Genomic DNA, 56,895 nt, shown 5'->3' with positions numbered 1-56,895 from the left:
TTCGCGGGTCGGTGCTTCTCGATTCCTGACCGGTCTGGTGACCTGCTTCGCCACGCAGGCGGGCATCCCGGCCGTCTCGTTCGCCGCCTGGCGCCGGTAGGCGCTGGGCGGCATGCCGACCAGCTCGGTGAAGCGGGTGCTGAAGGTGCCCAGCGACGAACAGCCGACCGCGAAGCAGACCTCGGTGACGCTGAGGTCGCCCCGGCGCAGCAACGCCATCGCGCGCTCGATGCGCCGTGTCATGAGGTAGCTGTACGGCGACTCTCCGTAGGCGAGCCGGAACTGGCGGCTGAGGTGCCCGGCCGACATGTTCACGCCGCGCGCCAGCGCCTCGACGTCCAGCGGCTGCGCGTACTCCCGGTCGATCCGGTCGCGGACGCGGCGCAGCCGGGCCAGGTCACTCAGGCGCTGCTCCGCGGCGGGTCTGCTGCTCACCTGCGGAATCATGCCAAACCGCGGCGGCGACCAGAGCCGGATCGCCCGCGAGCTCCGAAGCCGCCGTGCTTCGGCACAGTCACGGTGTGCTCGTCTTCGTGGCGCGCGGCCCCCGGCTGCGACCCCGCTTCGGAGGCGGCTCCCCGCTGTCGCTCCCGTCTCCGGTTCGTTTCTCGCCCGTCGGCAGACCGACGCCGAGCGCGCACTCGATCTCGACGACACCCGTCGGGAGCACGCCGTGCAGCCTGGTTGGCTCCGGTTCGTCCGCGGCCCCCGGAACGCGGTCCCGGTGCACCAGCTCCGCTCTGGCCCGAACCCGCTCGCCGACGGCCTTCAGCGCCTTGTTCTTCTCCCCCGGCCACTTCTGCCCCACCACCTCGACCTGGTAGTGGACGCCCCACAGCCGGTTGTGCCGGTAGCCGCCCTGGGGAGCGGTCTCGGCGGCCAGCGAGTCCGCCACGTCGACCGCGTCCTTGACCGGCTTCTCGAACCTGTTCTTCATGTCCATGTTCGCGTTGTGGCTCAACGGGGTCAGGTTCCTCGACTCGCCGGGGCCGCCCACGTTGTCGTTGAGGAGATGTCCCTTGATCCACAGATGGGGTTTGTTGTAGAGCGCGGTGAGATCCTCAACGGCCGTGCACTCACCACGCCGGGGCGGGGAGCCCAGACCGGACTTCCCCGCGCCTGGCCCGAGTCGCACGTCAACCCCTGTTCCACCCTTGAACCTGGACTGCGGCTTGGCGTAGGAAGGCCCCGCCCAGAACACGTGCTCGGCCGGGGTGTACCGAGGCACTCGCTCCCGTGGTGATTCTCGAATCCGTTGCACGACCGGCATTCCCGCACTCGTGGCAGGTGAGGGGCCACTGGTGCGGCCGGTGGTCCCGCGCCCCGGTTCCGAAGCCGTGGCGTGTGCCGCCCGCTCCCCGGCGTCGTCAGGCGTGCTCATCACGAGCCCGTCCCCGGTGGGGACGCCGGGAACTGGTCCCTCTCGTTGCTGGAGCACGTGGCTGAGTTCGTGCCGCAGCACCGCGCGGTTCGTGGCGTCGACGCCGGCGCCGAGCACCACGTGCGATCCGGACGTGTAGGCGAGGGCGTCGACACCCCTGGCGGACCGGTGCGCCAGCGAGTCGGCGTGGACCCGCACGTCGGAGAAATCCGCGTCGAACTGGCTTTCCATGTCACTGCGGAGGTGTGCGGGGAGCGGGGTGCCCGGCTGCTGGAGCACGCCTCGCACCAGACCACCTCGGTCGCCTGTGGACGGTCTGTCCTGTCCGGCGTGCTGTTTTCCGGCCTTGTCCATGCGACTGCCTCCCGTCACCGGTCGTCGGTGTTGGTCGGGATCAGGGATGTGAGGAGGGGTTGACGTAGACGCAGTACAGCTTGTCCGCCAGGGGTGCCACCCCGGGCGCGCTCTTCGACCTGAGGCCCGTGCGCTGGTCCTGGCTCCAGCCGTCACCACGGGAAGTGCTCCAGGACAACGACGATCCATCGGTGTCGAGGTGGAAGCAGTGCAGCAGTCCGGAGTAGACGGACAGCGCCGGCTTCGATCCACCGACGTGCTGGGGGAAGTCCTGCTCCGCTCGCCAGGATGTCCCCACAAGAGTGGTCCAGTTCAGGCTGGAGCCCTCTTCCTTGCCGGGATAGGCGCACCACAGACGTGCCTGGTACGCGGCGAGCGCGGGCGCCCCCTGCGGGCTGCCGTCCGGCGCCGGTCCCACCTTCCACTGGCCCGCATCCCTGACCTGGGTCGCCAACTTCTTCGTCTGGTCGTCGTAGCAGACGCAGTACAGGTTGTTCTTGTACGTCGCGAGGCCAGGGCCCAGGCTGGAGACGACACCGGAGATCTCGCTCCTCGTGCTCTCCCACGTGTTGCCGGTCAGTGCCACCGAGTACAACTTCGTGTCATGGTCCGCTCCCCGGTGCGCGCAGTAGAGCTTGTCCTGGGCGACAGCGAGGGCGGGAGCGTCGCTGGACATGCTGTCGGCGATCTGCGCCGGGTCCGACCAGCTCCCGTTCAGTTTCATCCAGTTCACTTTCTTGTCCGTCGCGGTGTACGCGCAGTACAGCGCGTTCTTGTAGACGGCCAGAGCCGGTGCGTGGGACGTGGTGCAGGTGCCGATCTGCCCCTTCGGACTCCAGGCGTTGCCGTCGAAGATCGCCCAGTGCAACTCGTCGCTCATGGCGCGGTCCTCCTTCTGCTGGCAGGTCACTCAAGCGAGAATCCGACGGCGACGAAGCTGAAGCCCCTGGCCAGCGGGTGGCCGTTGGGCGCGCCCGTCTGGATGCGGAACCCGCGCTCCGTCACGCCCAGGACGACCAGGTTCGCCAGGGTGTTCACGATCGTCACGGTCGCGGGGTCATCCGGGTAGAGCTGGGTCGCGGTGACGGCTGGGGGTTCCCGGAAATACGCGCCGTTCACGAACAGGACGTCCAGCATCCCGGTGCGGTTCTCGATCGCCTGGACGAGGAAACCCTCGCCCCGCGTCTCCCCCGTCGCGGTGACGGTCCCGAAGATGATCTGCTGTCCCATGGCCGCCTACCCTGCTTCCTCTGAACGGGGACTGGTGCTGTCGTGGTGGCCGGTCTCGGTCATGCCGCCTCCAACCGGTAGGTCACGGCTCGCCCGTCGAGCCAGGGCACGGTGGTGAGCGGAGCGTCGTAGCCCGCGAGTCGCACGACCACGTCCAGCGGGCCGGGTGCGAGCTCGACGACCAACTCCCGTTCGGACAGCCGGACCCGCCCCGGTCGGCGCGCGAAGTGGGCGACCAGGTAGGGCACGCTCGATCCGGCGAACCGCCCCAGCCACCGCGCCCAGGCCCGCACCACGGCGACCGCGAGCACGCCGAGCGTCCGGTCCGCCTCAAAGCGGCCGAGTCGGCCCTCCGCCAGGGCGGCGCCGCTGTCGAGCTGGTCCGGGGCGTCGATGACGTGTTGCGCCACAAGGGCTTCGACCACAGCGTCGCCAAGCGCGACGCACTCCTCCTCGGGGAGGTCCAGCCAGGGCTGGAGCAGTTCCTCGACGTCGCCGGCCGGCGTTCCGGCGAAGGCCACCACGGCGGGGTCGTGGGGTGGCGCCCCGGTGAGTCGGGTGGCGAGGGCGAGCAGCGTGGCGGTCAGCAGGTGCCCGAGCCCGACGCGGGTGAGGATGCCGGGGAGGCGGAGGTCCAGGACGGCCCGGAGGAGGAGAAGCACGCCCGCGCACGGGCTGTCCGACGCGTCGGCGGTGGTCGACGTCCTGGCCGACAGCAGGGCCGCGACCAGCTTGTCCTCCTCGCTCGCTCGCGGTTGCGGGGGTTGCGGATGTCGGCTTCCCTCAGGAGCGGACGATTGTCCACTGAGGACGTCTCTTGTAGACAGTTCTGGCGGTGCCAACCGATGTGGGTGACGATCCACCGCCACAGGCACGGGTGCTTCGGCGCTCGTTGCCTCTCCCCCGCTGACCTGTCGCGGCCGTGGTCGCGAGTCCGGCTCTCCGCACTCCGCTGTCCGCGTCCTCGGGTACGTCGTCCTGGCCGACGCCACCAGTGTCTCGGTCCACCTTCGCATGAGGTGGGTCACGGCGTCCTCGGCGGAGGCGCTCGACGTCGTGCCCGGGTGTCGAGTCGCGAGGGCCGCCCGGAGCAGGAGCACCGAGTAGGGGCCCGGTCCGGCCGCCGCGAGGCGGGTGCGGAGCTCCACCGCACCCGGTTCGGCGGTGACGAGGTTCAGCAGTGCCCGGAGCACAGCCGTCTCCTCCGGGCCGATCGGCGCGTTCTCCCGTTTCGGGTCGGGCTTCTCCTGGGTCGTCGTCGCCACGCTGTCGTCCGTTCCTGGTGTGTTGGGTCCTGGTCCGTCACTGCTCAGGGCACGATCCGAAGCGAGGGAAACACCGCCGAACAACGGGATGTGCGTTCTGGAGGCGCGTCGCCACACGTCGGGGATCGCGGAGTCCGTGACTCCTGTCGGATCAAGGCTCCCGGACAGGCGGGACATCTCGTTCGCCGGCGACCGGCCGACGTGCGGGAGCAGGTCGGGTTCCGGGAACGGGAACGTGGTGCTGCTCGTTTCCGCACGGGACGTGGGACCACGAATCGCTCGACGGGCCAACTCGGACCAGGTGAGCTCTCCACGGGTCAGTGCGACCGCCCATCGCTCGGGGATACCGAGACCGAGGAGGACACGGACCAACTCACCCACGTCCACCTTCCCGCTCCGCGCGATCGCGACCAGGTCCGCGGTCACGGAGCCCCACTGCGCCTCCCACACCGCGTCAGGGCTCCAGAGAGAAGGCGTGCCGGCCGGGGCCAACAGCGGAGCACGCCCCACGACCAGTCCACCAGGATCGAGTGGAACGCGGGTTCCAGCCGGCCGACACCGGAACTTCCCGCTGCGGTGCGGAAAACTCGGGGCGCGCTGCCCGTCATCCTGTGCCGATGGCGATCTCTCCAGCCGGAATGGCGCATGGCGTCGCTCGCGCAGGCGTGTTTCCAGGAGCGGCAGGTTGAGCCACTCCAGTTCGGCGCGCAGCGAAGCCGGGATCTCTCGCGGTGGCAGGCGCACGGCACCGGTCTCGGCCAGATGCGACAGGAGGTCGGCCACGTCCTCGGTCAGCGAGTCCGGGTTTCGCCAGTCGGGCGGTGTCGAGGATTGCCGACGCCAGGTGGCAGCCAGTGCCGGCTGAGGTCCGTTGGTCCACAAGGAACAGGCGTCGGATACGCGCAGTGCGACGGCGACCAGGGCGTCGTCGGTCGTGGACGGCCCGGCCAAGATCGAGGGGGACTCGACCCTTCTATCCACAGTGGACAGGGAAAGTGCGGCGACTTCCGCCAACACGTCGCTTCCCACCGCGTCCAGGACCTCGGGCAGTGCGCCGCGCCGGTACAGCGCGGCGAGCACGGGAAGGAGGTCGTGCGCCGGTATCGCCTGGCGTACCACCACGCCGACCGGGGCGCGGTGGAACCGGGCCAGCGGACGGTGGTACCACTCGTTCCCGGCCGATCCCCGGACGTGGGCGAGCAGGTAGGAGGCGAGATAGGCGGCCTCGTCGGGGAAGCGGACGACGTTGTCGGAGTCCCGACCGGCTCGGGTGAGCGCGGCGACGACGGCGGACCCGAGTTGCCGCGCCCACTGGCGTGGCAGGTTCGGTTCCCTGGTGTCGAGCCGCACGTCGGCGACCAGGTCGCGGATCAGGTACACGGCCGGGTCCGCGCCGAGGACCGGGGCGAGTTCGGCTTCCAGCGCGGCGGCGAGATCTGTCCGGACCATCCGGTGAATCCGCTCGGGAAGGGCGGGATCGGTGGCGGTGGCCAGGTATTCGCAGTGCAGTGTCGTGATCTGGGCGTCCACCGGTCACGCTCCCGGGTCCCTGCGCCCGTGTTGGCCGACGACCTCCGCCAGGACCTGGGCCGCCGCCGGGTGTCGCGCCCTCAGCAGCTCGACGAGCCGCGGAATGAGTTCGGGGCACGCCCCGAACATGTCGGCGATGCCTTCGGAAAGCGACACCTCAGGTGGCGCGGGTGGCACGGCGTCCGGCCCCTCTCGCGTGCCTCCCACTCCCCCTTCCAGCTTGCCGTTCACCACCAACGTGCCGTGGACGGTCACGGTGTTGTCCGCCCCGATCGACAGGAGCGGGGCGAAACAGTTCTTCTCGGTCGACCACGCGCCGACCACCAGGGCGCTCTTGCGGTCGTCAGGTAGTTCGACGCGGAGCTCCTGCCTGTTGGTCGCGGCTTCCTTCGCCGTGTACACCTTCCACGGGAGCTGAGTGGTGGGGGTGACCTCCGAAGCGGGGAAGGCCAGTGCGCCGCCGTCGACCCTGATCTCGCCGGCGACCGTCATCCCCTTCGGGAACCGTGTTCCGTTCTCACTGACGGCGAGGAGTTCCTGGTCCTTGTCCTCCTTGCGGAGGATGACCCCGAAGTCGCGTTTCGGGTCGGTCCCGGTGGGGGTGAGATCCAGGCGCACGGTGCCGTCCGGGTGGCAGACCGAGCCCGCGCGCACCCCCACGTAGCGACGACAGCTGTAGTCGATCTCGAAGAAGTGGGTGGTCTGCCCGCCCGCCATCACGCGGGCGAGCAGAACCGGCCACTTGGCGGCCTCGTCGGGCGAGGGGTGGACGGGGCCGAACTTCCGGTCGCCCTCGGGAACCGCCGGCGGCTCGTCCGGTTTGGGCGGCCCGTGCGCGGGAGTGACCAGAACCCGTGGCTCCTCCACCCAGCGGTAGTAGTTCGACCACGGGACGTCCTTCTGCGGGCAGGTGGCGTACCCGGGAGGCGCGGGATCGACCGCGTAGCAGTAGTAGTACAGCCAGACGTCGTAGGTCCGCACCTCGTCGGCGCTGGGCTGGATCGGCACGTCCGCCCGCGACAGCAGGACGAGCTCCCGCCCGTAGCCGTCGATGGCGAACCCCGGCTGCACCGAGAGCTTGTCCCGCTCAGCCAGGAGTTCCAGGCCGGTGACGACTCCCCAGGTGTGGCCGGCGAGGTTGTGCCGACGGCGCATGCGCACGTGGTAGTCCTGCTCGGCCTGGAAGTCCTCCAGCCGCAGGTACTGGCCGTCCGAGTAGCTCACCCGCTTGATGCGGTCCTCGTCCACAGTGTCCTCCGCGGGAGACGGGGCAGGGTCAGGGGTTCTCCTGGAGCTGCCACTCGCTGACGCCGCATCCGTGGCAGAGCTGACGGGTCGGCAGCACGCCGAGGACATTCGCCACCACGCGGGCCGGCCCACTCGCCCCGACGTCGATGGTGTCCGTGACCAGGGCGGTCCCGTTCGGTGGGAGTTTCGGTCTGGTTCCGAGGAGTTTGGTCACCGCTCCGTTGGCCAGGGCCACCGTCACCACGACCGACGCCTCCGGAACGGGCAGCGGCCCGGCGTTCGTGATCGTCACCGTGACGTCCAGCGTGTTCTTCTTGCTCTGCGCGGGCTGGACGGTCACCCGGAGAGCGTTCTCCGGCGTCGCGGTGCCCGGCGGCGAGTTGAGGACGATCATCCCCTGGACCTTGAGCGTTCCGCCGACAGCGGTGACACCACCGGCGTTGACGCTGAGCACCGGAACGCGGGCACCTCCGGAGTCGACGGTTCGCACACTGACCTGGTTCGGATCCAGGACCCCTTCCGCCAACGGTGTCGGCAGTTCGATGCGCCACTGAGGATTCGGTGGCGCGCTGTCGTCGTCTCCCCCGCTCCTTCTGAGCCGGTACCAGCACCAGGGCTGGGAACCCGAGGGCGCCGCCTGACACTCACCGAAGGAGAACGGCCCCTGACCCCCCAGCTCAAGTCCGCTCGTGACCACAGATCCCGTCATCGCGCAGTTCTGGTCCGCGCCCAGGCTGAGTCGGCGCGCGGGACCTCCGGTGCTGGGAACGTCGACCGCGAACGCGACACCAGCCTTCGCCCTGCCGATCAGGACGGTGGCGCCGGTGGGAGAAAGCACGTTCGCCGCGACCACCGCGGCGTGCGGGTGCACGTCCTCGTCGTGCTCGGCGCGCGCCTCCGCCCGGTAGTGCCGCTCGCCCTCCCAGGTGGCCGCGTCCAACGTCTGCCCCTCCACGTACCGGGGCCGGTCATGCCGTGGGGCTGGTAGTGACACGTCGTCCCTCCTGTCAGAGGCTGGTGACACCCACGATCCACCGCCGTTGCGGGACCTGGGGAAGCTGCGACTGGAAGTAGCTGAGGCGGACGAGCGCGCCCTTCTTCGCACGCAGCGGCTCCTTGAGCATCTCCTTGAGCTTCGTGTTGCTGTCCGGAACCCACTCGACCCACTCCGACACCGTGATGCCGCGTTGGCCCAGCAGCGGATCGACCTCGTCCACGTCCGCGCCGACGATCTCAGTCAGGTTCGTCTCGCCCTGGGGAGCCGGGCTCACGGAACGACCGAACACCGTGCGGTAGGGCTCCGTGGTTCTGATGTCCTGCACCGCCCACGGACTCTGCTCGTCGGGACGGGTCAGCCAGACGCGGCCCAGTCGGACGTCACCGATCTGTTCGGCGGGAACGGGTCCGCGCACGAGGCCGTCGAGGCGGTCGAGGGTGATCCACAGGAGCAGCTCCAGGCAGTTCCGGTCGGTCATCTCGGCTTTCTCCACGGCCGCGACGAGAAAGGAGTGCCGCTGGGGTGGTGGGGACAGCAGTGCTCGGAGCCACTTCCTGCGGTCGTCGGGAGTTCTCGTGCCGGGGAACCCGTCGTCGACGGACTTCTGGAGTGGCTGGACGGCATCGCAGTAGCTCTTCTGCCACGCCGTCCAGTCGGCAGGGTCCTCCGGGTTCCCCGTCACCGGGGTCGCCTCGAGGCAGAACTTCTCGGCCATGCGGGAGTTGTCGCACTGCCCACCGCCCTGGCCGCCATCGCCGTTCACCGAACCGCACTGACTGTCCTGTGTGGAGCGTGTGCCGGGCGCGCGCAGCCCCTTGACCGGCCGGTACCCCTCCTCCGCGTAGCGGAGCACGAGGTCGACGACGCAGGACAGGCCGGTCGTGCAGACCGAGCTGAGATCCTTGGTGAGATCCTTCACCTCCGCCTTGGGCACGACCACGTCGTCCCCGTTGGGGGTCACCGCGCAGCCGGGAGCCACGCTGATCTTCGCTGCCTCGGCGGCCGACAGGTGGAGTCCCCTGACCACACCCCAGCCCTGCCGGAGCGTGGCCAGCCAGAGCCTGTCCTGGACCCAGGTCACGAGCGCGGTCAGGTCGTCCTCGGTCAGCATCTGACCGGCGAAGAACAGGGGGCGCGCGAGTTCGTGGAGCGTCCTCGCCACCGGCTTCCCCTGCGACGGGTCCTCGTCATCGGTGGGGTTGGGGGTGGCGGAAGTGCTCGGGGTTGTCATGTCCGTCATGTCCGTCGCTCCTCGCCGCCAGCGCGGCCGCCGCCGATCACGAGCCAGCTCCGGAAGTCGCCGCCCGGCGCTCCGTTGCCGCTGGGAAGTCGTCCCAGCAGGAAGGTGCCGTCCACCGCGCACCCGCGTTCGTCCTCCAGGAAGTCGCAGCACAGGGTCACGTGGATCACGGTTCCCGGCTTGAGCTGGTGGAGGAACTCCGGGTCCCACTCGTAGCTGGCGCTCTGCCGGGTGCTCTGGTCGAGCCGCGGTGGACCGCGGAAGGGGACGGGTTTCCGCGCCTCCTTCGGATCAGTGGAGTACTCGACCAGGAAGGTCCACTGGTTCACGCCCCGGCCCGCATCCGTCGACTCGCGGAGCGGACGCTCGAAGTCCACGCGCAGTTCCGGCACGGGGTTCCAGTCGCCTCCGTGAGTCCAGTTGATCCGGGTGATGCGGGTCAACGTCGTGGACAACGGGGTGGGGACCGGCTCGATGTCGTAGTTCCCGTTGCCCTTGGGCACGATCCGGGCGAGGGGCACCAGTTGCTCGTCCGTGGTGTCCAGGTCGGCCAGACTCAGCACGACCGCGTCCCGGTACCGGTTGTACTGCTTCGCCTCCGCGTCGGCGGCCCCGTCGTAGAAGGCGGGGACCTCCTCCGCGAGTTGCTGGTCGAACTTCGCGCAGAGCAGGAAGGGCTTGTCCCGCGACGGCTGGTCCCCGCAGGCGGACGGCCCCAGCGGCAGGCAGACCGGCTTCCTGGCGGCGAGCACGAGTTCGCGCCCCAGGCGGTCGATGGCCCACCCCGGCTCCACCACCGCCCAGTTCCTGCACTCACCCCTGGGGTGGTGCGTCACCGCCATCCCCTGGACGACACCCCAGCCGTGGAACACGCGGTTGTGCAGGCGAAGCCGGCTGAGCAGGTAGTCGGTGTCGGCGGCGAAGTCCTTGGCCGTCATGAACTTGCCGGTGAAGTAGACGTTGCGGTCGGTGAGCGGCGGCGGGACCTGGGGTGGGGGGCCGCCGAGATGTCCGCTGTGGTCGAGGGACATGCCAGCTCCTCAGATCGTCGCGCACGGGTCGGCGGCCGGTGTCCGCGGTGGTGTGTCACCCCGGGGTCCTCCCACGAGCTCGGGCGCGACCGCCGTGTCGACGCCGACGGTCGACTGCGTCTGCACGCGGAGCCCCGGGCCGGTCCAGCACAGCTCGTACTGGGTGGCCGCGGGCCGCTCCGCGTCCAGCAACCGGCGGACGGCCTGCTCCAGGCCCGGTCTCGCCTTCCACGCCGCCGGGAGGTACACGCGGAAGCGCTGCCCCACGGCGTTGGTGCTGGCGGCCATGTCGCTGGTGGGGTCGCCGACGCCCACCAGCTTGGCCTTTCCCAGTTGGGAGTACTGGCCGATCCGGAGGCGGCCGACCATCGCCTCGCTCCACAGGTGGAGCGGTCTGCCCAGTGTGGACTGTCCCGGGATGCTCAGTGCCAGCCACGCCCCTTGGCCGACCTTTCCCTCCACCACCCGGGGGAAGCCGGTTCCCGCGACGCGGATGCCGAACTGGGAGCGGAGCAACGCGGAGATCAGGGCGTGGACGGCGTACGGGGTTCCCTCTCTCCGCCGCACGTCGAGGTTGGCTCGCACCCATCGCCGTGCGTCGACGATGCCGCCCACGTGGCCCCTGCCGGGATCAGCACCGCCAGGATCGATGGCGCCGGGATCGATGCCGCTGAGGTCGATGCCGAACCAGGTGGCCAGCAGCCGGAGCATGGCGAAGGAGGGCACCGACTCCGGCGCGTAGAGCGCGGGCAGGCGGGTGACCGTGTCGGACAGCTCGTCCCACATCCCCAACAACGACGCGAGGAAGCGGTCGAGGAAGTCGCGGCTGTCCGGGTCGGAGCGGTAGACCTCCGGCAGGAAGTCCAGATGGGACGCGCGCGGGTAGTGCGCGCGAAGCGCGTGGACGCGCGGGGTGCACCACCCGGGGCCGCGAAGGTTCAGCCGCACGGCGAGGTACCGGCCCGGGCGGCTGCGGACCGGCCAGTCGAGCGTGGCGCGCGTGGCTCCTCGCCCCGTGGGGACCGCCTGGCCGGTCTGCTCTCCGCTCCGGCTCCACTCGACCAACGCGTTGGGGTCGGGCGGCTCGTCGAAGGTGGTGGTGTCGACGACCACCGCCGTGCCGGGCGGGAGCCGGACGTCCAGCGCGACGCGGTCCCATCCGCAGCGGTAGACCCGGCTGTCGAGGAGAAGGCTGGTCCACTGTCCACTGTGGACGTATGTTCGGCGGAGCCCGGGTCGCGTGGTTGTCAGCACGGTCATGGCGCTGACCACCCGCCTCGTTCGGCTGGGGCGACGGGGACGCACTCCTCCGGTGAGACGGAGGTTGTGGCGGGCGGTGATCCCGTCGCTCGTTCGCGTGCGCCAGCCGGTCCGGCCGTCCAACAACCAGTGCGTGGGTCGCTGTGGTCGCACCGCGCCTCCTCCGCCGATTCTCCCGACGTCCCGCCCGGTCACTGTCCTGCTGGTCACTGTCCTGCCTGAACACTGCCCTGCCTGGTCACGGACATGTCTGGTTGAGCCCCGTCGTGATGTTGTGCCTGCCGTGCGTGACGAGTTGGTGGGGCGCGAGACGGATCGGTTTGAGCAGGTCGCCCACGGGCTCGCCGCCGACGGACACGGACAGGCGCTGGACCGTGAGCACCCCGGGCACCGACGCGAGCAGTCCCGACAACCGGGCGGGCAGGAACCACTGCTGGAACCGGGCCCGTCGGCGGTCGCCGTCCCGCTGGAGCGGAGCGAGGAAGGAGTCCACTGTGGACTCCGCGCGCCGGCGCACCACGTCGCCGCGGTCGTGCCGCTCCACGAGCAGGGCGGCCTCCACCGCGACCTCGACGAAGCCGGGAGCCCGCACGTAGAGCTCGGTGGCCACCAGCCGGCGCGGTTCGAGCTCCGCGCAGACCGCGGCGACCAGGTCGTGGCCGGGCTTGGGCTGGGCGTCGTCGGTGTCGGCGACGACGACCACGGTCACCGCGCCCGGGACCTTCTCCCCCGGGTGTTCGGGGTGGGCCAGGGGCAGGGCGACGGCGTCGGCCACGCCGGGCACGGCGCGGGCCAGGGCCGCGTAGTCCGCCGCGGTGACGGCCCGGTTCTGGTGCCGCAGCAGCGCGGGGGCCTCCCGCCTCAGGTCGGCCAGCGACTGCTGGTCGGCTCCGCCGGTGGCCGGTCGGAGGTTGGTGGCCGCGTCGACACCGGGCAGTTCGGACAGCAACGTGGTGATCGCCCCGGCCGGGACGTTCCCGGCCGCCCCACCGCCGTGGCGGTAGGCGACGGCGATGATCTCCGCGTCCACCGGGGGAATCCGGCCCCGCCGACCGTCCCCGAAGGACACCGCGCCGGTGGCGACGTCCACTGTGTAGTGACGGTCTCCCGGCCGCGAGGCCAGGAAGTCGTCGACCCGCCGCCAGGGGGCCGGCGACGTGGTGGCCGGGTCGAGATCTCGCTCCGGGTCGACGCGGACCTCGATCTCGACGCTGCCGGCCGCGACCGGGGAGTGCAGCAGCCGGTAGGACTCGTCGGGGTGCCCCTCGCTCTGCCCGAGCAGCTCGTCCCGCACGGTGACGAGGTTGTGGACCGGGACCGTGTTCGGCGTGACGGCCTCGATCTCCGGTTCCCGGCCCTTCGGGTAGCGCCCGCCGGCGAGCCGGCACCGCAGCCAGTACCGCGGTCCGATCCCCTCGACCGCCCGCGTCGGCCGGATCGCCTCCGGGCCCGTCACCGCGAGGTAGCCCTCGACGGTGAGCTGGGCCGTCGCGTCGGTCAGGACGGGCAGCGGACGCCACCAGCTCTCGTCCGCCCGCCCCCAGTACTCCCACACCAGCCGCACGTCCGGGTCGGACTGGGCGCCCGAGGAGGAGCAGCTCCGCGCGAGGCCGGAGCGGGCCGAGGGCGGCAGGGTCACGTGGAGGCCCAGCCGGGCGGGGAAGCGGCCGGCGGCGTCATCGGGCGCTCCGGGTGGTGGCGAGAAGCCGAGGTACAGGGCGTTGCCGACGCGGGGAACCCAACCCAGGGGCCGGAACGCGCCGGGCTGGCGGACGCCCTCGGTCAGGACGGCGACGTGACTGGACCCGTCGACCACGACCACGTCGGTGAGCGCGTGCGGGACGAGCGCGCACTCCTCGTCGCTCTCGAAGACCACCAGGGCGTCGCCGGCACCGGTCGCGGCGACCTGGGTGCCCGCCGGCACCACGACCCGCTCGGCCTGGGGGTTGGCGGTGAAGGTCACCTCGGCGTGCGCGGGCAGGGCGGGCCGCGGCCGCAAACCCACCAGCTCCAGGAACTTCAGGGAGGCGCGGTCCGGGATCTGGTTGAGCTCGTAGAGCATCGTCTCGGTCAGCCACGCGAACAGCTCGACCAGGGTGACCCCGGGGTCGCTGGGGTTGAGGTCCGTCCACTCCGGACAGAACCGCCGGATGCGGCGGTGTGCCTCGGCGACCAGGTCGGCGTAGGTCCGCCGGTCCAGCTTGGGTATCTCCAGCGTCACACCGCGCTCCCTCCCACGCCGGTGGCCGCGCCCTCGCTCAGGAAGAAGGGGTAGACCACGTTGTGCGTGGTGTTGTCGGAGCGGAGGCGGTAGCTGACGCGGACCAGCAGGCAGTCCCGCGTGTCCGCCGGGGCCTCGGTGGCCACGTCGAGCACGTCGACGCGGGGCTCCCACAGGGTCAGCGCTGTCCGCACCTTCTCGGCGACGACGCCGTGCAGCAGCACGGTGTTGGGTTCGAAGAGCAGGTCGTGGATGCCGCACCCGAAGTCGGGCCGCATCTGCCGCTCACCGAGCCGGGTGGACAGGACGAGCAGGATGCTCTGCCGCACCTTCTCCGCCCCGGCGGCCCCGCGCAGCCCCCCGCCGGGTCCGGGCCGGACCGGGAAGGCCAGCCCCCGGCCGAGGATGTCGCCCTCCACGTCGCCTCACCCGCCGATCCGCACCGTGCTGACGGCGATCACCCGGCCGACCGGGAGGTCGACGGGGTCGTTGCAGGTCATGACGAGGTCGCCGGCGCGTGCCGCGGGTTTGCCGTTGATGCGGACGGTGAGGCTGCCGAGGATGACCCGACCCTGGTTCGTGGGCGGCTTGACGAACGTGCCGCCCTGCGGGATGTGCGGCGGGATGTTGGTCGCCGTGCTGCCGAGGACCGCCGCCGGGCGTCGTTCGATCCGCACGTTCCGGGAGAGCTGCCCGAGCAGCATCCCGTTGAACGGGTGCGGAACCGGGACGGGTGGCGCGGTGCCCGGCGGCTGGATCAGGTGCGTGTCCAGCGCGGTCACCCGGTCGCCGAGCTTGGCCGCGGGCTTGCCCATGGATCGGTCCCCTCTCGCGTTCGCCTGGCGCGTGGTGGTTTCCTCGGTGGGCGGCCTCAGTTGATGTCCACTGTGGCCCCCCGGATGGTCAGGCCGGTGCCGGCGGACAACGACAGCCCGAGCCGGGAGTTGACCTTGACGGAGGTGGCGGCGCCGATCTCCACGGTGCGCTCGCCCTCGACCTTGACGGTGGTCCTCGCGTCGAGCTCGATCGCCTTGGCCGACAACCGGATGGTGCCCGCCGGCGCGGAGATCTCGACATCGCCCTCGGTGGCCTCGACGCGGATCCTGCGGCGCGCGCTGTCGATGGTCACCCGTCGTTTCGCGCTCCGGTCAACGATCTCGATCTTCTCCTTGCCCCTGGTGTCGTCGAAGCGGATCACGTGGCCGCTGCGGGAGGTGATGAACCGCCAGTTGTTCTCCGCCGGCTTGCCGTCGTCCGGGGGCGGCGGGTCCGGCGCGCTCCACACCCCGCCGAGCACGTAGGGCGCGCGGGGGTCGCCCTGGAGGAAGCCGACCAGCACCTCGTCGCCCTTCTCCGGCCGGAACACCGCGCCCCGGTGCTTGCCGGCCATCAGGGTGACCAGGCGGGCCCAGTCGCTGCGGGCGTCGCCCAGTTCCGGGTAGCTCACCTTGACCCGGCCCAGTTTCTCCGGGTCGTTGAGGTCGACGACGACGCCGACGAGCAGGCCGTGGTCCGCCATGTGCTGTCCCCTCAACTCTCGCGCCGGCACTCGAAGGTGGTCCGGTAGCCGGCGTCGTTCTGGACGTGCCGGGTGCCGGTCACGAAGTAGGTTCCGTCGAAGCGCCGGCCCAGGCCGTCGATCCGCAGCTTGCAGCCGGCACGGAGGTCGGGCAGGCCGACGGTGGACCCGCTGGCCTGGATCATGTCGTGGGCGATGTCGCGCAACCGGTCCTGGGCGATCCGGTTCGCCTCCTGCTCGTTGGCCACCACCGCGGAGGTGACCTCGACCCGTTGGGCGAAGGCGCGTTCGACCTCCTGGTCGGTGTGCGCGCCGACGTCGGCGCGCCGCGCCGTCGCCCTGATCGGTTTCTTCAACCGCCGGTCCCACGCCTGGACGACGACCTCGCTCACCTGGCGGGCGGTGCTCAGGCTGGGCTCGAACTCCAGCAGGGACCGCCCCCAGGTCAGCCGGTGGGCGACCCGGCGCAGGCTCGCCGACGGCTCGAAGTGCAGCACGCTCCTGCCGGTTCGCTGGTCCTCGTCGACCCACAGGTCGTACCCGGTCCTGCGGGCGCGTTCGAGCAGGAAGACGATGTCGTACTCGTTGTCCTGCAACAGGTACGGGTAGGGCTGTTCGTTCCTCGGCGCGGTGTGGACGCGAACGCCGAGCCGGTCGCCGATCTGCTTCGCGATCTGGCTGTCGGTCTTCTTCTCGTACACCACCGTCTGTTGCCGGTCGCGGAAGCGGTGCAGCACGTTGAGCGCGGTGACGGCGAGGGTGGGTTGGCCGTTGGCGGGGAAGCTGGGCCGCAGCGAGGTGATCTCGCCGGTCATCAGCCGGGTCAGCCCGGAGCCACCCCGGTACCCCATCCACAGCTCCAACTTCTGCCCGGGGAGGAACGTGGAGCCGTCGCTGTACTTGAAGGTCCGCTTGCGGGCGTCCCAGTTGTTGACGGTGAACGAGAAGCTGTCGATCTGGCCGAGCCCGTCGGCGTAGCTGACGTCGATCACGTCGTGCAGCACGTCCCCGGGCATCCGCCGTCCCGGCGGGTTCACCTCGAAGGCCGGGACGTAGAAGTCCTGGCCCGGGTAGATGGGCTGCGCGGAGGTGCTCACGGCGCGTTCCCCGGCGCCAGCGGCGGAATCTCCAGCACGGTGCCCGGGCGCGGCCGACGCGGGTCCACGCCGGGGTTGCGGTCGGCGATCGCCCGCCAGGCGCCGGGGTCGTCGTACTCCCTGGCCGCGATCGTGGCCAGGGTCTCCCCCCGCCGCACCGCCCGGACCTTGGTGTGGTCCGGGGACTGGAGTTTCAGCTCCGCGAGCTGCTGCTCCAACGTCTTGTACTCGCGCAGGGACAGCGTCACGGTGGCGCGCAGGGGAATGCCGCTCGGGCTGAACAGCGTGAACCGCTGCTGGACCTGCTCGGCGATCGCGGTGAAGGACAGGCCCTTGCCCCAGGTGAGCCGGAACCGGGGTGGGGCGTGGGTCGCCGGCTGGATCTTGACGAGCTGGTAGACCTGCCGGGTCAGGGTCCGCACGTCGGTGGCCTTCTCCCCCATGCCGTCGGCGGTGGTGTCGAACAGCAGCTCCAGCGTCAGCCGCTCGTCCTGGCCGCGGACGAACTGCAGGACGGGCGAGTCGACGCCGGGGATGCCGATCTCGGCGAGCTGCGCGCCCTTGACCAGGGTGTAGTCGGTGGGGTTGAACTGGGCGACGAACCGGTCGGACAGCCCGCGGGCCCGGTCGACCGCGGCCTTGTCCAGCACCTCGAAATGGATCTTGGTCAGGCTCATCGGGTTCTCCTCACCGAATCCTCACCGGGTCCCTCGTCGCCGGATCCCTCGTCACCGGGTCCTCACCGGGTGATCGGGTGCGGCGACGCCGCGTCCCGGCGGGGCGCGGTCTCCTCGGCCAACCGCGCCGCCTCGCGCTGGTCCCTGGCCAGCCGGGCGCGGACCAGCTCCACGAGTTCGTCGAGTTGCGCCCTGGTCCACGGCGTTGCCCCGTCGAGGTGGACCCGGCTGGTCAGGTTCTCGATGTGCAGCGGCATCCGGTGTCAGCTCCTCCGCTCCAGGCCCTCGTGGGCGAGCTCGATCGTCTCGACCGCCACCTGGTTCCGGGTGGCGTCCAGCTCCGGACCGGCCCAGGTCACCGGGAACGCGCGGCGGAAGTGCCAGGAGGCCACCACCCGGCTCCCGTCGGGGTCGCGCAGCAGGATGGTGCCGTTGCGCCGCCGGACCAGTCCCTTGGTCAGCTCGCCGTACCAGTCCCACAGCACCCGGTCGGCCACCCCGCGGCGGAGCTGGATGTTGCTCTGCCTGGTCCGCACGGGCAGCTTGTGCACGTGAGTGTTGACGCCGCCCTCGGCGTAGTCCTGGACCTCGGTCTCCACCCGCAGCCCGCCGCACTCGCTGAACCCGGCCACGGTGATCTCGTCGACCCGGACCTCGAACCGGAACGCGACGAACGGGTACCTCGACCGGCCCAGCTCAACCACGGCCGCTCCCCGGCTCCTCGACCTGCACGCCGGCCGGGGTGCGCACCACCCTGAGCACCACGAACTCCGCCGGCGCCGGCGGGTTGACCCCGACCAGGCAGGTCAGCCGGCCCTCCGCGAGCTCGCGCTCGGGGTTGACCGCGGCGTCGCACCGCACCTGGTAGGCCTCCTCGCGGGTGCCCCCCGCCAGCCGCCCGGACCGCCAGACCTCCTCCAGGACCCCGCTGACCACCCGCTCCAGCTCGCCGCGCAGGTCGGGCGAGTTCGGCTCGAACACCGTCCACGCGGTGTCGACGGTGATCTGCTTCTCCAGGGCGAGCACGAGCCGCCGCACGCTGAGGTGCCGCCACTCGGAGTCGGAGTCGGCCAGCGTGCGCGCGCCCAGCACGCGCACTCCCCTGGCCGAGCGGATCACGTTGATCCCCTTGCTGTTCAGCGACCCGTGGACGTCGTCGTCCACAGTGGACGTCGTGTCGACGGCGAGCCGGAGGGCCTCGCCGGCCGGGGCCCGGTGCACGCCCGCCGTCCGGTCCGTTCGCGCGCACAGCCCGGCGACGTGGCCGCTGGGGGGCACGGCCACGGTGGCGGTCCCCCCGGTTCTCGGGTCCAGCACGACCAACCAGGGGTGGTAGAGGGCGCCGAAGGAGCTGTGGAACTGGCGGCGCCAGGCCACCACGTCGTGCGGCGTGATCACCGTCCCGCACGCCGGCGCCGGGGGCGCGTCCAGGAGGGCCACCCGGTCGGCGCGGCGTTCGCAGTGGCGCAGCACGGCCTGGTGCAGCCCGGCGGTCTCCTGAGCGGTGAACCGGACCGGCGCGTCCCCTCCGTCCACTGTGGACCCACCGTCCACCGTCAATCCGCCGTCCACTGAGGACTTTCCTGGCGCTGTGGGCCGTTCGGTCGCTGGCACGGCCGTCGCGCACGGGTCCCGCGGCCTGCGCGGCCGACGCGCGGGCGTCGTGGGGCGGGGCCAGCAGTCGGGCACGCTGACCAGCGCCACGTCGTCGACGCTCGTGAGCGCGCCGACCCCCCAGTTCTCCGCCTCCGACGCGAAGTGCTCGGGGCGCAGGGCGGACAACCCGTCGACGCCACCGGTGAGCCAGCCGCGCACCGGGAGCGGGGGCGGCGCGCCCTCGGGCGGGCGGGTCCAGGACGCGGTGACCAGGCGGGACCCGGTCACCGGGTCGTTGAGCGCCCGCTCGGGGTCCCGGCCGGACACGGCCTCCGCCCGCGCCGCCAACCCGTGCCACACCTCGACCACCTCGCCGAACCGGAGGGTGAGGGTGAACCGCTCCGGGCCGACCGGGCCCACCCGGTACTCGACCCGGTTCCCCCAGCCGCCGGGGCTGCTCGCCCGCAGCGCCAGTCCGGCGATCCCGTCGGCGCCGGGCAGGGCCGCGCCGGCCGGGGCGGCGGTCGCCGGGTCCGCCACCCGCACCACCCAGCACTGGTTGCCGCCGTTGGCGAAGAACCCCTCCACCGCGTAGGCGAGGTAGGCGTGCGCCAGGTGCGCGCCGAAGACGCCCCGGAACTGGTCCCAGCCGTCCACCCGCACCGCCCGGTGCAGCGGTCCCCGCTCGGCGATCCCGACGAAGCCCGCGATGTCCGTCCGCACCGCCACCCGGGCCTGCGGCGCGGCGTCGAGCCGTTCCAGGCGCACGCCGGGCGCCCGGTGGGTGCCCAGCGGGGCCTCCCTGGTGGGGGCGGACCGCCGGGCCTCGGTGCTCACTTGGCCCCCTGTTCGAGTTCCAGGCTCTCGACGGCCAGCACCAGTTCCTCCACGGCCACCTCGTTGGTGGTGCCGCTGAGCGTGGGCGCCGCGTACCTGCGGGGCCAGGCGTTGGTGAACTTCCAGCGCAGCGCGGGCTTTCCCGCCTCGTCGTTGAGCACGATGTGCCCGCTGCGGCGCACCACCTTCCCCTGGAGCACCGCCCGCCGCCACTCCCACAGCTCGCGGTTGGTGGTGTAGCCGCGTTTCAGCGTGATGTCGCCGAACTTCTTCAGCCCGGGGATCTTCACGACCGCCGCGTCCATGTTGCCCTCGCGGTACTCGATCACGTCCTGCTCGGTGTTGGCGCCGCTGCACTCGGAGAACCCGTGTGAGCCCGACAGCCCGTCGATGTCGAGGGTGAAGTTGAACGCGGCGTACGGATCGTTGCGCTGTCCGGTGGGCATCGCCGTTCCTTCCTCGCTGCCGCCCGGATCAGGCGGCGGCCTCGACCGTCTTCTGCGAGAAGCGCAGGATCACGAACTCCGCCGGCCGCACCGGCGCCATGCCGACCAGGCAGATCAGCCGACCGTTGTTGATGTCGTCCTCGGTCATCGTCGAGCGGTCGCAGCGCACGAAGTACGCCTCCTGCTTGCTGCCGCCCATCAGCGCGCCGTCCCGCCAGACGCGTTCCAGGAAGGTGTCGACGGTGCGCCGCACCCGCGCCCAGGTGGGTTCGGAGTTCGGTTCGAAGACCACCCACTGGAGTCCCTTGTCGACGGACTCCTCGACGAAGGTGAACAGCCGGCGGACGTTGATGTAGCGCCACTCCGCGTTGTCGGAGATGGTGCGCGCGCCCCAGACCCGCACGCCGCGCCCGGTCGACCGGAAGTCGCGGATCACGTTGATGCCCAACGGGTTGAGGATCGCCTGCTGCCCCTGGCCCACCGTGAACTCCAGCGGCCCCTCGCCGGGCCGGATGTCGCTGGTGAGGATGCCGCGCACCTCGTAGTTGGCCGGCGCCTTGTGCACGCCGCGGGTGGTGTCGTTGAAGGCGTAGACACCGGCGACGAACCCGCTCGGCGGGACGAGCACCGCCTGCCGGCTGGTGGGGTCCAGGACGCGCAGGTGCGGGTAGTAGATGGCGGCGTGCTCGGACCGGGACGGCACCTGGCTCGCGGCGTTCGCGGTGATGTTGGCCTGGCCGGGCTCGACGTCCAGGATCGCGAACCGGTCGTGCAGGTCGCGGCACTGCTGGAGCATCTTGTCGACCACCGTGGTCCGGTCGGCCTTGTTCGGCAGCAGCACGGTGTTGACGGCGTCGGGGACCGCCAGGATGGCGACCTCGTCGATCGTGCCGATCGCCCCCAGCCCGGTGAACTTGTCGGGCGTGCGGTCCTTGGTGCCCTCGAACTCCTCGGCGGTCAACGGGTCCTCGCCGTCGCCGCCGTCGGCGAGCGCCTTGGGCTCGGGTTGTTCGGGGATGGTCGGCACACCGGGAGTGGGCGTGGGCCACTCCAGCGCCACCAGGTACGACGACGCGTTGACCACGGTGCTGGCGAACCGGCTGTCCTGGGGGTCCGCGCTCAGGTCGTCGAACTCCTCGGTGACGTCCGGGGGGTACTTGCGCAGGTCCAGCGGCGGCTCGACCACGCGGTCCCGGTAGTAGTAGATCGTGAGCCGGAACTTCTTCTCGCCGCCCATGCTGGACTTGCTGACCTGGACCCAGATCCGGTTGCCGTGGGCGCCGGGGCCGACCGCGCGGACCTTCGGCGCGCCGTCGCCGTCGAGGGTGATCTCGGCCCGGGTCGCGTTCTTCCGCGTGATCCTGGCGATGTAGACCCGCTGTCCGCCGTTGGCGAAGAAACCCTGGACCGACAGGGGAAGCACGGACACCCGTGGCGGAACGACGTCTCCGTACCTGCGCTGGTACTCCAACCAGGACGTGACGAGGGTGGGCTGGAGGGGACCGCGCTCGGTCAACCCGACGAAGCCGGCGGTGCTGGTCCCCACCCCCTCGATGGGCACGACGTCGCCACGGACCTCCTCGACGTAGGTGCCGGGAGCGAGGTACTCGGGCATCAGGTCTCCTCAGGCAGTTGTCGTGGTGCTGTCGGAGCTGTCGTTGCTGTCAGTGCCAGTTCTGCCAGTTCTGCGAGTTCTGCCAGTTCTGCCGGTGTTCTCGGGGATGTCGGGGATGTCGGGTGGCGCCGGGACGCGGGTGGTGTACGTCGCCGTCGCCTCCCAGACGACCGGGTGCTCCTCGAACCGGGTGCTGTCGATCCGGACCACCCGGGCCAGGTAGCTCACCGACAGCCGGTAGGGCTCGTGCAGCGCCTCCCAGATCCGGGTGAGGTCGCCCAGCTCCGGCCGGCCGAGGAGGACCTGGATCTCGTCGACCACCTCGTCGTCCCGGTCGTCGATCCGGAGGACGCCGTTGTCGTTGAGGATCTGCATCGTGCGGCCCAACAGGATCTGGTCGCTCCACGCGGAGCCGGTCATCGGGGTGACCAGGTAGTGCAGGTCCAGCGCGAGGGGCGGGAACTGGCGCCGGGTCGACCCCACGCCGTGCGCGGCGGGGTGGTTGCGCACGAACTCGTCCTCACTGACCCGGTACAGCCACAGGGACACCTTGTTGGCGGCGTCCTTCGCGGCGCGGGCCGGGTCGTCGAGGACGATCTCCGACTCGCTCAGCACCACCCCGCGCAGCACCGGGTCGTCCCGACAGGCGTGGAAGATCAGTTGCTGGAGCGTGCTGGTGACGGCGTACAGGGCGAGGGCGCCGCTCACGGCGTCGCTCCGCCCTCCTCACCCAGCCCAGCCAGTTCCTCATCGATCTTCGTCATCCGCCGGTCGGTCTCGCTGATCTTCTCTCGCAGCTCGGCCTGCCGGTCCTCGTCCGTCGTCGCGTGCAGCTGGCCTTCCAGCTCGCGCTTCCGCTCCTCGGTGGTCACGCGCTCCTGGCGCAGCTCCTTGCGCCGCTGGTCGCGATCCCGGCGCTCGGTGTCTCCCGGTGGGGGTTGATCACCGGACTTCGCCGGCGTCTCCTGCTGGGCGGGTCCGCCGGCCGCGTCTCCCGACGGCGTCGCGGCCCCCGGCTCCTCGCCGGCGCGCGTCCGCGTCTCTTTGGCCTGCTTCTCCTTCCAGCGGCGCCGCACCTCACCGAGCGGATCGGTGCGCCACCCGCTCGGCTTGCCGTCGAGGAGAATCGTGAGCCGCTCCACGTCCGCCTCGTGCTTGCGGCACTCCTCGTTCTTGGCCCACACGTCCTTCTGCGCCTTGTACACCACGCCCCACTGCTCGATGAGGTCGACGCAGAAGTAGTCGGGCTCCGGGTACGCCTGGACCAGCCAGTCGTGACGGCGCAGGATCTCCTTGCAGTGCAGGTACGCCTCGACCGCGTCGTTCTTCGCCATGGCGTCGTGCATGCCCTTGCGCAGTTGCTCCAGTTCGGTCAGCGGGACCTTCGAGTTCGACTCGGTCGCGAGCATGTCCCGGAGCTTGGCCTTCTCCGCCGTGAGCTTCTCGTCGGCCTTGCGCTTGTGCGACTGCGCGACCTGGAGGCTGAACCGCGCACCCTCCAGGTCGCACGCCTTGTCCCTGACGTCCTGCCCGAACTTCTCGACCAGCTCGTACAGCTCGTGCGCCTTGTCGTTCCCCAGCAGCTCCTGCACCTTCTTGGCGAGGCAGTGCAGCTTCTTGTGGGCGTCGCAGTGCGCCTGCTCGACCCGGGTCCGCGGATTGGCGATCCGGTAGCTGTCGCAGGCCTTCTTGATCTCGTCGCGGCTCTTCCCGAGATCGGTGATGGCGACCCCGATGTCCTTCAGGTCGGACTGGAGACCGGTGACGATCACCTTGTCCTTGGCCTCCCGCTCCCGCAACTTCTGGAGCTCGGTCTCGGGATCGACACTCGGCGGAGGAGGTGGCGGACAGGGATGCGGTTTGTTCGCGGCCTGCGCGGTTTCGGTCATCGTCGTCTCCCATGCCGTGACGGAGATCCTCCCCGTCCACCTAACGTCTCCTCCGCCGCCAGGAGCAATGCATCCTCGGATCTGTTCCCGGGTCGACCCGGACCGGTTCCCACCCGTCCCGGATTCGGCCGAAAGGGGAACCGAGATCGAGAAACGATCCGGATCTTCCCGACGGCGGGGAACCCGATCCGCTCCACCCGCCGAACCGGATCCGGTCCGACCGGAAGATTCACGTCATCGACGAACGGAGACCGGCGGCCACCGGGACGGAGAAGATGACGGGAACCCGGAGCCGGAGGAGGACAACCGCGGGCTCGACGACACTGAGAGGACCTGGCATGGCGCGCCCGCGCGACGCGCACGGGGCCGGAGCTACACCCAGGCGCGGGCCAGGCCCACGACCTCGGTGCGCCGGCGCACGCCGAGCTTCTCCAGGATGTTGTGGACGTGGTTCTTCACCGTGCACAGCTCGATCCCCAGCTCCCTGGCGATCTCCCGGTTGGCCATCCCGGCCGAGATCAGGTCCACGATCTCGCGCTCACGCCGGGTGAGCGTCACCGCCGAGCGGGAGGGCTGTCGCTCCCGGGTCAGGGCGGCCACCCTGCGCATGAGGACGGCGGCCATCTGCGGCGAGCACACGGTCTCGCCCCTGGCCACGTGGCGCAGGGTGGTCACCAGGTCGACGAGCGAGCCGTCGCGGGGGACGTACCCGGCGACCCCGGCCTCGGCGCAGGCCAGCACGTCGCTCTCGGTCTCGGGCACGGCCAGCCCCACGATCTTCACCGTGGGCACCAGGCGCGTCAGGACGCGGGCGGTCTCCGCGCTCTCCACCATGGACATGTCGAGCAGCGCGATGTCCGGTCGGAACTCCCGCGCCGCGGCCAGCGCCTCCTGGCAGCTCCCGGCCCCGGCGACCGCGGTGACCTCCGGTCGACCGCCGAGCGCCACCACCAGGCCCTCCCGGTACAGGCGAACCCCGGTGATCACGAACAGGCGCAACAGTGGGCGTTCCTCGACGAGACTGGACGACAGGGTCCGCATCGGTGACTGACCTCCCGCGCACCGACCTGCCCTCCCGCGACTCCCCCGGGGTCCGGACCGGGCGGTCTGGATCGACATCCGACGGCCTCTCGTGCATACCGCAACCAGGGCGGCACCGGACACGCCCGGCCCGTGACATCACTCGACAGAACGGTTTTCCACCCCAAGATCACCAGCCACTCTTGACCTTTTCCGAAAAGATCACTATTAGGCCCCGCGATCAGTTCTCTTTGATCGATCACGCACTTCCGCCCGCGGCGATCACTCACGCCGGGATGAACAACCATCGCGCCGGCGCCGACGCCGGCCGTCAGGACGTAAGGCCCTCAGCACCTGATCTGCCGTCACGGATCTTTCACCGAATACCGGGAACAAACCGAACGGTCAGATATCGACCTCCACCCGGGTCGATGTGGAGATCGGGAGAGGCTCAGGACCGCGCGTCTTCCGCACTGGTCATGCCCTCGCAGACCACGGCGACGAGGCGACTGGTGCCACCACGCCGACTGGCCCGTCGTTGCGCGGTGGCGCAGGCGACGAGAATGTCCCGCACGTCGACGACATCGAGGTCGGACCGGATCGCACCGGCCTGTTGGGCACGCCGCAGCAGAGTGCCGACCGCGTCCAGGAAGTCGCGTTCGACGGTCGGGGCGGTCTCGAACCCCACACCGGCGCTGGCTTCCAGCGCTTCGCACAGCGCCTGGTTCAGCGCCAGTTGGTCGATCACCGCGGTGACGAACCCGAGGAACGCCCGGCCCGGGTCGTCGGCGTCGGCGAGCGCCACGGCGTCGGCGACGAACTGGCGGACGCGGTCGAGGAGCACCGCCTCGAACAGGGCCTCCCTGGTCGGGAAGTGCCGGTAGACCGTGCCCACCCCCACGCCGACCCGGCGCGCGATCTCGTCGAACGAGATCGCCAACCCGTCCTCGGCGAAGGCGGTCCGGGCGGCGGCGACCACGAGCTCCCGGTTGCGGCGCGCGTCCGCGCGCAGCCGCCTGCCGCCGGGAACCGCTGACTCGTCGACCACGCGGCGATCGTACCTCGGACCGCTTGCTAACCGGAGAGATCCCTCCATATAGTCAAACGGAGAGACATCTCCGAATAACCCGCGAGCGAGCCGAGGAGTTGCCATGACGGAGCGGGACCACGGGGTGGCCGGGCCCAGGGAGATCGTCGAGCGCCTGCGGCGCGGGCTGCTGGGCGAGGCCGGCGCCGTCGAGTTCACCGAGGACGCGGTGTACGAGACACCGTTCGCGCTGCCCGGGATGGCCCGGCGGTTCACGGGGCGGGCGGCGATCCAGCGGCACCTGGCCGACCGCGCGGCGGAGGGCATGCGCGCCGCGTTGGACATCCGGGAGGCGGTCGCGACGATCTACGACACCACGGACCCGGAGGTCGTCGCCTTCGAGTTCGACCTGTCCGGCGTCCGGTCGGAGAACGCGGCCGCGCTGGCCGGCACGCCGTTCCGCTTCACCTCGTCGATCGGGGTGCTCCGGGCGCGGGACGGCCAGATCGCGCACTGGCGGGACTTCCCCAACTTCCTGGGCGGCGCGGAGGCCGCTGGCGCGCTCCCGCGGCTCGCCGCCCTGCTCGGCGGCCAGACCATGCCGTGAGCCCGGCCAGATCCCGGCCGGGCCACGCGCGAGTCCTTGTCGCCACCGGCCGGGATCTGGTCGACTGCCGACAGTTCGAGGACGTGCGCCCGATCTTCCGCTCCCACCCACCCCTCCACGAGAAGCGAGGCTGCGCTGTGCCCACCCCCCACACCGAGGTGCTCGTGGTCGGCGGCGGCCCGGTCGGGCTGCTGCTGGGCTGCGAGCTGGCCCGACGCGGTGTCGCCGTGCGCGTCGTCGACAGGCGGGCCACCCGGGTTCCCACCGGAGCCCGGGGACGCGCGTTGTCCGCGCGGAGCCTGGAAATCCTCGACGACCTCGGCGTCGTCGACGAGGTCCACGCCCGTGGCCGGCGCGACCCGAAGGCGTACCTCTACGAGGGCGACACCGTGGTGCGCGAGCTCGACCCCGGGGCGGAGAGCGCGAACCGCCCCACGCCGGACGCGCCGCACCGGTGTTCCTTCGTGGAACTCCCCCAGCAGTCCACCGAGGAGATCCTCAGCGACCGTCTGGCCTCCTGGGGCGTTCGGGTCGAGTTCGACCACGAACTCGTGGATTTGGACGACCGGGCCGGCCGGGCCGACCTCGTCGTCGCCACGGTGCGCACCGCAGGCGTCGCCCACCAGATCACCGCCAGGTACGTCGTGGGATGCGACGGCGCGTCCAGCCGGGTCCGCGAGCTGGCCGGCATCTCCTTCCAGGGCCACACCCGGGACACGGAGCACTTCATCACCGGGTGCGCCGAGATCGACGGCCTCGACCCGAGCCACCTGCACATCTGGTCCACCGGCACGATGCTCACCTGGCAACGGGATCTCGACGGCTGGGTGTTCTTCGCCCGGGTCCACCCCGACGACACCGGGCAGATCCCCGCGCCCACCACCGCCACCCTGCGCCGGATCTTCGCCGCCGAATGCCGCCTTCCCGGCGTCACCTTCGGTGCCACCTGGGCGACCTCGACCTGGCGACCGAACATCCGCATGGCGGACCGCTACCGACAAGGACGCGTCCTCGTCGCCGGCGACGCCGCGCACGTGCACCCGCCCACGGGCGGCCAGGGCATGAACACCGGACTCCAGGACGCGTACAACCTCGGCTGGAAGCTCGCCCACGTCCTGCGCGGGGCTCCAGCGTCCCTTGTGGACACCTACGAGGCCGAACGTCTCCCCGTCGCGCGGTCCCTGCTGGCGACGAGCACCCGGCGCTACGACACGGCGACCAGGGAGGAATCCGGCAGGGGAAATCTCGAAGTGGCCACGGACGCCTTCTCCGCCAAGGACAAGTTCGCCGACATCACCCAGCTCAGCATCGGCTATCCCGACAGCCCGCTGTCGCGCGACCTCGACGAGACGACCGGCATCAGGGCTGGTGACCGCGCGCCGGACGCACCTGGTCTCCGCGTCCGCGACACCACCACGAGTCTGTTCGAGCTCTTCCGCGGTCCACACCTCACACTGCTGCGCTTCGGCCAGCCCACCGCTTCCCCGACCGCCCACGCCGACACCGTCGATATCGACCCCGTGCGCGTGATCACCGTGGTGCCGCCAGGAACAACGGAGTCGGCCAGCGACAACGTTGTTGTCGACACCGAAGGGCACGCCCACCGCGCCTACGGCATCACCGGGCCCGCCTCCGTGCTGGTCCGCCCTGACGGCCACGTCGGGTTCACCGCGTCCCAACCCACGGGCACGGCGCTGACCGACTACCTCCGGCTTCTCACCGCACCGCGCAGCGACCAGTCCTGAGTGGACTGTCTACTCAGGACCACCTCGCCGGAGCCGGCGCGACGCTGTCGCGTCGTGGAAACCTCGTTCGGAGCACCGCGTACTCCTTTCGGCCTCGGCTGGACGGCGGTGACGGGATGGGTGAGAACGGAGTTACGCTCCCCTGGGTCCACAGCACCACAGCAACCGTCGGTCAACGCACTGCCGGGAACTCCAGGGGGACGTTGGGGATGTGGGGTCCGTTTGGCGCGCCGAACAACGGCACGACGCGCGGTCGCAGTCCTTCGCTGGTACTCACCGCGTTGCCCGCTCTGGTGCTCCTGATGTCCATGTTCTTCATCAGCACCGCCTCCGCCAGCATCGCCTCCGCCGCGCCTGATCCGCCGGCGGCGAGCGCGAACGCGCGGTGGCTGGCAGCGCGGCTCTCACCCGAAGGCACCTACGAGAACCCGCTCGGCGGTGCGCTGCCCGACCACGGTCTGATGATCGACACCCTCTTCGCGGCGCACGCCGCCGACGAGGGCGCGTTGGCCGAGCCCATCGTCACGTACCTCGACGACAAGGGGCACGCCAGCGACTTCTTCACGTGGGACGCCCTGGTGCCCGGCCAGGGCTACGACGCGATCATCGTCGGCGGCGCGGCGGCCAAGGTGCTGGTGGCGGCCGAGGTGTCGGGCCGCGACCCGCGGAACTTCGACGGTCACGACATGGTCGCCGAGACCAGGGGCGCGATCCGGCGCTCCGGCCCGGACCGGGGCCGGGTCAGCGACTACTCCAAGAACCCGGCCCTGGCTCATCTGGTGCGCAACAACGCCAACGTGTTCGGCCAGGCGCTCGCGGTGATCGGGCTGGCCGGGGTCGGCGAGAACGACCGGCTCGCCCTCGACACCCTGCTGACGCAGCAGTGCTCCGAGGGCTACTTCCGGATCTTCTTCGAGTACATCCCCACCACGGAGGTCGGCGACCACGTCACACCCGACGGCCGCAAGGTCTCGACCTGCGACGAGGGCAGGCCGCTCGGCAAGTCGCCGCCCGACGGCGACGCCACCGGGATCGCGCTGTCGGCGATGCTCGCCGCGCGGAAAGCCGGCGCGAACGGACTTGACCAACCGATCTCCCGCGCGGTCGCCTGGCTCAGGGGCAGGCAGGACAGCGGCGGTGGGTGGGGCGGCGGCGTGGGCACCCAGGCCCCCAACACCAACAGCACGGGGCTGATCACGCAGGCGCTCGCCGAGGCGGGCGGGGCCGACGCCGAGGTGGACCGGGGCGTGGCGTTCCTGAAGTCCGCGCAGGTGACCGACGCGGACGCGGGCACGGCTCTGGCCAAGGACATCGGTGCGATCGCCTACACCCCGGCTGAGTACCGGGCGGCCCGGACGAACGGCATGGTGAACCCGCACACGTGGATCAGGGCGGGCGCGCAGGCATCGCTCGGGCTGTCCCAGGTCGGCTTCTCCGACCTCACCCGGTGCCACGTCGACCCGGCGTCGAAGCCGACAGCGACCAATCCCTTGCACCGCACCAGAACGACGAACAGTGACGCACCTGGCGACGATCTCGTGCTCGGTTCCACCTTTTGACGTGCCATCGCGCGGAAGAACAGGAACATGGGGGTAGTGCTGTGAAACGAATCCTGTCCGGTCTGTCGGCGCTGGCGGTGTCGTTGGCGGCCGCCGCGGCGGTCGCGCCCGCCGCCGGCGCGGTCGACCCGACCAAGGGCTACAACGGGATCTGCACCGGCAGGGACGCCCTGACCGGCGTCACCGTCGTCATCGACTTCCAGGAGCTGAACGGCAACGGGGGCGTTCCCGCGCCCACGATCACCCGGTGCTCGCCGAACCCGCGCCCCGGCACGGAGCGCAACGGCATCGAGGCGTTGCAGGACGCCGGGATCGCGGTGACCGGCACCGACCGGTGGGGACTGGGTTTCGTGTGCCGCCTGGAGAACCGCCCGTCGCCGACCGAGGAGATCCCGATCGGCTCGTCCTCGACCCCGGGCTACACGGAGTCCTGTATCGACACGCCACCCGCTGCCGCGTACTGGTCGTACTGGCACGCCGACGGGTCGGGCACCAAGTGGACCTACAGCAACTACGGCGCGCTCGGCCGCAACGTCACTCCCGGCGGCTTCGAGGGGTGGTCCTTCTCGCTCAACAAGGGCCCGGACACGAACCCGCCGCCCCGGGTGACGCCGAGGAACCCCGCGGTCGGCCCGAACCGGCCCACGGTGAGCCTGTCGGTCGACGACCTCGACCGGAAGATCACTCTCGGGCAGAGCACGTCGCTGAGCTGGACGTCGACCAACGTCAAGACGATCACCGCGGACTCCGTCTCCCCCGGCACCGGCGGCGGTAGCTGGTCGGGCGCGCTGGCCGTGCCCTCCGGCACGCGAACGATCACGCCCACGGCACGGGGAACCTACACGTACACGATCAAGGCCACCGGCACCGGCGGCACGGTGTACTCGACCGCGACGCTGACGGTCGAGTAAGCCGCCCATCTCACCGGAACGCTGGGCGCGGTGACGGCGGGATCTGCTCGGCAACCGTCACCGCGCCCGGCGTTCGGCATCCAATCAGTCCGCCTTACCCGGCTACTTCGCGTGACCTGAGGGCAGTTTCAGCGACGCCTCCGTCGCATGTGGATCGTCGACCAGGAGCGGCACGGACCGCACCGATCTCCCCTCCGCGTCGAGAACGCGACCGAGGAGCTTGACCGGGCGCAGGACCACCGACCGGTCCTGGATTCGCAACGTCGGCAGCGCCTGGCTCATCGTCCGCTCGAAGTCGTGCGCCTCGGCTGTCGATCGCAGTCGCGCGTCGACGATGAGGTTGTAGGGCCCTGCCACGAGGTTGCAGGCTCGCACCCCGGGCAGCGCGCGGATTCGCTCCTCGGCGCTCTCCAGGTCGCGCACGTCGAGCGAGCCGAAGTAGACCGCGGCGACGGCCCGTCCCGAGAGGTGGCGTGAGGTGTCGCAGCGGAAGGTGATCAGCCCCGCCTCCGCCAGCCGGGTCAACCGCCGTCGCGCGGCGACGGGACCGAGGCCGGTGTGTTCGGCGAGCCGCTCGAACGACATCCGCCCGTCGACGTTGAGCGCGCGGACGATCCGGCGGTCCGGGTCCTGGAGGACGGCTCCGCGGTCCTGGCGGGTGCCGGTGCCGGTCCGCAGGCGGCGGCGCTGTTCCGGGTTCAGCGCGCCCTCACGCCATCGACTGCTCTCCACAGTGGACCGCGTGATGAGGTGGCTGCGCACGTTCCTCACCCCGGGGACGCGCTCCACGCGGTCGAGGAGGTAGGCGGAGAGCGCGTCGAGGTCCGGCGCCTGCGCGAGCACCAGCAGGTCCCGCGCGCCGGACGTCACCTTGACGGTGGCCGCCGCCACGTCGGCGGCCAGGACGTCCGCCACCTCGCCCGACCGCCCCGGTGTGCAGTCGATCTCCACCAGGGCGCAGGTGGGGGTCGCGCTTCCCGCCGGGTGGGCGGTGACCCAGGCGTCTCCCGTCGACCGCATGCGCGACCACCGCCGGCTGACGGTCGCCGCGTCGACGCCCAGGACGGGGGCCAGGTCCCGCCAGCTCGCGCGCGGCGCGGACCGCACGGCGTCCACGATCGCGACGTCGAGTTCGTCGAAGGCCGGGGCAGCCATGTCGGCGGTGGCCCTTTCTGTGCGGCGGAGCCGTTGTTGCGGCCGGAAACATGCATTTTCCTGGCCCCGGCGTCAGGTCGCCGTAATTTGGCCGCGGACAGGGCGAGACCACGCCCCGCACCGGGGGACGTCGCTGGAGATCGAGAGCAGGGCGCCTTCCGGGGAGCCGGTCCGGTCACGCGGCGATGCGGAAGCCCCGTCCGAACCTGCCGCCGCACAGAAAGAACAGAGCGCTCGATGCCAACCATCAGCATGCGCGCCACCCGACCACCGGACAGCGACCAGCACACCGGGTGGAGTCGGCGGCTCGTCCGCCAAGTGGCCATCCTGGTTCTCGCCAACGTCATGGTGGACACGGTGGTCGGGGCGCCGCTCCTCGTCCTTCCCCAGATGCTCGACCACTTCGGCACCGACCAGGCGGCGTGGCTCAACGCGAGCGCGATGCTCGCCGGAGCGATGTGGGCGCCACTGCTGGGAAAGAGCGCCGACATCTTCGGGAAGCGGAAAGCGCTCGTGACGTCGCTGCTCATCGGCTGCGCGGGCGCCCTGGTGTGCCTGGTGGCGCCCAACATCTGGGTGTTCATCGCGGGACGCCTGTTGCAGGGCGCGGCCGTGGCCGCCGTCTTCCTCTCGGTCGCGCTCATCCGGCAGATCTGCGCGCCCGGCATCGCGATGACCGTCGTGGGCATCGTGACGTCCGGCTCGGCGGTCCTCGGCGTCGCCTCGCCGTTCTTCTTCAAGGTCCTGGCCGAGGAGTTCGGCTTCCGGAGCGTGTTCCTCGTCTCGGCGGTGCTCGCGGCCGTCGCGGCGGTCTGCGTGCGCGGCACGATTCCCGAGTCCCCGTTCCGAACCGGGGGCAGGATCGACGTCGTGGGGGCCGTTCTGCTCGGCGGCGGCCTGGCGGCGACGCTCAGCTATGTCAGTCTCGGAGCGAAGTTCGGCTGGTTCGCCCTGGGCCCGCTCGTCCTCCTCGTCGTCGGCGTCGCGTTGCTCGTCCGGTGGGTCGCGGTGTCGCGACGGGTTCCCGAGCCCGTGATCGACATCAGGGATCTCCGCGGGCCACTGGTGCTCACGCTGGTCGTGGTCGTCCTCTCCACCGGCGCGTACCAGAGCACGCTCCAGCTCATCAGCCTCATCGCCCAGGTCTCGCCGGACGCCCGGCTCGGCTACGGGCTCGCCGCCGAGGGAGCACTCGGCCTGTTGTTCGCCGTGCCGTCGGTCGGCGTGATGGTCGGCGGCACCCTGGCCGGTGCGCTGGCGACGCGGATCGGTCCAGCGTGGACACTGGCCGGCGGGGTGGCGATCGGCACGGCGGCGACCATCGGGATGTCGCTGTCGGTCTCCCACCTGTCCGCGGCGGTCGTCGTCGCCGGGCTGCTGGGCTTCGCGGCCGGAGCGATCGTGACGTCCGGCTTCAACCTGGCGACGAGCGTGGCCTCCACCGGAACGCAGGGCGTCGTGTCCGGCCTGGTCCAGGTCATGCTCGGGATCGGCTCGGTGGTGATGAACGTGGTGGGTTCGGCCGTGCTCACGTCCACCGCCGTGGTCGTCGACGGAGCCAGGGTGAACTCGGCCGCCGGCGTGCACGGCTACCTCGCGATCGCGGCGGCGTCGTTCGTGGTCGCCACGGCGGTGGCGATCCTCCTGGCGCGACGCCAGCGCCCCACGCCGGCCGGCTCCGCCCTGTCCGGCTAGGGTCCACCTTCGCCAGATCTTTCCCTTGCCAGGAACCGAGATCACGGCAGTGCCGCCACCTCGCACGAGGTGGCGGCACCGTCGTACATGATCGTCAAGCCTCCGGTGCCGGCTCGCCCGCGTCGAGCCCCGTCGAGGTGTCCTGGAGTCGGTCTCCGCCGATCACCTTTCGCCGCCGGGTTCCCGGGCTCGTCGACCTGCGACACTCGGCCCGTGCCGATCGATCACCACGCGCTGCTCGCGTTCACCCTGACCACGGTCGTCGCCATGATCACGCCTGGCCCCGACATGCTGTTCGTCCTCGGCTGCGGCATGCGGGGCGGCCCGCGCGCGGGTCTGCTCGCCACGGCGGGTGTCGCCACGAGCGAGGCCGTGCACGTGGCCGTGGCGGCGGCCGGGCTGGCCGCCCTGTTCGCCGCCGCGCCCGTCGCCTTCGCGGTCGTGCGGACCGTCGGCGCGGCCTACCTGATCTACCTGGGCGTCCAGGTGATCCGCCACCGCGACGACAGCCAGCTCGCGGTGCCCGTTGGCGGCGGAATGGCCGGCCGACGGGCCTATCTCACCGGGCTGACGACAAACCTGTTGAACCCCAAGATGGTCACCTTCACCATCGCGTTCCTGCCCCAGTTCGTCAACCCGCAGTTGGGCCAGGTCGGCGTGCAGTTCGCGATCCTGGGCGCCATCCTGATCACGCTGGAGTTCCTCGTGGACGGCACCGTCGGTCTGCTCGCGGGTCGGATCGGGCGGTGGCTGCGCACTCGGCGCAGGGCGCGCAGACGCATCGACACCGCGACGGGCGGAATCTTCATCGGCCTGGGCGCGCGGCTCGCTCTCGACCACTGACGTCCCAGCGGTCGACATCGTCAGCGCGGGACTTCGCCGAAGGCGATCTCGTTGCCGTCGGGGTCGACATAGGTGATCTTGCGGACGCCGTTCGGGTACGCCTCCCGCCGCACCGGCTCCAGCCCCCGCCTCGCCACCTCGGCCACCAGGGTGTCGAGGTCGTCGACGATGACGGTGTGCAGGGCGTGGCCAGCGTGTTCCGGCCGTTGAACGATGAACACCGACCGGTGCTCGGCGAGCTCCCACACCGCCTCGGTGTCGTGCGGGAAGAACGACGGCGGAGAGCCGAACAGTCTCTCGTACCAGGCCAGCGCCGTGACGAAATCGCTGACTGCTGCCCCTGCGAACAGGTAGACCGCCATGCCCCCACCGTAGGGGTACCTCGCACCTGATCGTCGCTCAGTTCGGGGCGTACGTGGACCGAGGTCGGGATCGCTCGTCCTCTTTGGACAGATCTCGCTGGCCGTGGTTCAGTCGCCCGATCCGGCGAGGAGTGCTTGGAGCCCGACTTCGGCGGCGTGGTCGTCGGGCAGGTAGGTCAGCAGATGGTGGCCGGGCTCGTCGACGGCGGCGAGTTTCACGTAGCGCAGGCGCAGGTCGCCGACGACCGGGTGCCGGAAGTGCCGGATCGCCGGGCGGTAGGCCGCCGTCTCCCGGCGCTCGTACCAGCGGGCGCCGTCCGGGTCCTCGACCACGGCGCGCGCGATCTCGGCGAACCGGGGGTCGTCGGGGTGGCGGGCGGCGTTGGCCCGGAACTGCCCGAGCACCGTGCGCGCCTCGGACTCCCAGTTCACGAGCAACTGCCGGCAGGGCGGCCAGCGGAACACCAGCCACAGCAGGTTGCGGCGTCGTGGCGGGAGGCGCGCCGGGTCCGTCAACAGCGCGGCGTAACCGGGGTTCCACGCCAACATGTCCCAGTGCGGGTCGATCACCACGGTCGGGTTCGGGGTCAGAGCGTCCACAAGCGACGCGAGGTTGCGTGACACCGAGCGCGACGGCTTCCTACGGGCGGCCGTGCTGTCCACAAAGGACAGCACGTGCGCTGTCTCGGCGTCGTTGAGGCGCAACACCCTGGCCAGGGACCGCAGGACCTGTTCCGAGGTGCGCACCCGGCCCTGCTCCAGCCAGGCGTACCAGGACGCGCTGATGCCCGCCAGCTCCGCGACCTCGCTCCGCCGCAGCCCGGCGGTGCGGCGTCGCGGGGAGACGGGAAGTCCCATCTGCTGCGGGGTGAGGCGTTCGCGGCGCGAACGGAGGAATGCGCCGAGTTCCTCACGGGGCGTGGACGTGGTGGACTCCTCTCCGGGCTGGACGCCGACAAGCGTAGTCCGCGCTCGTCGGACTGTCGCAAGGTGCGCAAGCTGTCAGCGTTGGTAATCGGTTGGGCGCCCTTCCCGCCTCCGGTCGCTGCTGAGCTGGGTCAGCCAGTCGCGAAAGGAGCGGACCACCGCCATGACCCCCACATCCACATCGGACGGACTGTCGCCCCGGTCGTTCTGGTTGCTGCGCGTGGCCGGGCTCGTCAGCAACTTCGACCGGTTCTCCATCGGCCCCATGCTGGTTCTGGTCGCAGCGCAGTGGAACGTTCCACTGTCCACCGTGGCCATGGCCGCCAGCGCCTACTTCCTCTGCTACGGGCTGATGCAGCCGGTGTGGGGCGTGGTCAGTGACCGCCTCGGCCGGGTCTGGGTGCTGCGCTGGTCCCTGGCCGGCGCCGCGCTGGCGGCGCTGGTCTCGGCGGTGGCGCCCACGGTCACCGCGCTGGTCGTGGTCCGCGCCGTCGCGGGGGCGTTCTTCGCCGCCGCGATCTCCTCCGCGCTGACCTACGTGGGCGACACCGTGCCCGCCGCGAGCCGGCAGCGGCACATGAGCGACCTGATGACCATGTTCGCGCTGGGCACGGCGCTGGCGACCCTCGTGGCCGGCGCGCTGGCCGACGCGGTGAGCTGGCGGCTCGTTCTCCTGCTGCCCGGCCTGGTCGCCGGGTACCTGGCCGTGGCGATGCGCCGGTTGCCCGAGCCGGAGCGGGAACCGCTGACCTCGTGGACCACTCCGATGCGGATCGCGCTGCGTTCGCGGTGGCAGTGGTACGTGATGGGCGTCGCCTTCGTCGAGGGCGTGGTGTTGTTGGGGCTGTTGACCTACCTGGCGCCCGCCATGCAGTCGCGCGGAGTACCGTCCACAGTGGCCGGTGCCGTCTCCGCGCTGTACGGGGTGGGAGCGATGGTCTCGGCCCGGATCGTCCGGCGAGTGGCGGGCGCGCTCGGTCCGGTCGTGCTCATCGTGGTCGGCGGCACGCTGGCGGTGCTGGCCTACGCGACGGCGGCCGTCAGCCTCGCCACGCCGGCGCTGGTGATCACGGCACTGCTTCTGGGTGGTGGTTGGTCGTTCCTGCACTCCACCGTCCAGTCCTGGGCCACCGAGCTGGTTCCGGCCGCGCGGGCGACCGGCATCGCGTTGTTCGGGGTCGCGCTGTACGGGGGCAGCGCGGTCGCCTCCGCCGTGGCCGCCGACGGTGCCGCGCGGGGCCGCTACTCCTCGTTGTTCCTCATCGGCGCGGTGTTGCTGGTCCCGCTGACCGCGGTCGCCGCCGTCGGGCGGGCCCGCCACCGCCGATCAGGTTCTCGGCCGCAGTCCTCAGCGCCGCACGGAAAGCCTGGATCGCGGGATGCTCGCCGCGTCCTCGGCGGACAACGGTGAACAACCGGCGGGACTGGTGACCGCGAGGAAGCCCGCGCACCGCGACCGTCGGCGGTTGGCCGCCCCACACGAGATCCGGCAGCAGCGCCACGGCGTGGCCCTGCTCGACGAGCCGCACGTGGAGCAGCAAGTCGGTGGACTCGAACCGCACGTCGGGCTCGAACCCCGCCTGCCGGCACAGGGCCGTCGCCCAGCTCCTGGCGGCGGTGCCCACGGGTTCCATGATCCACGCGTGGTCGGCGAGGGCGCGCAACGCCTCGGTCGGCCCCGCCGGGCCCGCCTCCCCGGGCTGGGCCAGGCGCAGCGGGTCCTCGCACAGGTCCGCCAGCTCCAGTTCGGCGGGGCGGGGACGGGGGTGGCCGGGGTACTCCTCGGCGACCACGAGGTCGAAGTCGCGGGCGAGCAACGCGGGCAGCGTCGTCTCCTGCTCGGCCTGGGTCACGTGCACGCGCAGGCGCGGGTGCGCCTCGCGGAGCAGGGTCAACGCGGCCGGCACCAGGGTCAGGGACACGGTCTGGAAGGACCCGACGCGCAGGGTGCCGGTGAGGTCGGTGAGCGATGCGGAGATGTCGGCCTCGGCCCGCTCCAGCCGGGCGAGCACGGCCTCGGTGTGGCCGACGAGGATCTCGGCCTGCGCGGTGAGCCGGACCCGTCGCCCGACCGGCTCCAGCAGGGGAACACCGACCTCGGTCTCCAACAGCGACAACTGCTGGGAGACCGAGGAGGGGCTGTAGGACAGGGCGGCCGCGACCGCCGCGATCGTGCCCCGGTGCTTGAGCTCGCGCAGCAGCCGCAGCCGGTGAAGGTCGAACACGGCTCCTCCGATCCGTCGGTTTTCCCGAACGATATCCGTCGGAAACATTCGCTGGACCGACGAACAGACAGGCGGCACGCTGGTCGTGTGACAGAGAGCATCCGCGGCTCGTGGTTCGTGCGAGCCGACCGTCCCCTGTGGACCGGCGCCCCGGCCCCGGCGGAGGTCCGGCGCTTCCACGCCGGCCTGCCCGGGTACGCGCCGACTCCCCTGGTGGAACTGCCGGCACTGGCCGCGGAACTCGGCGTGGGACGGGTGTTCGTCAAGGACGAGTCCCACCGACTGGGTCTGCCCGCGTTCAAGGCGCTCGGCGCGTCGTGGGCGGTCCACCGCGTCCTGTCCAGCCAGACGCCGGGCACCGAGGTGCGACTGGTGACCGCCACCGACGGCAACCACGGCCGCGCCGTGGCCCGCATGGCCCGCCTGTTCGGCCACCAAGCCCACATCTTCGTCCCCCGGGGCGTCCACCCCACGGCGATCGCGGCCATTTCCGCCGAGCAGGCCGAGGTCACCCCGGTCGACGGCGACTACGACGAGGCGGTCCGCCGGGCAGCCGACGCCGCACGCGCCCCGGGCAGCGTGCTGGTGCAGGACACCGCGTGGCCCGGCTACGAGGAAATCCCCGGCTGGATCGTCGAGGGGTACTCAACCCTGTTCGAGGAGACCGACGACCAGCTCCGGGCAGCCGGCGTCGAATCACCCGACCTGCTCGCCGTGCCGGTCGGCGTCGGCTCACTCGCGCAGGCCGCCGTCACCCACTACCGAAGCCGCCCCGGCAACCCAACCCTGCTGTCGGTGGAGCCGGACTCCGCCGCCTGCGTACTGGAGAGCCTGCGCCAGGGCCGTCCGGTCACCGTCGAGACCGGCACGACAACCATGGCCGGCCTCAACTGCGGCACGCCATCCGCCCTCGCCTGGCCCATCCTGCGGGACGGCCTGGACGCCGCCGTCGCCATCACCGACCGCGACAGCGCCGACGCGGCCCGAACCCTGGCCCACCTCGGCGTCTCCTCCGGCCCCTGCGGCGCCGCCGCCCTGGCCGGACTCCGCAACACGCTCGCCCACACCGACCGCCGTACCGCCCTGAACATCGCCCCCACGGCAACCGTCGTCCTGCTCAGCACCGAGGGCGCGGAAGCCAACCCCAACACCGTGGACAGCGAGGCCTAACCACCCTTCTGTCCACTATGGACTCTCCCTCGCGAGCGCCCGGCGCACCCCGACGCCCGCCGAGGATCCCGACTGGCCCGTCGGGGATCGTGGTCTCCCGCCCCGCTCCCCGACGGGCCTCCCTCATCAGGAAGGCGATGTGAGAGTGTGTGCCGCGACCTCCGACTCCGGTGAACAGGACAAAGCGGGACCCCTTTCGTGACCACGCCCCGACACCGCCATCCCCAACCAGCCCCGCGAAGGACCCCAACCCCACCACTTGCCGAAAGCAAATGGTCAAAACAGGCCACCACGCCCAACAAAACCCCAGGTCAGAAAATGTCGGCCCCGCGCACGCGGGGGTAGCTCCCGCGTCCGCGACGGCCTCGGCGCCCATCAGAAGTCGTCCCCGCGCACGCGGGGATGGTTCGCGTCTATTCAGTCGGACGTTTCTGTGTCCTCCGTCGGCCCCGCGCACGCGGGGATGGTTCCCACACGCATGATGCCCCGTGTGGCCGAGGTTGGTCGGCCCCGCGCACGCGGGGATGGTTCGGTTCATATGGCTGCACGCATCCGGGTCCGGGTGTCGGCCCCGCGCACGCGGGGATGGTTCTCCAGTGGTCGCCGATCTCGTGGGCGACCAGGCGTCGGCCCCGCGCACGCGGGGATGGTTCCTCCACCTTCTTCGGGTCGCACATCCAGACCCGGTCGGCCCCGCGCACGCGGGGATGGTTCCTCATCGTCCTGTGCCCCCGGACGTTTCGGCCGTCGGCCCCGCGCACGCGGGGATGGTTCCCTGTCTGGCCGGTTCACGCTGCTTCGTGGTGCGTCGGCCCCGCGCACGCGGGGATGGTTCCGCTGATCACTGTTTCCCCCCAGACGACGACTGGTCGGCCCCGCGCACGCGGGGATGGTTCCAGAGTCCTCAATAGTGAAGTAATCCTCGATCGGTCGGCCCCGCGCACGCGGGGATGGTTCGTGCCGGTGCGCCCGTCCGGCCTGATCAGCGACGTCGGCCCCGCGCACGCGGGGATGGTTCCATCCGGTAGTCGTCGAGCCCCGCAGCGCTGGGGTCGGCCCCGCGCACGCGGGGATGGTTCGCTGAGCCCCTGGCGCAGCTCCTTCGCCTTCGGGTCGTCCCCGCGCACGCGGGGGTAGCTCCCAGCCTGATACACCCGGATGAACGCCAGCGGAGTCGTCCCCGCGCACGCGGGGATGGTTCCCAGGGCAGCCAGGCTGTTGGGTCAGCCACGAGGTCGTCCCCGCGCACGCGGGGATGGTTCCCGCGCGAGGCGGCGTCGGCACGCGAGCGAGCGGTCGGCCCCGCGCACGCGGGGATGGTTCCCGCGCGAGGCGGCGTCGGCACGCGAGCGAGCGGTCGGCCCCGCGCACGCGGGGATGGTTCCCGCGCGAGGCGGCGTCGGCACGCGAGCGAGCGGTCGGCCCCGCGCACGCGGGGATGGTTCCCCTCAAAGGCACGATCCGTGTCATCGAATCCTGTCGGCCCCGCGCACGCGGGGGTAGCTCCGCCACAGATTCCTCAATCAGCACAACTGAAAGCTGAGACCGCGTGGACGACTGAGGTCGACGCGGTGTCGGGAGCCGTGCCGATAACCTACCTCCGGGTTTCCTCGATTGGGCGAACGTGCGTTGCTCGACAGGGGGCGTTCCTGTCGGATGGAGGTCCTGGGCTTCCGCCACGGCACGATCTTGATCGCCGGTCCGACGGCGAGCAGGACGGGCGCGTCGGTCATTCGCCTTCACGGAAGGAGCTAGTCCCCGTGCACACTGACCAACTGACCAGGCCACCGGTCATGAGGGCGCAGATGGTGATCCGCAGGCCGGTTGAGGAGGTGTTCCGGGCGTTCGCCGATCCGGCGATCACGACGAAGTTCTGGTTCACCCGGAGCAGCGGTCCGCTCCAGGCCGGCGCCAGGGTCACCTGGGAATGGGAGATGTACGGCGTCTCCACCGAGGTCAGCGTCAGGGAGGCCGAGGAGAACCGGCGGATTCTCGTCGAGTGGGACCCCGACGCGCCCACCCAGGTCGAGTGGCGGTTCATCCCGGGGGACAACGGCCACACCCTGGTGAAGATCACCGAGAGCGGGTACGGCGGGACCGCCGACGAGGCCGTCGCGCGGGCCATCGACTCCATGGGCGGGTTCACCATGGTGCTCGCGGCGGCCAAGGCGTTGCTGGAGCACGGAATCGTGCTCACCGTCGTCGCGGACGCGCACCCGCAAGGCTATTCCGAGTGACCCACCGCCCTCGAAGGGCGACCAGTTCGAGCAGCTGCGATGGACTTCCCGTCACCATCGCCGAGTACGACGCCCTGCCCGTCGACAACGAGCTGCGCCGGGAGATCGAGGACGGGTGTCTGCTGGAGAGGGAGCGGCCAGGAACGTCACACGCGAAGGCTCTTCACCGCCTCACGGCACAACTCGACGCGCAGCTTCCTGACCGGTGGGGCCTCTACCCCGAGGTGGTGGTCGAACTTCCCGTGGGCGCCTCGGCTCGTCGCGTCCCGAGCCTGATCGTGACTTCTGCGGAGCGGGACGTCCCCCGCGTTCCCGCGAGTGATGTCCTCCTCGCCGTCGAGATCGTCTCGGCGGGAGAGTCAGCACTGCGCGAGTACGCCAAGAAGCCCACCGAGTACGCCGCGAACCACATCCCCATGACGTGCGTTGTGGACATCCAGCGGCGTCCGTCCGCGTTGACCGTGTACCGGATCGACCCGATCGACGACACCGGTCGGTACCAACTCGAACCTCCCGCCTCGGGCGTCGTCACCGTGGCGGTTGCTGGCACTGCGATCACCGTCGCCCTGGATGACCTTCTCGTTCTCCGGCAAAGAAACCGCTGCTGAACCGATCACCCTCGCGCCTTACGCTCCATTGTGGACTCGGCGCACTGTCCTCTGTGGGCAGTGCGCCGAGGGGCGTCAGGCTGCGGTGGGGAGTTCGGGGTCGGGGGTGGGTTTCGGGGTTCGGGTGGCGTGGACGGCGAGGGAGATGATCAGGAGGAAGGCGGCGAGCGCGGTGATGGTGCGCGCGATGTTGAACGTCTCCCACCGGTGCAGGATCGACGCGTAGTCGGGCGGGGGCACGCTGACCGCCCACACCTTGATCTGGCCGTTGATCGGCACGTTGCCGAGGCGGGTGATCAGGAACGAGGCCACGGCCAGGGCGCCGGCCCCGAACGCCAGGTGGCGTGGCGCGCCTCGTGCCAGCCAGGCCAGGGCGAGTGAGCTCAGTGCGGCCAGCGCCATCGTGGTCTGCATGACGGGGCCGTTCATCTGCATGAGGGCCGAGTGGAAGATCAGGCGCACGTCGAGCGGCACCACGTTGAAGGTGGTCGCGACGTTGACGGCCCCGTAGCCGAAGGCGCCCGCGAGCAGGCCGGTGGACAGGAGCGCGAGCGCGGTGACAAGCCGTAACGACAATGACATGGAGTTCACTCCTCGCCTTGGCGGAGATCAACAGCGATGGTAGGAAGGCGCTGGGGTCGAGCGAGCGGCGGGTGCCGCGACGACGCTCGTGAGGACGGCGAACCTCGCGCCGGCGCGGCAACGGCACTGGACCGTTCGGACCACTGTGGACTCACGCGGGCACTGGTGAGTGACTCGTCGTTCCAGCGTGTTCCCGTTCGGCCAATCCAGCACCCAATACACCGGCGCCCCGACAGGCCGGGGTGAATACACGCCTTCGCTGATAAAACACCAGAAGAAATGAACTTCTCACCGCGTGGCCACTGGTGATCACGCACGTGGCTCGAACTGTCCCCTACCTGCGACGTTCCAGCTCACACACGCTACAGCCCACCACCGACAGCGCCTCCGAGTCGCCCACGGGAACCATCGAGGGCTCGTCCGAACGGCCCAGAGGGGCGGCGAGGGCGCAGGTCACCGGACCCGTGATCAGTTTTGTCGGTGGGCGGAAGTATGTTCTGCCGTGTTCCGCCGGGAGCGCGGAAGTCCTCTTTACGCATGGGAGACGGTGCGTTGTCGAATTGGGAGAGTTCGAGCGTGGCACGGGTGGTTCCGCCCGCACGGCCGCGCAAGCTCGCCAAGGTCCCGTTCGTCGAGCTGGCTGACGGGCGTCTGCAGGGTGTGGTGTCCAGTGGTTCGGACATCGAGCGCGTCTACGTCTCGTCGGTCGCGGCCGGCACGTACGCGTTCGCGTGCAGCACCAACAACAACCGGCCCTGCGGCGGCGCTCGGGGCTGGTTCTGCAACCACATCCGGGCGCTGATCACCGAGGCGGTGCTCCAGTACGGCGCCGAGCGCGTCACCCGCTACCTCCGGGTCGACCTCGGTGACGAGCAGCCGACCGCGCACACCATCGCCGACGCGATGACCGCGACGGGCCCGTCGGAGGCGAGCAGCACGGCGGCGGCTTCGGTGTTCAGCCGGTTCCTGCGCCACCTGGCCTACCTGGAGCTCGCCCCGAGCACCCTGCCGGTGCCGGAGATGCAGTGGTTCCCGCCGACCAGGGCGGTGGCGTGATGCGCGCCGACCTGCTCGCCGAGCCCGTGGCCGGGCTGGAGGAGGCGCTGGACGCCGTCGAGGCCTTCGACCGGGTGCTGGTGTCCGGTCTGCTCCGTCCCCAACCCGCCCAGGCCGCGGGGCTGGCGGAACTCGCCGGCGCTGTCGCGGGGTCGCCGCTGGCCTCCCGGGTCGCCGAGGCGGCGGAGAAGGCGGCGGCCGGAACCGCGGGCGAGGACCACTTCGTCGCCCTCGCCGCCGCCCGCGTCGCCCTGCTCGGCTCCGTCCACGACGCGTTGACGAGCCAGCTCGACGAGGCGACCGGACGGCCCCGCGGCGAGGAGGCGGCGCCCGCGCCCGCCGAGCGGCACGCGGTGAACCTGTTGGCCGCCGCCCGTTCCTGGCTGTGCGACCTGGCGCGCGCGGGGTGGCAGGGCATCGACCACGACGTGGTCTCCGGTGCGGCGCAGGTCGTGTCCGCGATGCTGCCGGACCCGGCTTTCCGCCGCCTGGCAACGGTTCTGGACGGCTTCGCCGCCGAACTCGCCGCGTCCTGCCCCGGCGCGTCCCTGGACCAGGTTCCCGTGCGCCGCTGGGCCGACCTGTGGTCGCGGGCGGCGCTGCTGACGGTGCCCGGTGCCGCCGGCGTGCCCGCGATCGGCACCGCCACGGGACGTCTGCTGCCGCTCGGGGTCGACCTGCACGAACACGCGACCGCCGCGCAGGCCCAGGTCCACGCGGTGTTCGAGCCCGCCGACGGCACCGCGCCCCGGCTGGTGCGGGCGACTGTCTCGGCGCCCAAGCCCGACACGGTCGTCGGCGTCGGAGTCTGGCAGCTACTGCGCCCGCACATGTCGCTGCTGACCGCCGTCAGCGAGGGCCGCTCGGTGGACCTGGTGGACATGCCGATCACCGCCGAAGGCGACCTGCTCTGGAGCGACGAGCACGCCCGGCCGGGCGAACCCGCCGACCCCTTCGCCACGGCCCGCGTCGCCCTGCCCACCGCCGTCGCCCCGGTGACCGCGCCGCTGGACCGGCACCCGGCGCGGATCGCCGTGCCGGTGTTCCTGGAGGGCTACGAGGTCCACACCGACGACGAGTCCCTGACGTTCGCCGTCGCCGGGCACGCGCTCGCCGTCGACACCGACCGCGTTCCGACCGCGGGCCCGCTCACCCCCGAGGCTGTGGCGGCCTCGCACGCGTGCATCGGCCTGGTGCGCTGGGACGCCGGGGCGTTCCGCCTCCAGCCGCTCGCCGTCGAGACCACCGCGCGGAAGAAGACTGTCGCGGTCCACGCCGGAGCGTGGGCCGGCGGCACCAAGGACAAGGCCGGGGTCAAGGCCGAGAAGGCCGCCACCGACGCCGTCGCGGTGCTCCGCGAGCGGGCCGGGAGGTTGTTGCGGAAATGACCGAACCCACCCCCGACCACCCCGTCGGGCCCGAGGCCCACGACAACCGCCGTCAGGTCCTGTACTGGCGGCTGCTGGCCCGGATGTTCGACCGCGAGGAGCAGGCGACGCTGGAGTCGGCGAGCCTGGCCGTCGTCGAGGACATCGGGCTGCCGACGGCGGTGCTCGACCCGCAGACCTCCATCGACTCGGTCGTGCAGCGCCACCCCGAGCTGGCCGCCGAGTTCGACCGGCTGATGGTGCCCGAGCCCGACGCCGGCGACCGCGACCGGGCCGCCGAGGTGCGGCGGGCGGCGCTGGTGTCCAAGGTGCTGCTCAACGTCTTCGACTGCGCGGGGCCCGGCGCCGGCTCGGGCACCGGCAACGTCACCGCCGGGCAGCTCGCGCGGTGGCAGTCCGACGCGGACTGGCTGGAGCGCGCGCTGGGCTGCGAGCCCGGCGGTCTGCGCGGCGGGCGCGCCCCCGGGCGGGGAGTCAGCGCGACCGGCACCGGTGTCGGCGCCCCGGCGCCCGACCTCAGCCGGCTGATCCCGGAGATCGGTCCGGAGCTCAACGCCATCGAGGCCGACCTGGTTCGGCGGATGCGGCTGCGCGAGGTGCTCGCCGACCCCCAGCTCGCCGCGAAGCTGACGCCCAGCATGTCGCTGATCGAGCAGTTGTTGCGGGACAAGGACAATCTGTCCGGCGTCGCCCTGGCCAACGCCAAGTCCCTCATCCGCCGCTTCGTCGACGAGGTGGCCGAGGTGCTGCGGACCCAGGTCGCCAAGGCCACGGCCGGCGAGCTGGACCGCTCGGTCCCGCCCAAGCGCGTGTTCCGCAACCTGGACCTGAACCGCACGATCTGGAAGAACCTCATCAACTGGGACCCGGAAGAGGAGCGGTTGTACGTGGACCGGCTCTTCTACCGCCACACCGCGCGCCGCACCACGCCGTCGCGGCTGATCGTGGTCGTCGACCAGTCCGGCTCGATGGTGGACTCGATGGTGAACTGCACCATCCTGGCGTCGATCTTCGCCGGGCTGCCGAAGGTGGACGTCCACCTGATCGCCTACGACACCCAGGCGCTCGACCTCACGCCGTGGGTGCACGACCCCTTCGAGACTTTGTTGCGCACCAACCTCGGCGGCGGCACCGACGGCACGGTCGCGATGGCGCTGGCCCAGCCGAAGATCGCCGAGCCACGCAACACCGTGGTGGTGTGGATCTCCGACTTCTACGAGTGGGAGTGCGAGCGGCTGTTCGAGAGCATGGCCGCCATCCACCGCTCGGGCGCGAAGTTCATCCCCGTCGGCTCGGTGACCAGCTCCGGCCGCGGCAGCGTCAACCCGTGGTTCCGGGAGCGGTTCAAGGACCTCGGCGCGCCGGTGCTCTCCGGCCACATCCGCAAGCTCGTGCACGAACTCAAGACGTTCCTCGCCTGAAAGGCCCTGACATGTCCGATCTGCTGCGCGCCCCCGCCGAGATCAAGTACGCCGAGGAGCTGGACTGGCTGGAGTCGGTCGACGACGGCCCCAAGCCCTTCGCCTGGCGGCTGTCGCCGAAGATGGTGCGCCTGTTCGTCCTGGGGTCCGAGCGCGCCGACGGCCTGGACCGGGAGATCTCGCAGAAGTGGTTCGGCGACCGCAGTTTCGTCGAGCGGTCCATCGTCACGCTGGCCTCCGACCGCGGTCTGCTGCTGATCGGCGACCCCGGCACCGGCAAGAGCTGGCTGGCCGAGCTGCTGGCCGCCGCGATCTGCCGCAACTCCACGCTGGTGGTGCAGGGCACGGCCGGCACCACCGAGGACCACATCAAGTACTCGTGGAACGTGTCGATGGTGATCGCCAAGGGCCAGTCCCGCGAGTCGATGATCCCCTCGCCGATCATGACCGCGATGGAGCGCGGCGCGATCGGCCGGTTCGAGGAGCTGACCCGCTCCACCAGCGACGTCCAGGACGCGTTGATCTCGATCCTGTCGGAGAAGTACATCTCCGTGCCGGAGCTGGACAGTGACAACATCGTCTTCGCCAAGCCCGGCTTCTCCGTCATCGCCACCGCCAACAGCCGCGACCGGGGCGTGAACGACCTGTCCTCCGCGCTCAAGCGCCGCTTCAACTTCGTGCGCATCCCGGTGGTGACGAACAAGAAGGCCGAGGCGGAGATCGTCCGGTTCCGCACCGAGGAGCTGTTGCGCCGCCACCAGATCGAGCTGGACGTGCCGCCGACGCTGCTGGACGTGCTGCTGCGCAGCTTCGCCGACCTGCGGGCGTCGGCGGCCTCGGCCGGCAGCGACGACGAGAAGCTGGAGTCCGCGCTGTCCACCGCCGAGCAGATCGGCGTGCTGGAGGACGCGATCCTGCACAGCAACTTCTTCGGCGAGCGGGCGTTGACCGCGCACACCCTCGCCTCCTCGCTGGTCGGGTCGCTGGCCCGGCGCGCGCCGGAGGACCTGGCCATCCTCAACAAGTACCTGCACGGCGTGGTCGAGCCGCGCAGCAAGGAGGAGGGCGGCTCCTGGCCGGAGTTCCTTGAGGGCGGCCGAGACGCGATCGCGACCCTGTCATGAGCGAGGTGAGCGAGGTGAGCGCCGTGAACGACAGGATCGACGTGGCCGAGGGGGCGTTCGGGGCGCTGCGCACCCAGTTGCGGGAGGCCGCGACGGCGTTCGCCGACGGGCCCGACGCGCTGGAGGGCATCCTGCTCGGCATCGTCGACGACGTCGACCGCGCGGTGCGCGAGCCGTTGGAGATCTTCCCGGTGTGCCACCACTCCCCGGCCTCGGCGCTCGCGATGGCGCGGCGGCTGCGGGAGAAGCAGCCGAAGGTGGTGTACCTGGAGCTGTGCGAGGACATGGCGCCGCTGCTGTCCGAACTGCGCAACTGCCGGCTTCCGGTCGCGGTGCAGGCGTTCGCGACGGAGGTGGCCGGCTTCCCCGCCGACTGGGCGCCGCTGTCGGTCGTCGCGCCGATCACCGAGGCGTCGGCCGAGTACCAGGCGATCGCCTACGCGCTGGACACCCCGGGCGTCGAACTGGTCCTGGTCGACCGCTCCTCGGACCACGTCTTCCAGTGGCAGCCCCGCGAATCCTCGGCGGACGAGCCGGCCGACCCGGACGCGCCGCCGGCCGAGGAGGAGGCCGCGCTGCACGGCGACGCGGTCGGCGTGGAGATCGGCGACCTGCGGCCCCGCTTCGCCGAGCTGGAGGAGCACCTGCTGCGGCACGGCCGGGTGCGGCACTGGTCGGAGTGGTGGCACCAGTACGTCGAACTGCCGCTGGGCGACAGCGACCACGACACCTACCGCCAGGTCATGCTCCTGATCGGCAGCCTGTTCCGGCGGCTGGCTCCCGGTGATCCGCACCGGGTGCGCGTGGACGAGGACCGCGAGCGCTACATGTGGACCCGGATGCGGCAGCACCTCGCCGCGACCGGCGTCGACCCCGCGGACTGCCTCTACGTCTGCGGCGCGTTCCACGCGGCCAGCCGCGTCGCGGAGTTCGGCGTGCACGGCGCCGACACCTTCGAGATCAGCCCGCCCAGCGGGAGCACGTGGCAGCACGGGTTGATCCCCTCCAGCCACGCGTCGATCGAGGCGCAGTTCGGCCTGGCCGCCGGCTCGGTGTCGATCGCCGCCGCGGAGTGGGCGAAGAACCTCAAGCGCACGCGGGTGCGCCCGTTCCGGCTCACCGGGCAGGCGGGTACGAAGAAGGCGGCGACACCGGAGAGGACCGCCGCACCGGCCGCCCCCGCGCCGGCCGCCGCGCTGCCGGACCGGCTCTCCGGGTTCCTGCGGCGACCGCCCGTCCTCGACTCGCTGGACGAGGCCGAGCTGCTCGGCTGGTCGGTGGAGATCGTGCGGGCGGCGCGCCGCAACGGCTACCTCGCCTCCACGGCCGACGCCATCGCGGTGTTCGAGACGTCGATCCTGCTGGCCGGCATGCGCGACCGGGCCAAGCCCACGCCGTACGACTTCCAGGACGCGGCGATCACCTGTATCGAGAAGGACACGGTGCCGGGCCGGCGCGACGTGCGCCGGCTCGTGGAGATCATGATGGGCGGCGACCGGATCGGCCAGGTCGGCTACGACGCGCTGCCGCCCCTGGCGCGCGACGTGCACGACCGGCTTGCGCCGCTCAACCTGAAGCTCCAGCAACGCGGGGTGCGGCGGGCGCTGCTGGACATCGCCGGGCGGCCCGAGTTGGAGCGCTGCTCCGACGTGTTGTGGATGCTGTCCTACCTGATGCCTCGGGGCGCCGCGCGGCCGATCATGGGCGAGCGGCGGCTGGGCGAGCGGCCCATCCAGGAGTCGTGGGACCTGGCGCTGGGCACGCACCAACGGGCGCTGATCGAGCTCGGCTACGAGGGCGTCAGCGTCGAACAGGTCCTGGAACAGCGTCTCCGGCGCACGGCCCACGACCCGCGGGCGACGGCGGCGACCGTCCTGCAGGCCGTGGAGGACGCGACGCTGTACCTGCGCAGCCGCCGGCTGGCCGACGAGCTGGGCACGCGTGCCCTGGAGGTCCTGGCGACCGAGCGCAGCGTCGACGGCGCGCCGGACGTCCTGCGTCGGGTGCGACGCCTGCTGGCGTACTACCGCACCACCGAACCGGTGCTGCCGGCGTGGATCGAGTCGTTCGTCAAGACCGGTTACGCGCACTACTGCACCCTGTTGCCGACGGCGTTCACCGACGAGGACGCGACCGTCCCGCAGGTCGCCGCGATGCTGGGCTTCCTGTTCAGCATGGAGAGCCTGGCCCTGTCGCTGGGCTGCGACCGCCACCAGTTGGAGCTGGCGCTGGCGCAGTCCCACCCGGAGGAGCTGGCGAAGGTGGCGCTGCTGTGGGCGGCCCAGGTGCACCTGGGCCGCCTCTCCCGCGCGGACCTGCGGGCGCGGTGCGACGAGCTGCTGCGCAACCCGCTGGTCGTGCCGGCCTATCCGCAGTACCTCAGCGGGTTCCTGCACGCGCTGGAGCCGGTTCCGGCGCTGACCGACTTCGTCGTGGAAGCGGTGTCGAAGGCGTTCGCCCAGCTACCCGACCCGGTGCTGCTGCCGTGGCTGCCGACCCTGATCAGCACGCTGCGGTCCGGTGGCGCGGAGCTGGCCCCGCTGCTGATCCGCGAGGCGGGGCGGATCTTCCCCGGCCGGCTCGCGGCGTTGGACGCGTGGGTGCCGCCGTGGCGGGCGGAGCGGGAGGCCGTGCGTCCTGCCCTGTCTGCCGGCGGCAGCGGCGGAAATGGCGGCAGCGGCGGTGTCGCGCTGCTCGCCGCCCACCCCGCGACGTGCGACGCGGTGGCGCGTCTGCTGGGCTGCGACGAGCCGTGGGAAACGGTCGCTGCCGCGCCGAGGGGTGTGGCGCTCCTCGAACGTCATCCCGAGACCGCGGTGGCGTTGGAGGCGCTGCTGACCACTCCGTAAACCACATCCGACGACGACGCTGCCGTCGCCGTCGCCGTCGCCGTCGCCGCGAGCAGCAGATCCGCCGCCTGGCAGCGGATCTGCTGCTTTCGGCTTCGGAGCCAGTTCGGTCGGCAGTCAGAACACCGTGCGTTTCCGCGTGACGAACCATTCCACCGTCGTGCGCAGCGCTTCGGTCAACGGCGTGGCGTGCCAACCGAACGTGCTGGTGAACAGCGAGTCGTCCATCACGAACGGCTCGGTGTGCCAGTAGAACAGCTCCGCGTACTCGGCCATGAACTGCTCGTCGAACGGCCCCCACGGCGTGGGACGGTCCACCAGGTAGGCCCGGATCGGCCTGCCCAGGATCTCGCCGATCAACTCGTGCACCTGCCGAGTCGACAGCGCGGGCGCCACCGGCAGGTGCCACAGCCTGCCGAGGGCCTCCTCGCGCTCACCGAGGATGGCCAGGCCCCGGGCCAGGTCGGGGACGTAGGTGTAGCTGCGCGGCAGGTCGATGTCGCCGAACCCGGCCACGGGGTCGCCGTCGAGCGCGGGCGGGAACACGGCGGCGCCCAGCGACGAGGTCAGCGTCCTCGGCCCGAAGAAGTCGGCGGCCACGCCCAGGGCGACCGGCAGGCCGCTGTCCAGGTAGCGCTCGACCATGCGGGCGCGGACCCGCCCCTTGCGCGAGGTGGCGGCGAGCGGGGTGCGCTCGGTCATCGGCGCTCCGCCGGACGGCCCGTACATGCTCAGGGTCTCGACCGTGACCAACCGCGCGCCCGACGCGCCGACCGCGTCGATCAGCGAGTCCTGGATCAGCGGCAACACCGTGGTCTGCCGCGCGTACGGGACGTGCGTGCAGTTGTAGACGACCTCGGCGTCCCCGATCACCTCGGCTAGCGCCCGTCGATCGGACACGTCGGTTCTGACCAGCGTCGATCCTTCCGGCAACTCCGCCCTGCCCGACCGGTTGACCACGCGCACGGCGTACCCGCGTCCGACCAGCTCGTCGACCAGGGACAGACCCACCGGCCCAGTACCCAGCACCACCCGCATAGCGGCAACATCCCCTCATCGTCGTTATAACCTCTTATCTCCGTTATAGCGACTCACGACTGGGCTGGCAAGCGTCCCGCCACCGGCCCCCGGGACGCCGGACGGCTCGGGTGAGGTCGGTCAGCGACGAGAACAACCGCACGGAAGAGGAGCCCGCGTTACCGACGGGGTAAGCCGCTCAGCGCGAGCCGGCGGTCAGCGTGGGGAGCGGAGAAGGTCGTGCACGCTGAGCGGAACCGACGGCGGGAGGGGCTCGTTCGGATCGGCGTGGTCCGCCCGCACGGAGTTGAGCAGGTACGCGACGAGCCGTCGCGACGCGGCGAGGGTTCTCTCCGGGGAGTCGGCGGTGATGCCCCTGGTGGCCATGAGCAACAACGTGAGGTCGTCGGTCGCGAAGTCGGCGCGCAGGTGCCCGCTCTGCTTGGCCCGCCTGGTCAGCTCGGCGAACCCCCACATGGCGCGCTCCCGTCCCCGCTCGATGTCGACCGCGTCGGGGAACGCCGTGACGAACGCGGGGACGAAGCACCGGTCGACGGTCTGCACCGCGCAGATCTTCTCGATGACGGAGCAGAACCCGCGCCACGGGTCCGGGTCGGCCAGCGCTTCGTCCACAACGGACAAACAAGCGGCGAACTGGTCCGCGAACGCCTCGGTGATCAGTGATTCCCTGGTGGGGAACCGACGGTAGAGCGTCGCGACGCCGACGCGCGCGTGCCGGGCAATCGTGGCCATCGGCACGTCGATCCCCCGTTCGGCGAACAGGGTGCGGGCGACCTCGACGATGCGGTTGCGGTTGTGCGCCGCGTCGGCCCGCAGCCCCGGCACCTCGCCGGAGTCGGCCGAGGCGGCCCGCATCCGAGAGGACCTGGCGCCCATGTCTCTCACTTTAGGTCACGCGGATGACGCACTCCCCCGGCGGCGCTAGCGTGACGATCACAGCGGAGGGTTTTCCCCCGCCGCCGAACAAAGTGACGCGGTTCTGCGTCCGAGGTTTCCGGGTTCGTTCCGATGGAGGGTGTTGTGCGCGCCAGGAAGTGGTTCCAGCATCGAGCCGTGGGTCGGGTCAACGCGTGCGTGGTCGCGCTGCGGTCCTCGCCCCGGTGGGGAGGACTGGTGAGCAGGCGGTTCACCGTCGTCACCTACACGGGACGGCGCTCGGGACGGACGTTCAGCACGCCCGTCGCCTACCGCCGCGCGGCCGACGTCGTGACGATCGGTGTGCAGTTTCCCGACTCCAAGACGTGGTGGCGCAACTTCCTGGGCGAGGGCGGCCCCATCTCGCTGAACCTGGACGGCGAGGACCGCGCTGGACATGCGGTCGCGCGCCGCGATCCCCGTGGCCGCGTCACCGTCACCGTGCGCCTGGACAAGTGAGACCCCGCGCGGGGCCTTGCACCGTCATGGTTTGCCGATGGCGGCGAGGATCGCGTGCGCGAGGTCGTGGGGTCGGGTGAACTGCGGCCAGTGCCCGGTGGGCAGGTCGACGTACTCGACGTGGCGGATCCTCGTGAACTCCCGCACCGACTCCACGTTCCGCGCGATCCAGTCACGCAGCATGGCGGTGGAGTACTCCGTGGCGATGGCCGTGACCGGGACGTCGTACCGGCGTGGGTCGCGGAGCCGCTGTACGTCCCGAGTGATCCGCGCTGGTGAGGGGATGGACCGCTCGCGGAAGCTCGCGCGGAGGTCCTCGTCCAGACCGGCCAGGTCCTCGTCGCCGAAAACCGACCAGTCCGGCAAAGGAATCTCGCCGTTCTCCTCGGGAAAACTGTCGGCCACGGCGCCACCGTCGCCGGACGGGAAGCCTCCGATGTGGACGGCGCGGGTCACGCGGTCAGGCCGGGCGTCCACGGCGGCGTGGCAGATGCCGCACCCGGCGGAGTGCCCCACCAGAACGACCTTCTCTCGCGGATCGACGGCGTCGATCTCCCGCACCACCGCCTCGACGTGGTCGCGCAAGGTGATCCGCGAGCGATCCGCGTCCCTCGACGCCATGCCGGGCAACGTCACCGGACGCGTGCGGTGCCCCGCGGCCGCCAGCACGGGAAGGACCTCCGCCCAGGAGGAACCGTCCAACCACAGACCGGGAACCAGGATCACATCCATGCCCGCCGCCCCCTTTCTGACCCGCGAGGCCGAAGAGCCCCTGCGGGAACCCCGACAAGGGCGCGAACACATCGGAGCCCGCTGACACCCGAGACCGGGCCGGCAGCGAACGCTACCGGCCCGGCGCGGTGGGGCTCAGCTCCCGGTGGCACTCGGCAGCATCGGCGGGCAGCCCGCCGATGCGTAGCTCGGGTCGTACTCGAAGTGCCATTCCTCGTTCTGGTAGCGGCGGCACCACCCCAGCGCGGGTCCGTTGCGCTCCACCCAGCCGGCCGCCCGGAGTGGCTGGATGTCGACCGCGATTCCCTTGACGTGCATGGACTTCTCCGGCGGCAGAACGTACTTGGCCGCCAGCTCCCGGGTGCCGAAGCGCCGCACGGCGTCGGAGAACTCCCGCTCCTGCTGGCCCACGCTCCGCTTGCCGTCGTTGAGGCACAACTGGATGCCCTGCTCCCCCGCCCTGGCCCGCAGCCGGTTCCAGGCCGCCAGCACGTCGGGGCGCAGGGATTCCGGCTGCTCGTCGACGTACCGCTTGTCGACGGGGCAGGCGGGACCGGTCTCCGGACCCGGAATCTCGTCAAGGATCGCGGCCGGCTGGCCGGCGACCCGGTCGAAGGCGTACGCCGCCCGGCCGGTCACGCCCAGCGCGCCGACGACAGCCTCGCCGAGCACGAGCGCCAGCAGCGCGCCGATGACCACGCGCCTGCGCCAGGAGCTCTTTTCTCTGGGAGGTGGCGTGTCGTCTTCGACGTCGGGCGTGGTGGGCACCGCGTCGAAGCTACCCTCCGACGGTTCAGCCTCCCCACCACCGGTGACATTGGACACAACTAACCCCAGTTCCGCGCGATCGCGCGTCTCGTTTCACTGGCAACGCACGGGAAACGCGCCCGCACAGAGTGTGGTGATTCGGTCAGGTGAGGGTTTCCACCGCGTACCTGGTGGCGTCCGCCAGAAGGGCCTGCTTGTACTCGGCGTCCTTGGTGGCCTTGCTGGACATGATCGAGATGAGCAGCGGCGCGGAGTTCGGCGGCCACACCAGCCCGATGTCGTTGAGCGTGCCGTAGTCCCCGGTTCCGGTCTTGTCAGCCACGACCCACCCCTTTTCCACGCCAGCCCGGATGCGATCCCCGCCGGTGACGTTGCGCTCCATCAGATCGCGGATGAAGGCCCGCTTCTCCGACGGAAGAGCGTTGCCCACCACGATCTTGCGGTAGGTGGTGCCCAGCGCCCGGGGAGACGACGTGTCGCGGGGGTCGCCCGGTGTGGCTTCCGTGATGAACGGCTCGATCCGGTCCATCCGGGTGACCCGGTCGCCGAGGCCGCGCACGTAGGCGGTCAGCCGGTTCGGCCCGCCGAGGTCGCGCAGCAGGAGGTTGCCGGCTGTGCCGTCGCTGAAGCGGATCGCCGCGTCGCACAGCTCGCGGATCGTCATCCCGGTGTCCACGTGCTGCCTGGTGATGCGGGAGCTCTTCATGAGGTCGGCTTCGGTGTACTTGACCAGAGTGTCCAGATGGGACATCGGGTTGCGGTGCAGGACCGCCGCCGCCGCCAGTCCCTTGAACGTCGAGCAGAACGCGAAGCGCTCGTCGGCGCGGTGGGCGACGGTGGCGCAGGTTCCGGTGTGGACGGCGTACACCCCCAGGCGCGCCTCGTACTGCCGCTCCAACTCGACCAGCCGGTCGTGGCGGGTGTTCTCCGGAGTGGCGGAGGACGTGGGCGCGGCCGCCTCGCTGGTGGCCGCGACCAGCGGGAGCAGCGCCGCCGCGCCCAGCAGGGAGCGTCGGGTGAGGTGCCGTCGCGTGAGCGTCACGGTTCTTCCTCTCGGAGGTGTTCGCGCCAGGACAGCGCGTGTCGCTGGATGATCGTTACCATCAATACCCGAAAGCCCGGATCACTGGCCGGGTGCGAGGGTGCGGGCGAGCAACCGGGCGGTGTCGACGATCAGTTCGTTGTCCGGCGTCGCGTTCTCCTCGTGTTTGGTCGTCAACACGGCCAGGACGATCGGCGTGCCGTCGGGCGTCCACGTCACGCCCACGTCGTTGACCGTGCCGTAGCGGCCCGAGCCCGTCTTGTCCCCGAGTTCCCAGCTCGGCGGCAACGCCGCGCGGAACCGCTTGCTGCTCGTGGTGTTCGCCTTCAGCCACGCGGTGAGCTGCTCGCGGTCCTGGCAGTTGAGCGCGTCGCCGAGGACCAGGTGGCGGTAGTCGCGCCCGATCGCGGCGGGGGTCGTGGTGTCGCGCGGGTCGCCGGGGATGGCGGTGTTCAGCTCGGCCTCGTACCGGTCGAGGCGGGTGTGGGGGTCGCCGAGCGAGCGGCAGAACCTGGTGACGCCGGCGGGGCCGCCGATCTGGCGGAGCAGCAGGTTGCCGGCGGTGTTGTCGCTGTGGCAGATCGCGGCCCAGCACAGTTCGCGGATCCGCATTCCCGTGGCGACGCGCTTCGCGGTGATGACCGAGTTCTCCACGATGTCCGCTTCGGTGTAGCGGATCAGTCGGTCGAGGAATTCGCCGTCGCGGTCCAGATCGCGCAGGATCGCCGCGGCCGCGAGGGTTTTGAACGTCGAGCACATCGGGAACCGCTCCCCCGCCCGGTAGGCCACGGTGGCGCCGGTGCGGGTGTTGGTCGCGTGGACGCCGAGCCGGGCGCCGTGCTGGCGCTCCAGCTCCCGGAGCTCGTCGTGCACGGCCGGCCGGCGGTGGCCCGACGCCGAGGCGGAGCCCGTGGCGAGGAACCCGGTGGCGAGCACGCCGGCCGCCGAGGCGGCGAGTCCGACGCGCAGCGCGGAACGACGGGAAAGGGAGGTGTCACGCGCCATTCGGCACTCCGTTCGGGGGTTCTTGATCACGTCCGGATGGACGAGCCGAGCTAATCAGCGCGTTCCGCTCCATGTCCAAGAGCTATCTTTGAACGACCTATACCTTTTTGGTATACATGCGGCGTGGACCTGCTCGCGCACCTGGAGGCGTACGTCGCCGTCGCGGAGGAAGGCAGCTTCTCCCGGGCCGCCGACCGGCTGTACATCGCGCAGCCGGTGCTCAGCCGGCGGATCAGGAACCTGGAGCAGCACCTCGGCGGCGAGCTGTTCGACCGCTCCCGGCGCCAGGTCACCAGCACGGACCTCGGCGTCCTGCTGCTCCCGCACGCCAGGGACGTGCTGGGCCGCGTCGACCACCTGCGGCAGACGGCCAGGACGGCGCTCGCGTCGGCGACGCGCGTCCTGGGCGTGCCGCCGGACTGCGATCCGGCGGCCCTGGCCCGCGTCATCCGGGCCGGCGCCGACCGGGGCGTGACGATCGGCGTGCAGGAGCTGTCCGCCGAGGAACGCGCGAGCGGCATGGCGGACGGCTCGCTGATGTTCGCCCTGCTCCGGGTGGCGCCCGAGACGGCGTCCCACCGGGTCCCACTCGGCCTGGCCTCCGCCGTCGCCGTGACCGTCTCGTCCCGCCAACGGCTGGTGCACCTGGAGAGCCTGCGACCACGGCGGGGGACGGACAGCGGATCACCGCCGTCCATCCTGGTGACCGCCGAGGACGAGATCGGCTTCGCCACGGAGCGGTTCCGCAAGGCCGTCGCGCGCGCCGGCCTGCCCGAGGGGCGGGTCCGCGCCGTCACCTCGAACGCCACCGCCGTGGCCGAAACGCTCGCGGGCCACGCCGTGTTGCTGTGCGCCGAGCCGTTCGCGCGCCGCCACGGCCTGGCGTGGTCGCCGCTGGCGGACGTGACGCTCCACCGCGGATACGAGCTGGCGACCGCCACCCGCCGCGTGGGTCAGCGCGAAACCCCCGCACTGGACTGGTTGGAACCGCT

General features: G+C 71.2%; 52 protein-coding genes, 2 pseudogenes and 1 CRISPR repeat array (2 of these 55 running past the window's edge). Of the genes and pseudogenes, 17 read left to right on the top strand and 37 right to left on the bottom strand.

Features of this window, described 5'->3' with window-relative positions; all coding sequences use genetic code 11:
- The 25 genes from BUE43_RS13400 to BUE43_RS13280 form a co-directional block, all read right to left on the bottom strand.
- On the bottom strand, window positions 1-447 hold the 5' portion of the coding sequence (locus tag BUE43_RS13400; RefSeq protein WP_083959656.1) for a helix-turn-helix transcriptional regulator. Its footprint begins 15 nt before the window's first position; only the first 447 of its 462 coding nucleotides appear in the window; it begins with the start codon at window positions 445-447; its stop codon lies beyond the left edge, outside the window.
- A gap of 67 nt (window positions 448-514) precedes the next feature.
- Window positions 515-1,669, bottom strand: a complete 1,155-nt coding sequence (locus BUE43_RS13395) for an eCIS core domain-containing protein (RefSeq protein ID WP_159447730.1) — start codon at window positions 1,667-1,669, stop codon at window positions 515-517.
- 106 nt (window positions 1,670-1,775) lie between these two features.
- Window positions 1,776-2,615, bottom strand: a complete 840-nt coding sequence (locus tag BUE43_RS34170; RefSeq protein WP_159447729.1) for a hypothetical protein — start codon at window positions 2,613-2,615, stop codon at window positions 1,776-1,778.
- 26 nt (window positions 2,616-2,641) lie between these two features.
- Complete coding sequence (locus BUE43_RS13385) at window positions 2,642-2,965, bottom strand: hypothetical protein (RefSeq protein WP_073482947.1); 324 nt, start codon at window positions 2,963-2,965, stop codon at window positions 2,642-2,644.
- A gap of 59 nt (window positions 2,966-3,024) precedes the next feature.
- Window positions 3,025-5,760, bottom strand: a complete 2,736-nt coding sequence (locus BUE43_RS33440; protein WP_073482945.1) for a hypothetical protein — start codon at window positions 5,758-5,760, stop codon at window positions 3,025-3,027.
- A 3-nt stretch (window positions 5,761-5,763) separates the two neighbouring features.
- Window positions 5,764-7,008 (bottom strand): hypothetical protein, encoded by a 1,245-nt coding sequence (locus tag BUE43_RS13375; protein ID WP_073482943.1) that lies wholly within the window; start codon window positions 7,006-7,008, stop codon window positions 5,764-5,766.
- 28 nt (window positions 7,009-7,036) lie between these two features.
- Window positions 7,037-8,002, bottom strand: a complete 966-nt coding sequence (locus BUE43_RS13370; protein ID WP_143174147.1) for a hypothetical protein — start codon at window positions 8,000-8,002, stop codon at window positions 7,037-7,039.
- A 13-nt stretch (window positions 8,003-8,015) separates the two neighbouring features.
- A complete protein-coding gene (locus BUE43_RS13365) occupies window positions 8,016-9,245 on the bottom strand; it encodes a hypothetical protein (RefSeq protein ID WP_073482940.1) in 1,230 nt (409 codons plus the stop codon).
- The gene (locus BUE43_RS13360) at window positions 9,242-10,276 is read right to left on the bottom strand and encodes a hypothetical protein (RefSeq protein WP_073482938.1); all 1,035 of its coding nucleotides are present in this window, start codon (window positions 10,274-10,276) and stop codon (window positions 9,242-9,244) included. Before BUE43_RS13360 ends, BUE43_RS13365 begins: the two co-directional genes overlap by 4 nt.
- A gap of 9 nt (window positions 10,277-10,285) precedes the next feature.
- The gene (locus BUE43_RS13355; RefSeq protein WP_143174146.1) at window positions 10,286-11,536 is read right to left on the bottom strand and encodes a hypothetical protein; all 1,251 of its coding nucleotides are present in this window, start codon (window positions 11,534-11,536) and stop codon (window positions 10,286-10,288) included.
- 238 nt (window positions 11,537-11,774) lie between these two features.
- A complete protein-coding gene (locus tag BUE43_RS13350; RefSeq protein ID WP_073482935.1) occupies window positions 11,775-13,757 on the bottom strand; it encodes a putative baseplate assembly protein in 1,983 nt (660 codons plus the stop codon).
- Window positions 13,754-14,176, bottom strand: a complete 423-nt coding sequence (locus tag BUE43_RS13345; RefSeq protein WP_073482933.1) for a GPW/gp25 family protein — start codon at window positions 14,174-14,176, stop codon at window positions 13,754-13,756. The genes BUE43_RS13350 and BUE43_RS13345 overlap by 4 nt, the downstream gene beginning before the upstream one ends.
- A 6-nt stretch (window positions 14,177-14,182) precedes the next feature.
- Window positions 14,183-14,572: a PAAR domain-containing protein gene (locus tag BUE43_RS13340; RefSeq protein ID WP_073482931.1), complete on the bottom strand. Its 390-nt coding sequence runs from the start codon at window positions 14,570-14,572 to the stop codon at window positions 14,183-14,185.
- 56 nt (window positions 14,573-14,628) lie between these two features.
- Window positions 14,629-15,276 carry a phage baseplate assembly protein V gene (locus BUE43_RS13335; RefSeq protein ID WP_073482929.1) on the bottom strand — a complete coding sequence of 216 codons (648 nt, stop codon included), beginning with the start codon at window positions 15,274-15,276 and terminating at the stop codon, window positions 14,629-14,631.
- An 11-nt stretch (window positions 15,277-15,287) separates the two neighbouring features.
- Window positions 15,288-16,373, bottom strand: coding sequence for a phage late control D family protein (locus tag BUE43_RS13330; RefSeq protein WP_073482927.1), 1,086 nt, complete (start codon window positions 16,371-16,373; stop codon window positions 15,288-15,290).
- Window positions 16,370-17,050 carry a CIS tube protein gene (locus tag BUE43_RS13325; protein WP_083959652.1) on the bottom strand — a complete coding sequence of 227 codons (681 nt, stop codon included), beginning with the start codon at window positions 17,048-17,050 and terminating at the stop codon, window positions 16,370-16,372. The genes BUE43_RS13330 and BUE43_RS13325 overlap by 4 nt, the downstream gene beginning before the upstream one ends.
- A gap of 62 nt (window positions 17,051-17,112) precedes the next feature.
- Window positions 17,113-17,307, bottom strand: a complete 195-nt coding sequence (locus tag BUE43_RS13320; protein WP_073482925.1) for a hypothetical protein — start codon at window positions 17,305-17,307, stop codon at window positions 17,113-17,115.
- Between the two features lie 6 nt (window positions 17,308-17,313).
- Window positions 17,314-17,754 (bottom strand): phage tail protein, encoded by a 441-nt coding sequence (locus BUE43_RS13315; protein WP_200797500.1) that lies wholly within the window; start codon window positions 17,752-17,754, stop codon window positions 17,314-17,316.
- A complete protein-coding gene (locus BUE43_RS13310) occupies window positions 17,747-19,483 on the bottom strand; it encodes a phage tail sheath family protein (protein ID WP_073482923.1) in 1,737 nt (578 codons plus the stop codon). Before BUE43_RS13310 ends, BUE43_RS13315 begins: the two co-directional genes overlap by 8 nt.
- On the bottom strand, window positions 19,480-19,929 hold the full coding sequence (locus tag BUE43_RS13305; protein ID WP_073482921.1) for a phage tail protein: 450 nt from the start codon (window positions 19,927-19,929) through the stop codon (window positions 19,480-19,482). The genes BUE43_RS13310 and BUE43_RS13305 overlap by 4 nt, the downstream gene beginning before the upstream one ends.
- A gap of 28 nt (window positions 19,930-19,957) precedes the next feature.
- Window positions 19,958-21,544 (bottom strand): phage tail sheath family protein, encoded by a 1,587-nt coding sequence (locus tag BUE43_RS13300; RefSeq protein WP_073482919.1) that lies wholly within the window; start codon window positions 21,542-21,544, stop codon window positions 19,958-19,960.
- 9 nt (window positions 21,545-21,553) lie between these two features.
- Window positions 21,554-22,252 (bottom strand): Pvc16 family protein, encoded by a 699-nt coding sequence (locus BUE43_RS13295; RefSeq protein ID WP_073482917.1) that lies wholly within the window; start codon window positions 22,250-22,252, stop codon window positions 21,554-21,556.
- The gene (locus tag BUE43_RS13290; protein ID WP_073482915.1) at window positions 22,249-23,433 is read right to left on the bottom strand and encodes a hypothetical protein; all 1,185 of its coding nucleotides are present in this window, start codon (window positions 23,431-23,433) and stop codon (window positions 22,249-22,251) included. The genes BUE43_RS13295 and BUE43_RS13290 overlap by 4 nt, the downstream gene beginning before the upstream one ends.
- A gap of 372 nt (window positions 23,434-23,805) precedes the next feature.
- Window positions 23,806-24,474: a LuxR C-terminal-related transcriptional regulator gene (locus tag BUE43_RS13285; protein ID WP_073482913.1), complete on the bottom strand. Its 669-nt coding sequence runs from the start codon at window positions 24,472-24,474 to the stop codon at window positions 23,806-23,808.
- Between the two features lie 430 nt (window positions 24,475-24,904).
- Window positions 24,905-25,501 carry a TetR/AcrR family transcriptional regulator gene (locus BUE43_RS13280; RefSeq protein WP_073482911.1) on the bottom strand — a complete coding sequence of 199 codons (597 nt, stop codon included), beginning with the start codon at window positions 25,499-25,501 and terminating at the stop codon, window positions 24,905-24,907.
- A gap of 103 nt (window positions 25,502-25,604) precedes the next feature.
- Here BUE43_RS13280 and BUE43_RS13275 point away from each other — a divergent pair, with 103 nt between their 5' ends.
- From BUE43_RS13275 to BUE43_RS13260, 4 genes are all read left to right on the top strand, one after another.
- A complete protein-coding gene (locus BUE43_RS13275) occupies window positions 25,605-26,087 on the top strand; it encodes a nuclear transport factor 2 family protein (RefSeq protein ID WP_073482909.1) in 483 nt (160 codons plus the stop codon).
- 137 nt (window positions 26,088-26,224) lie between these two features.
- Window positions 26,225-27,832, top strand: coding sequence for an FAD-dependent monooxygenase (locus BUE43_RS13270; protein ID WP_073482908.1), 1,608 nt, complete (start codon window positions 26,225-26,227; stop codon window positions 27,830-27,832).
- A gap of 209 nt (window positions 27,833-28,041) precedes the next feature.
- The gene (locus BUE43_RS13265; protein ID WP_234995709.1) at window positions 28,042-29,391 is read left to right on the top strand and encodes a prenyltransferase/squalene oxidase repeat-containing protein; all 1,350 of its coding nucleotides are present in this window, start codon (window positions 28,042-28,044) and stop codon (window positions 29,389-29,391) included.
- Window positions 29,392-29,432: 41 nt separating this feature from the next.
- Window positions 29,433-30,302 carry an ABC transporter substrate-binding protein gene (locus BUE43_RS13260; RefSeq protein WP_234995708.1) on the top strand — a complete coding sequence of 290 codons (870 nt, stop codon included), beginning with the start codon at window positions 29,433-29,435 and terminating at the stop codon, window positions 30,300-30,302.
- Between the two features lie 102 nt (window positions 30,303-30,404).
- Here the strand turns inward: BUE43_RS13260 and BUE43_RS13255 are convergent, their stop codons facing one another.
- Window positions 30,405-31,457, bottom strand: coding sequence for an Lrp/AsnC family transcriptional regulator (locus BUE43_RS13255; RefSeq protein ID WP_073482906.1), 1,053 nt, complete (start codon window positions 31,455-31,457; stop codon window positions 30,405-30,407).
- 237 nt (window positions 31,458-31,694) lie between these two features.
- On the opposite strand from BUE43_RS13255, the gene BUE43_RS13250 reads away from it, so the two are divergent.
- Together BUE43_RS13250 and BUE43_RS13245 are read left to right on the top strand one after the other, a co-directional pair.
- A complete protein-coding gene (locus BUE43_RS13250; RefSeq protein WP_234995707.1) occupies window positions 31,695-33,152 on the top strand; it encodes an MFS transporter in 1,458 nt (485 codons plus the stop codon).
- A gap of 213 nt (window positions 33,153-33,365) precedes the next feature.
- A complete protein-coding gene (locus tag BUE43_RS13245; protein WP_073482903.1) occupies window positions 33,366-33,995 on the top strand; it encodes a LysE family translocator in 630 nt (209 codons plus the stop codon).
- Window positions 33,996-34,015: 20 nt separating this feature from the next.
- Here BUE43_RS13245 and BUE43_RS13240 read toward each other — a convergent pair whose 3' ends face one another.
- The 3 genes and pseudogenes from BUE43_RS13240 to BUE43_RS35600 form a co-directional block, all read right to left on the bottom strand.
- Window positions 34,016-34,357, bottom strand: coding sequence for a VOC family protein (locus BUE43_RS13240; protein ID WP_073482901.1), 342 nt, complete (start codon window positions 34,355-34,357; stop codon window positions 34,016-34,018).
- 108 nt (window positions 34,358-34,465) lie between these two features.
- Window positions 34,466-35,020, bottom strand: a complete 555-nt coding sequence (locus tag BUE43_RS13235) for an MmyB family transcriptional regulator (protein ID WP_407697122.1) — start codon at window positions 35,018-35,020, stop codon at window positions 34,466-34,468.
- A gap of 24 nt (window positions 35,021-35,044) precedes the next feature.
- A pseudogene (locus tag BUE43_RS35600) lies at window positions 35,045-35,254 on the bottom strand (helix-turn-helix domain-containing protein); the annotation flags it as partial.
- Between the two features lie 193 nt (window positions 35,255-35,447).
- Here BUE43_RS35600 and BUE43_RS35120 point away from each other — a divergent pair.
- A pseudogene (locus tag BUE43_RS35120) lies at window positions 35,448-36,479 on the top strand (MFS transporter); the annotation flags it as partial.
- Between the two features lie 64 nt (window positions 36,480-36,543).
- On the opposite strand, the gene BUE43_RS13225 reads toward BUE43_RS35120, so the two are convergent.
- Entirely contained in the window at window positions 36,544-37,509 is a 966-nt protein-coding gene (locus tag BUE43_RS13225) for a LysR substrate-binding domain-containing protein (protein WP_083959646.1), read from the bottom strand.
- Between the two features lie 87 nt (window positions 37,510-37,596).
- Between BUE43_RS13225 and BUE43_RS13220 the strand changes: the two genes are divergently transcribed.
- From BUE43_RS13220 to BUE43_RS13210, 3 genes are all read left to right on the top strand, one after another.
- The gene (locus BUE43_RS13220; RefSeq protein WP_083959645.1) at window positions 37,597-38,679 is read left to right on the top strand and encodes a pyridoxal-phosphate dependent enzyme; all 1,083 of its coding nucleotides are present in this window, start codon (window positions 37,597-37,599) and stop codon (window positions 38,677-38,679) included.
- 320 nt (window positions 38,680-38,999) lie between these two features.
- Window positions 39,000-40,185: a CRISPR direct-repeat array (repeat unit 28 nt; unit sequence GTCGGCCCCGCGCACGCGGGGATGGTTC).
- Window positions 40,186-40,439: 254 nt separating this feature from the next.
- Window positions 40,440-40,916, top strand: a complete 477-nt coding sequence (locus tag BUE43_RS13215; RefSeq protein WP_200797499.1) for an SRPBCC family protein — start codon at window positions 40,440-40,442, stop codon at window positions 40,914-40,916.
- Entirely contained in the window at window positions 40,913-41,524 is a 612-nt protein-coding gene (locus tag BUE43_RS13210) for a Uma2 family endonuclease (protein ID WP_073482896.1), read from the top strand. Before BUE43_RS13215 ends, BUE43_RS13210 begins: the two co-directional genes overlap by 4 nt.
- 75 nt (window positions 41,525-41,599) lie before the next feature.
- On the opposite strand, the gene BUE43_RS13205 is transcribed toward BUE43_RS13210, so the two are convergent.
- Window positions 41,600-42,106, bottom strand: coding sequence for an anthrone oxygenase family protein (locus tag BUE43_RS13205; protein WP_073482894.1), 507 nt, complete (start codon window positions 42,104-42,106; stop codon window positions 41,600-41,602).
- A gap of 576 nt (window positions 42,107-42,682) precedes the next feature.
- On the opposite strand from BUE43_RS13205, the gene BUE43_RS13200 reads away from it, so the two are divergent.
- Genes BUE43_RS13200 through BUE43_RS13180 form a run of 5 tightly spaced genes read left to right on the top strand, consistent with a single transcriptional unit; the run spans window position 42,683 to window position 49,944 of the window.
- Window positions 42,683-43,162, top strand: coding sequence for a hypothetical protein (locus BUE43_RS13200; protein WP_234995706.1), 480 nt, complete (start codon window positions 42,683-42,685; stop codon window positions 43,160-43,162).
- Window positions 43,132-44,550 carry a hypothetical protein gene (locus BUE43_RS13195; protein WP_073482889.1) on the top strand — a complete coding sequence of 473 codons (1,419 nt, stop codon included), beginning with the start codon at window positions 43,132-43,134 and terminating at the stop codon, window positions 44,548-44,550. Before BUE43_RS13200 ends, BUE43_RS13195 begins: the two co-directional genes overlap by 31 nt.
- Window positions 44,547-45,971 carry a vWA domain-containing protein gene (locus tag BUE43_RS13190; protein ID WP_073482886.1) on the top strand — a complete coding sequence of 475 codons (1,425 nt, stop codon included), beginning with the start codon at window positions 44,547-44,549 and terminating at the stop codon, window positions 45,969-45,971. Before BUE43_RS13195 ends, BUE43_RS13190 begins: the two co-directional genes overlap by 4 nt.
- Window positions 45,972-45,982: 11 nt before the next feature.
- A complete protein-coding gene (locus BUE43_RS13185) occupies window positions 45,983-47,095 on the top strand; it encodes an ATP-binding protein (RefSeq protein ID WP_073482883.1) in 1,113 nt (370 codons plus the stop codon).
- Between the two features lie 23 nt (window positions 47,096-47,118).
- Window positions 47,119-49,944, top strand: coding sequence for a DUF5682 family protein (locus BUE43_RS13180; protein ID WP_234995705.1), 2,826 nt, complete (start codon window positions 47,119-47,121; stop codon window positions 49,942-49,944).
- A 117-nt stretch (window positions 49,945-50,061) separates the two neighbouring features.
- Here the strand turns inward: BUE43_RS13180 and BUE43_RS13175 are convergent, their stop codons facing one another.
- Both BUE43_RS13175 and BUE43_RS13170 read right to left on the bottom strand, forming a co-directional pair.
- On the bottom strand, window positions 50,062-50,982 hold the full coding sequence (locus BUE43_RS13175; RefSeq protein ID WP_073482881.1) for an NAD-dependent epimerase/dehydratase family protein: 921 nt from the start codon (window positions 50,980-50,982) through the stop codon (window positions 50,062-50,064).
- Between the two features lie 195 nt (window positions 50,983-51,177).
- Window positions 51,178-51,858, bottom strand: a complete 681-nt coding sequence (locus tag BUE43_RS13170; RefSeq protein WP_073482879.1) for a TetR/AcrR family transcriptional regulator — start codon at window positions 51,856-51,858, stop codon at window positions 51,178-51,180.
- Between the two features lie 132 nt (window positions 51,859-51,990).
- Here BUE43_RS13170 and BUE43_RS13165 point away from each other — a divergent pair, with 132 nt between their 5' ends.
- Window positions 51,991-52,356 carry a hypothetical protein gene (locus BUE43_RS13165; protein WP_073482877.1) on the top strand — a complete coding sequence of 122 codons (366 nt, stop codon included), beginning with the start codon at window positions 51,991-51,993 and terminating at the stop codon, window positions 52,354-52,356.
- Window positions 52,357-52,380: 24 nt separating this feature from the next.
- Here BUE43_RS13165 and BUE43_RS13160 read toward each other — a convergent pair whose 3' ends face one another.
- From BUE43_RS13160 to bla (BUE43_RS13145), 4 genes are all read right to left on the bottom strand, one after another.
- Entirely contained in the window at window positions 52,381-53,088 is a 708-nt protein-coding gene (locus BUE43_RS13160; RefSeq protein WP_073482875.1) for an alpha/beta fold hydrolase, read from the bottom strand.
- Window positions 53,089-53,223: 135 nt separating this feature from the next.
- Window positions 53,224-53,856, bottom strand: a complete 633-nt coding sequence (locus BUE43_RS13155; protein WP_083959643.1) for a D-alanyl-D-alanine carboxypeptidase family protein — start codon at window positions 53,854-53,856, stop codon at window positions 53,224-53,226.
- A 142-nt stretch (window positions 53,857-53,998) separates the two neighbouring features.
- Window positions 53,999-54,898, bottom strand: a complete 900-nt coding sequence (bla, locus tag BUE43_RS13150) for a class A beta-lactamase (RefSeq protein ID WP_073482871.1) — start codon at window positions 54,896-54,898, stop codon at window positions 53,999-54,001.
- Window positions 54,899-54,979: 81 nt separating this feature from the next.
- Window positions 54,980-55,903, bottom strand: a complete 924-nt coding sequence (gene bla, locus BUE43_RS13145) for a class A beta-lactamase (protein ID WP_073482869.1) — start codon at window positions 55,901-55,903, stop codon at window positions 54,980-54,982.
- Window positions 55,904-56,026: 123 nt separating this feature from the next.
- Here bla (BUE43_RS13145) and BUE43_RS13140 point away from each other — a divergent pair, with 123 nt between their 5' ends.
- Window positions 56,027-56,895 carry the 5' portion of a LysR family transcriptional regulator gene (locus tag BUE43_RS13140; protein WP_073482867.1) on the top strand. It continues 97 nt past the right edge of the window, so the window shows 869 of its 966 coding nt (coding positions 1-869); the start codon lies at window positions 56,027-56,029; its stop codon lies off the right edge, out of view.

The organism is Streptoalloteichus hindustanus, assembly GCF_900129375.1.
Taxonomy (GTDB): Bacteria; Actinomycetota; Actinomycetes; order Mycobacteriales; family Pseudonocardiaceae; genus Streptoalloteichus; species Streptoalloteichus hindustanus.
Note: the sequence above shows the minus strand (reverse complement) of the source record. Positions and strands in the feature narration are given on the sequence as shown.

Coding starts and splice junctions, on each gene's coding strand:
- BUE43_RS13320 (WP_073482925.1), bottom strand. CDS start 17,307: ATGCCGCTGCACATCGAGAACCTGACCAGCCGGGTCCACCTCGACGGG.
- BUE43_RS13265 (WP_234995709.1), top strand. CDS start 28,042: ATGTGGGGTCCGTTTGGCGCGCCGAACAACGGCACGACGCGCGGTCGC.
- BUE43_RS13360 (WP_073482938.1), bottom strand. CDS start 10,276: ATGTCCCTCGACCACAGCGGACATCTCGGCGGCCCCCCACCCCAGGTC.
- BUE43_RS13340 (WP_073482931.1), bottom strand. CDS start 14,572: ATGGGCAAGCCCGCGGCCAAGCTCGGCGACCGGGTGACCGCGCTGGAC.
- BUE43_RS13160 (WP_073482875.1), bottom strand. CDS start 53,088: ATGGATGTGATCCTGGTTCCCGGTCTGTGGTTGGACGGTTCCTCCTGG.
- BUE43_RS13305 (WP_073482921.1), bottom strand. CDS start 19,929: ATGCCCACCGGACAGCGCAACGATCCGTACGCCGCGTTCAACTTCACC.
- BUE43_RS13335 (WP_073482929.1), bottom strand. CDS start 15,276: ATGGCGGACCACGGCCTGCTCGTCGGCGTCGTCGTCGACCTCAACGAC.
- BUE43_RS13240 (WP_073482901.1), bottom strand. CDS start 34,357: ATGGCGGTCTACCTGTTCGCAGGGGCAGCAGTCAGCGATTTCGTCACG.
- BUE43_RS13300 (WP_073482919.1), bottom strand. CDS start 21,544: ATGCCCGAGTACCTCGCTCCCGGCACCTACGTCGAGGAGGTCCGTGGC.
- BUE43_RS13385 (WP_073482947.1), bottom strand. CDS start 2,965: ATGGGACAGCAGATCATCTTCGGGACCGTCACCGCGACGGGGGAGACG.
- BUE43_RS13185 (WP_073482883.1), top strand. CDS start 45,983: ATGTCCGATCTGCTGCGCGCCCCCGCCGAGATCAAGTACGCCGAGGAG.
- BUE43_RS13325 (WP_083959652.1), bottom strand. CDS start 17,050: ATGAGCCTGACCAAGATCCATTTCGAGGTGCTGGACAAGGCCGCGGTC.
- BUE43_RS13275 (WP_073482909.1), top strand. CDS start 25,605: ATGACGGAGCGGGACCACGGGGTGGCCGGGCCCAGGGAGATCGTCGAG.
- BUE43_RS13285 (WP_073482913.1), bottom strand. CDS start 24,474: ATGCGGACCCTGTCGTCCAGTCTCGTCGAGGAACGCCCACTGTTGCGC.
- BUE43_RS13290 (WP_073482915.1), bottom strand. CDS start 23,433: ATGACCGAAACCGCGCAGGCCGCGAACAAACCGCATCCCTGTCCGCCA.
- BUE43_RS13170 (WP_073482879.1), bottom strand. CDS start 51,858: ATGGGCGCCAGGTCCTCTCGGATGCGGGCCGCCTCGGCCGACTCCGGC.
- BUE43_RS13175 (WP_073482881.1), bottom strand. CDS start 50,982: ATGCGGGTGGTGCTGGGTACTGGGCCGGTGGGTCTGTCCCTGGTCGAC.
- bla (WP_073482869.1), bottom strand. CDS start 55,903: ATGGCGCGTGACACCTCCCTTTCCCGTCGTTCCGCGCTGCGCGTCGGA.
- BUE43_RS13205 (WP_073482894.1), bottom strand. CDS start 42,106: ATGTCATTGTCGTTACGGCTTGTCACCGCGCTCGCGCTCCTGTCCACC.
- BUE43_RS13255 (WP_073482906.1), bottom strand. CDS start 31,457: ATGGCTGCCCCGGCCTTCGACGAACTCGACGTCGCGATCGTGGACGCC.
- BUE43_RS34170 (WP_159447729.1), bottom strand. CDS start 2,615: ATGAGCGACGAGTTGCACTGGGCGATCTTCGACGGCAACGCCTGGAGT.
- BUE43_RS13165 (WP_073482877.1), top strand. CDS start 51,991: ATGGAGGGTGTTGTGCGCGCCAGGAAGTGGTTCCAGCATCGAGCCGTG.
- BUE43_RS13190 (WP_073482886.1), top strand. CDS start 44,547: ATGACCGAACCCACCCCCGACCACCCCGTCGGGCCCGAGGCCCACGAC.
- BUE43_RS13365 (WP_073482940.1), bottom strand. CDS start 9,245: ATGACGGACATGACAACCCCGAGCACTTCCGCCACCCCCAACCCCACC.
- BUE43_RS13250 (WP_234995707.1), top strand. CDS start 31,695: ATGCCAACCATCAGCATGCGCGCCACCCGACCACCGGACAGCGACCAG.
- BUE43_RS13355 (WP_143174146.1), bottom strand. CDS start 11,536: ATGACCGTGCTGACAACCACGCGACCCGGGCTCCGCCGAACATACGTC.